At 58.9% G+C, this 45,732-nt stretch carries 44 protein-coding genes; 14 read left to right on the plus strand and 30 right to left on the minus strand.

Going from position 1 to position 45,732, the window contains the following annotated elements; genetic code table 11:
• Window positions 1-278 precede the first annotated feature (278 nt).
• Window positions 279-2,096 carry a hypothetical protein gene (locus C2I19_RS13655; protein WP_103903250.1) on the plus strand — a complete coding sequence of 606 codons (1,818 nt, stop codon included), beginning with the start codon at window positions 279-281 and terminating at the stop codon, window positions 2,094-2,096.
• A 67-nt stretch (window positions 2,097-2,163) separates the two neighbouring features.
• Here the strand turns inward: C2I19_RS13655 and C2I19_RS13660 are convergent, their stop codons facing one another.
• The 6 genes from C2I19_RS13660 to C2I19_RS13685 form a co-directional block, all read right to left on the minus strand.
• Window positions 2,164-2,544, minus strand: a complete 381-nt coding sequence (locus C2I19_RS13660) for a RidA family protein (protein WP_103903251.1) — start codon at window positions 2,542-2,544, stop codon at window positions 2,164-2,166.
• Complete coding sequence (gene hemW / locus C2I19_RS13665; RefSeq protein WP_103903252.1) at window positions 2,544-3,737, minus strand: radical SAM family heme chaperone HemW; 1,194 nt, start codon at window positions 3,735-3,737, stop codon at window positions 2,544-2,546. The genes C2I19_RS13660 and hemW overlap by 1 nt, the downstream gene beginning before the upstream one ends.
• A complete protein-coding gene (rdgB, locus tag C2I19_RS13670; RefSeq protein ID WP_103903253.1) occupies window positions 3,734-4,327 on the minus strand; it encodes an RdgB/HAM1 family non-canonical purine NTP pyrophosphatase in 594 nt (197 codons plus the stop codon). Before rdgB ends, hemW begins: the two co-directional genes overlap by 4 nt.
• A gap of 65 nt (window positions 4,328-4,392) precedes the next feature.
• Window positions 4,393-5,457 carry an ABC transporter substrate-binding protein gene (locus tag C2I19_RS13675; RefSeq protein ID WP_199181178.1) on the minus strand — a complete coding sequence of 355 codons (1,065 nt, stop codon included), beginning with the start codon at window positions 5,455-5,457 and terminating at the stop codon, window positions 4,393-4,395.
• A gap of 104 nt (window positions 5,458-5,561) precedes the next feature.
• The gene (gene dusA / locus C2I19_RS13680; RefSeq protein WP_233201195.1) at window positions 5,562-6,509 is read right to left on the minus strand and encodes a tRNA dihydrouridine(20/20a) synthase DusA; all 948 of its coding nucleotides are present in this window, start codon (window positions 6,507-6,509) and stop codon (window positions 5,562-5,564) included.
• Between the two features lie 431 nt (window positions 6,510-6,940).
• A complete protein-coding gene (locus C2I19_RS13685; protein ID WP_103903256.1) occupies window positions 6,941-7,174 on the minus strand; it encodes a hypothetical protein in 234 nt (77 codons plus the stop codon).
• A gap of 308 nt (window positions 7,175-7,482) precedes the next feature.
• Between C2I19_RS13685 and C2I19_RS13690 the strand changes: the two genes are divergently transcribed.
• From C2I19_RS13690 to C2I19_RS13700, 3 genes are read left to right on the plus strand one after another with little or no spacing between them, the layout of a single operon-like run.
• Window positions 7,483-8,142, plus strand: coding sequence for a LexA family transcriptional regulator (locus C2I19_RS13690; RefSeq protein ID WP_103903257.1), 660 nt, complete (start codon window positions 7,483-7,485; stop codon window positions 8,140-8,142).
• A gap of 4 nt (window positions 8,143-8,146) precedes the next feature.
• On the plus strand, window positions 8,147-8,884 hold the full coding sequence (locus tag C2I19_RS13695; RefSeq protein ID WP_199181174.1) for a VUT family protein: 738 nt from the start codon (window positions 8,147-8,149) through the stop codon (window positions 8,882-8,884).
• Window positions 8,862-9,608 carry a metallophosphoesterase gene (locus C2I19_RS13700; protein ID WP_158253707.1) on the plus strand — a complete coding sequence of 249 codons (747 nt, stop codon included), beginning with the start codon at window positions 8,862-8,864 and terminating at the stop codon, window positions 9,606-9,608. Before C2I19_RS13695 ends, C2I19_RS13700 begins: the two co-directional genes overlap by 23 nt.
• A gap of 13 nt (window positions 9,609-9,621) precedes the next feature.
• On the opposite strand, the gene C2I19_RS13705 is transcribed toward C2I19_RS13700, so the two are convergent.
• The gene (locus C2I19_RS13705) at window positions 9,622-10,179 is read right to left on the minus strand and encodes a hypothetical protein (RefSeq protein ID WP_146056814.1); all 558 of its coding nucleotides are present in this window, start codon (window positions 10,177-10,179) and stop codon (window positions 9,622-9,624) included.
• Window positions 10,180-10,384: 205 nt separating this feature from the next.
• Here C2I19_RS13705 and C2I19_RS13710 point away from each other — a divergent pair, with 205 nt between their 5' ends.
• Window positions 10,385-11,971 carry an ABC transporter substrate-binding protein gene (locus C2I19_RS13710; RefSeq protein WP_103903260.1) on the plus strand — a complete coding sequence of 529 codons (1,587 nt, stop codon included), beginning with the start codon at window positions 10,385-10,387 and terminating at the stop codon, window positions 11,969-11,971.
• A 26-nt stretch (window positions 11,972-11,997) separates the two neighbouring features.
• Here C2I19_RS13710 and C2I19_RS13715 read toward each other — a convergent pair whose 3' ends face one another.
• Both C2I19_RS13715 and C2I19_RS13720 read right to left on the minus strand, forming a co-directional pair.
• On the minus strand, window positions 11,998-12,768 hold the full coding sequence (locus C2I19_RS13715) for a 4'-phosphopantetheinyl transferase family protein (protein ID WP_103903261.1): 771 nt from the start codon (window positions 12,766-12,768) through the stop codon (window positions 11,998-12,000).
• Window positions 12,768-13,397, minus strand: a complete 630-nt coding sequence (locus C2I19_RS13720) for an ArsR/SmtB family transcription factor (RefSeq protein WP_103903262.1) — start codon at window positions 13,395-13,397, stop codon at window positions 12,768-12,770. Before C2I19_RS13720 ends, C2I19_RS13715 begins: the two co-directional genes overlap by 1 nt.
• A gap of 153 nt (window positions 13,398-13,550) precedes the next feature.
• On the opposite strand from C2I19_RS13720, the gene C2I19_RS13725 reads away from it, so the two are divergent.
• Entirely contained in the window at window positions 13,551-14,042 is a 492-nt protein-coding gene (locus C2I19_RS13725) for a DUF2938 domain-containing protein (RefSeq protein WP_103903263.1), read from the plus strand.
• Between the two features lie 66 nt (window positions 14,043-14,108).
• Here the strand turns inward: C2I19_RS13725 and C2I19_RS13730 are convergent, their stop codons facing one another.
• The 14 genes from C2I19_RS13730 to cyoA form a co-directional block, all read right to left on the minus strand.
• Complete coding sequence (locus C2I19_RS13730) at window positions 14,109-14,681, minus strand: flavoprotein (RefSeq protein ID WP_103903264.1); 573 nt, start codon at window positions 14,679-14,681, stop codon at window positions 14,109-14,111.
• Window positions 14,682-14,714: 33 nt separating this feature from the next.
• Entirely contained in the window at window positions 14,715-15,524 is an 810-nt protein-coding gene (gene cysE / locus C2I19_RS13735) for a serine O-acetyltransferase (RefSeq protein ID WP_233201196.1), read from the minus strand.
• A gap of 74 nt (window positions 15,525-15,598) precedes the next feature.
• Window positions 15,599-16,117 (minus strand): group II truncated hemoglobin, encoded by a 519-nt coding sequence (locus tag C2I19_RS13740; protein ID WP_199181175.1) that lies wholly within the window; start codon window positions 16,115-16,117, stop codon window positions 15,599-15,601.
• Between the two features lie 29 nt (window positions 16,118-16,146).
• Window positions 16,147-17,013: a GNAT family N-acetyltransferase gene (locus C2I19_RS13745; protein ID WP_103903265.1), complete on the minus strand. Its 867-nt coding sequence runs from the start codon at window positions 17,011-17,013 to the stop codon at window positions 16,147-16,149.
• A 31-nt stretch (window positions 17,014-17,044) separates the two neighbouring features.
• Window positions 17,045-18,175, minus strand: a complete 1,131-nt coding sequence (locus tag C2I19_RS13750) for an acyl-CoA dehydrogenase family protein (protein ID WP_103903266.1) — start codon at window positions 18,173-18,175, stop codon at window positions 17,045-17,047.
• Window positions 18,172-18,906: a thioesterase II family protein gene (locus tag C2I19_RS13755; protein ID WP_103903267.1), complete on the minus strand. Its 735-nt coding sequence runs from the start codon at window positions 18,904-18,906 to the stop codon at window positions 18,172-18,174. The genes C2I19_RS13750 and C2I19_RS13755 overlap by 4 nt, the downstream gene beginning before the upstream one ends.
• Window positions 18,903-20,477 (minus strand): GMC family oxidoreductase, encoded by a 1,575-nt coding sequence (locus C2I19_RS13760; protein WP_103903290.1) that lies wholly within the window; start codon window positions 20,475-20,477, stop codon window positions 18,903-18,905. Before C2I19_RS13760 ends, C2I19_RS13755 begins: the two co-directional genes overlap by 4 nt.
• Window positions 20,478-20,485: 8 nt before the next feature.
• Window positions 20,486-23,833 (minus strand): non-ribosomal peptide synthetase, encoded by a 3,348-nt coding sequence (locus C2I19_RS13765; protein WP_199181176.1) that lies wholly within the window; start codon window positions 23,831-23,833, stop codon window positions 20,486-20,488.
• 39 nt (window positions 23,834-23,872) lie between these two features.
• Window positions 23,873-25,288, minus strand: coding sequence for an MFS transporter (locus tag C2I19_RS13770; protein WP_103903268.1), 1,416 nt, complete (start codon window positions 25,286-25,288; stop codon window positions 23,873-23,875).
• A 743-nt stretch (window positions 25,289-26,031) separates the two neighbouring features.
• Entirely contained in the window at window positions 26,032-26,943 is a 912-nt protein-coding gene (gene cyoE, locus C2I19_RS13775; protein WP_103903269.1) for a heme o synthase, read from the minus strand.
• 11 nt (window positions 26,944-26,954) lie between these two features.
• Entirely contained in the window at window positions 26,955-27,275 is a 321-nt protein-coding gene (cyoD, locus tag C2I19_RS13780; protein ID WP_103903270.1) for a cytochrome o ubiquinol oxidase subunit IV, read from the minus strand.
• Window positions 27,275-27,886: a cytochrome o ubiquinol oxidase subunit III gene (cyoC, locus tag C2I19_RS13785; protein ID WP_103903271.1), complete on the minus strand. Its 612-nt coding sequence runs from the start codon at window positions 27,884-27,886 to the stop codon at window positions 27,275-27,277. Before cyoC ends, cyoD begins: the two co-directional genes overlap by 1 nt.
• Before the next feature lie 15 nt (window positions 27,887-27,901).
• Window positions 27,902-29,944 carry a cytochrome o ubiquinol oxidase subunit I gene (gene cyoB, locus C2I19_RS13790; RefSeq protein WP_103903272.1) on the minus strand — a complete coding sequence of 681 codons (2,043 nt, stop codon included), beginning with the start codon at window positions 29,942-29,944 and terminating at the stop codon, window positions 27,902-27,904.
• A gap of 6 nt (window positions 29,945-29,950) precedes the next feature.
• A complete protein-coding gene (cyoA, locus tag C2I19_RS13795) occupies window positions 29,951-30,892 on the minus strand; it encodes a ubiquinol oxidase subunit II (RefSeq protein ID WP_103903273.1) in 942 nt (313 codons plus the stop codon).
• Window positions 30,893-31,801: 909 nt separating this feature from the next.
• On the opposite strand from cyoA, the gene C2I19_RS13800 reads away from it, so the two are divergent.
• Window positions 31,802-33,139, plus strand: coding sequence for a tyrosine-type recombinase/integrase (locus C2I19_RS13800; protein WP_103903274.1), 1,338 nt, complete (start codon window positions 31,802-31,804; stop codon window positions 33,137-33,139).
• 55 nt (window positions 33,140-33,194) lie between these two features.
• Here the strand turns inward: C2I19_RS13800 and C2I19_RS21780 are convergent, their stop codons facing one another.
• The gene (locus C2I19_RS21780) at window positions 33,195-34,271 is read right to left on the minus strand and encodes a hypothetical protein (RefSeq protein ID WP_146056815.1); all 1,077 of its coding nucleotides are present in this window, start codon (window positions 34,269-34,271) and stop codon (window positions 33,195-33,197) included.
• A 398-nt stretch (window positions 34,272-34,669) separates the two neighbouring features.
• On the opposite strand from C2I19_RS21780, the gene C2I19_RS13815 reads away from it, so the two are divergent.
• Window positions 34,670-36,139, plus strand: coding sequence for a YfjI family protein (locus tag C2I19_RS13815; protein ID WP_103903276.1), 1,470 nt, complete (start codon window positions 34,670-34,672; stop codon window positions 36,137-36,139).
• Window positions 36,140-36,340: 201 nt separating this feature from the next.
• On the opposite strand, the gene C2I19_RS22005 is transcribed toward C2I19_RS13815, so the two are convergent.
• From C2I19_RS22005 to C2I19_RS13835, 5 genes are all read right to left on the minus strand, one after another.
• Complete coding sequence (locus C2I19_RS22005) at window positions 36,341-36,508, minus strand: hypothetical protein (protein WP_158253708.1); 168 nt, start codon at window positions 36,506-36,508, stop codon at window positions 36,341-36,343.
• 75 nt (window positions 36,509-36,583) lie between these two features.
• On the minus strand, window positions 36,584-36,760 hold the full coding sequence (locus tag C2I19_RS13820) for a rubredoxin (protein ID WP_199181179.1): 177 nt from the start codon (window positions 36,758-36,760) through the stop codon (window positions 36,584-36,586).
• Complete coding sequence (locus tag C2I19_RS13825; protein ID WP_158253709.1) at window positions 36,747-37,469, minus strand: cytochrome b/b6 domain-containing protein; 723 nt, start codon at window positions 37,467-37,469, stop codon at window positions 36,747-36,749. The genes C2I19_RS13820 and C2I19_RS13825 overlap by 14 nt, the downstream gene beginning before the upstream one ends.
• A 2-nt stretch (window positions 37,470-37,471) precedes the next feature.
• The gene (locus tag C2I19_RS13830) at window positions 37,472-37,981 is read right to left on the minus strand and encodes a diheme cytochrome c (RefSeq protein WP_103903279.1); all 510 of its coding nucleotides are present in this window, start codon (window positions 37,979-37,981) and stop codon (window positions 37,472-37,474) included.
• A gap of 12 nt (window positions 37,982-37,993) precedes the next feature.
• Window positions 37,994-38,398, minus strand: coding sequence for a DUF1924 domain-containing protein (locus C2I19_RS13835; RefSeq protein ID WP_103903280.1), 405 nt, complete (start codon window positions 38,396-38,398; stop codon window positions 37,994-37,996).
• A gap of 131 nt (window positions 38,399-38,529) precedes the next feature.
• On the opposite strand from C2I19_RS13835, the gene C2I19_RS13840 reads away from it, so the two are divergent.
• The 6 genes from C2I19_RS13840 to C2I19_RS13865 all read left to right on the plus strand — a co-directional run bounded on the left by C2I19_RS13840 (window position 38,530) and on the right by C2I19_RS13865 (window position 45,310).
• Entirely contained in the window at window positions 38,530-38,886 is a 357-nt protein-coding gene (locus C2I19_RS13840) for a PepSY domain-containing protein (RefSeq protein ID WP_103903281.1), read from the plus strand.
• Entirely contained in the window at window positions 38,883-39,542 is a 660-nt protein-coding gene (locus C2I19_RS13845) for a response regulator transcription factor (protein WP_103903282.1), read from the plus strand. Before C2I19_RS13840 ends, C2I19_RS13845 begins: the two co-directional genes overlap by 4 nt.
• A gap of 56 nt (window positions 39,543-39,598) precedes the next feature.
• Window positions 39,599-40,972: a sensor histidine kinase gene (locus C2I19_RS13850; protein WP_199181177.1), complete on the plus strand. Its 1,374-nt coding sequence runs from the start codon at window positions 39,599-39,601 to the stop codon at window positions 40,970-40,972.
• 3 nt (window positions 40,973-40,975) lie between these two features.
• Window positions 40,976-43,273 (plus strand): heavy metal translocating P-type ATPase, encoded by a 2,298-nt coding sequence (locus C2I19_RS13855; protein ID WP_103903284.1) that lies wholly within the window; start codon window positions 40,976-40,978, stop codon window positions 43,271-43,273.
• A gap of 1,061 nt (window positions 43,274-44,334) precedes the next feature.
• Window positions 44,335-44,928, plus strand: coding sequence for a YagK/YfjJ domain-containing protein (locus C2I19_RS13860; RefSeq protein ID WP_103903285.1), 594 nt, complete (start codon window positions 44,335-44,337; stop codon window positions 44,926-44,928).
• A gap of 73 nt (window positions 44,929-45,001) precedes the next feature.
• Complete coding sequence (locus C2I19_RS13865) at window positions 45,002-45,310, plus strand: H-NS histone family protein (protein WP_103903286.1); 309 nt, start codon at window positions 45,002-45,004, stop codon at window positions 45,308-45,310.
• A 69-nt stretch (window positions 45,311-45,379) separates the two neighbouring features.
• On the opposite strand, the gene C2I19_RS22505 is transcribed toward C2I19_RS13865, so the two are convergent.
• Window positions 45,380-45,732: hypothetical protein (locus C2I19_RS22505; protein ID WP_233201197.1), on the minus strand; the 353-nt coding region annotated here is incomplete at its 5' end.

Raw genomic sequence — 45,732 nt, forward strand, 5'->3', positions numbered from 1 at the left:
TCCGATACGACAAATTGAAGTGCAACTATGAGAGCGTGGTCGCCATGGCGTGCGCATACCTATGGTTGCCTATGTGAAACGTCAACAGCCCCTAGCCATCTTTAGCTATTTTCATGTGTTCAAAACATCTCAAGCCTGCAATCCGGCCTGCATTTGCTCCACACAAGGTCAAGCATCAGGATGCAATGCTGAAAACATAAGAGTAAACTTCCGCCGCAATAAAAAATAACAACAGCACCTTGACTCGAGATGACAACCATCCAGCAAAGGCTTTCGTGATGAACACAATAATGAAACTTCTGCCTCTCGCCGTAAGCAGCGCCCTGCTATTGACCGCTTGCGGCGGCGGCGGAGACTCCACTTCCAACGCCAATGCCGGCAATAGCGGCGGCACGCCAGCGTCTCAAGGCATCGGCCAGGTAAATGGCACGGTCGCTTCCGGCGCGCCGATGGAAAACGCCCTGCTGACATTCAAGGATGCTTCCGGAGCCACTATCAAGGCCAGCGCCGATGAAAACGGCGCTTATCAGGCGGACCTGTCCAAGCTCAAAGCACCCGTTCTGGTAGAGGCCAGCGGCACGATAGGCGGTCAGGATGCCTTGCTGCACTCCGTCATCACCCAGTCTGGCGTCACCAACGTCACGCCTCTGACCGAGGCCATGGTGGCGTTGAGCGCGGAAAACGATCCCGCCGCCTGCTTCGCGGACAGCAAGTGCGCATCCCTGCTGACAGCGGACAAGCTCGCCGCCAGCAGCGACAATCTCCAAGCCGCCCTTGCCCCCATGCTGATCGCGCATGGTCTGGACAGCAAGCTGGATCTGCTGCACACGGCCTTCAAGGCCGATAAGACAGGCCAGGACAAACTATTGGAAATAGTCAAGGTAACCGCAGGAGATAACCCAGGCGAAATTGCTATGCATAGCGCCTTCGGCAACGATGAGCTAGTCGTTAGCCATACACAAAAACCTAAAACTACGATTCTGCCCCCGACTAAACTACCCGACTTCAAAGGCTTGGATGACTTAGCCAAACAATTGACTGCGGCGTACCAGAGGGCTGATGGTTTAAGTGATCGTTTGCAACCACTGTTGAGCAAGAACTTCAACTCTTACGGCGATACGGCTATTCAATATATCGCAAGTGCGCAAGACAATGCCTCCACCCTTGATCCAAAGACCCAATACACCGGAGTGGGCGATAAATATGGACGGCCACTAATTATCCGATGCGACAACGACATACGCTGTGAAGTCAAGTTGACGATAACGCCAAACAAGCAACCAAAATACTCTTACAATGCAATTGTTGTGCGCGAAAATAATGCGTGGAAGTTAGCGGGGAACGACGCCCCCGTTTCATACGAGCTTAATACGGAAGCACAACAGGTTATTGATGTTAATAAAAGAACCACAACATTAGACAATCTGCTGTATGTATCCATTTCCACCTACAGCCAGCTCGACCAGCTCAACTCTTACGATCCATCCAGTCCAGCGGTAGAACGCGTCCATAGCGCTCAATTGCTGGCCGGCGATCAAATACTCAAATCGTTCACTACTCAAACGGGTTGCGGATTTACCACCGAAGGCGTATTTGGCCGCATGGACTCCAACCCGAGCTGCGGTCCCAGATTCAAGCTTAGCGATAAGGAAATTCAAGCTTACAATCTAGCCGTACGCAAAGGATCACTGAAGCTTCGCTTCTTCGCTGATACAACCTTTCAAAAACAGATTGGTCGTGATGTGTATCAACACGCACTGCTATTCTCTGGAAATGACCTCAAAAAACAGACGTTCCCAAGCTTTGACGATGCCTCTATTTCCAAGGCAAACAATGCGAATGGCAATACCGCACTCAACTTAAATTGGACTGTTCCAAAATCACTCACGTTTAGCTTGCTCAGCCTGAGGATGGTTCAACATACCCCGACTCAAATGCTGCATCGCGACGAGGGCATTGAAGACCCATCTATGCGTAGCAGTACTCTTCAGTCTCAAATCAATGCCAAGTTGATCAATCCTGATGCCTATCGCATCACGTTATATGCATTGGATACTTCAGGCCGGTCAGTACTTACTCGCTATATGTTCCGTTAACACCCTTCCAACATGACAAACCCCGCGCCAAAACGCGGGGTTTTCTTTTAGCCGCAAGATAATGCGCTTACAGCACCATCACCGCTTCGGCTTCCACCAGCACGCCCTTGGGCAGGCTGGCCACGCCGACGGCTGCGCGCGCCGGGTAAGGCTGGCTGAAGTATTGCGCCATGATTTCGTTGAAGGTGGCGAAGTTGGACAGGTCGGTCAGGTAGGCGTTGAGCTTGACGATCTGGTCCAGGCTGCCGCCGGCGGCCTCGCACACGGCCTTCATGTTCTTGAACACCTGATGGGTTTCCGCGGCGAAGCCGCCTTCCACCACGGTCATGCTGGCCGGGTCCAGCGGAATCTGGCCGGACAGGTAGACGGTGTTGCCTGCCTTGACGGCTTGCGAGTAAGCGCCGATAGCGGCCGGGGCCTTGTCGGTATGGATGATTTCTTTAGCCATTATTCATCTCCTTCTTTGAGGAACAGGGTGAGCAAATCGTTGAGGAAGCGCTGGCCTTTCAGCGTGGGACGCAGGATGACGCCGCCTTCGCTTTCCAGCAGGCCTTGCGCCTGGGCGTCGTCCAGTTGGCGACGGATCAGCGCCAGCGGCAGCCCGGTGCGTTCTTGAAACAGGCGGCTCTCGAAGCCGCCGGTCAGGCGCAGCAAATTCATCATGAATTCGAACGGCAGATCGGCGCGGGCAACCTTCTGGCTGCTTTGCAACGGCGCGCCGTCCGCCACCGCCTTCAGATAGGCCGCCGGCTGCTTGTGCCGCATCTGGCGGACGATGCCGGCGTGACTGCTGATCTTGCCGTGCGCGCCGGCGCCGATGCCGACGTAGTCGCCGAACTGCCAGTAATTGAGGTTGTGCCGGCTATGGCGGCCCGGTTTGGCGAAGGCCGAGGTTTCGTAATGATCGAAACCGGCGGACGCCAGGCGGGATTCTATCGCCTCCTGCATGTCGGCCGACACCTCGTCGTCCGGCAGATTCTTCGGCGTTTGCGCCGCGAACATCGTATTCGGTTCTATCGTCAGATGGTAGGCCGATAGGTGGGTGATGCCGTAAGACAGCGCGGTGTTCAGGTCGGACAGCGCCTGGTCCAGGGTCTGGCCCGGCAGCGCGTACATCAGGTCCAGGTTGACGTTGTCGAAGTGGGTCAGCGCGATCTCGACCGCACGCTTGGCCTCGTCGCCGTCGTGGATGCGGCCCAGCGCCTTCAAATGCTTGGGATCGAAGCTCTGAATGCCGATGGACAGCCGATTGATGCCAGCCTCGCGGTAGCCGCGGAAGCGTTCAATCTCGAAGGTGCCGGGATTGGCCTCCATCGTGATCTCGGCGTCCGGGTGCAGCTTCAGCCGCGCGCGCACGCCGGCCAGCAAGACGTCCATCGCCTGCGGGCTGAACAGGCTGGGCGTGCCGCCGCCCATGAAGATGCTGGTCAGGGGCCGGCCCCATACCTCGGGCAGCGAGTATTCCAGATCGCGCAGCAGCGCGTCGACATAGGCCATCTCGTCGAAGCCGTTTTTCGGCTCGTGCGAGTTGAAGTCGCAATACGGGCACTTGCGGATGCACCACGGGAAGTGGATGTACAGCGCCAGAGGCGGCAGCTCGCGCAGGCCGCCCGTCAGCGCCGAGACGTCGATCACGCTCATGCCAGCGCCTTGAGCTTGGCCATCAGCGCGGCCAAGGCCTGGCCGCGGTGGCTGACGCGGTTTTTCTCGGCGGCGTCCAGCTCTGCCACCGATACGCCGTAGCTCGGCAGGTGGAAATGCGGGTCGTAGCCGAAACCGCCTTCGCCGGCAGCCTCGTCGCGCACCTCGCCCAGCCAGATGCCGTCCGCCACCAGCGGTTGCGGATCGTCGGCGTGGCGCACCAGCACCAGCACGCAGTAATACCAGGCGCGGCGGTTGGCCTCACCCTGCAGCTTTTCCACCAGCAGCGCGTTGTTGCGCGCGTCGGACTTGGGCTCGCCGGCGAAGCGGGCCGAATATACGCCCGGCGCGCCGCCCAGCGCCTCGACGCAGATGCCGGAATCGTCGGCCAGCGCCGGCAGGCCAGTCTGCCGGCTGGCGTGGCGCGCCTTCTCCAGCGCGTTTTCCAGAAAGGTGTGGTGCGGCTCCGGGCATTCCGGCACGTCGAAATCGCGCTGCGGGCGCACAGTGACGCCCAGCTCGGCAAACAGCGCGCCGAACTCCTTCAGCTTGCCGGCGTTATTGCTGGCGAGAACCAGTTGGTCGAACATCTTTCGCTCTTTCTATCTTGTAAGTGGCCGGACTATCGTTCATGGCGTCCGGCCAGGCCGCCAGCTTAGCGGCTGACCTTCACTTCCGTCCACATCCGCGCCAGCACGCGCCGCTCGGCCGGCGTCAATTCTCGCAGCACGGTCCATTTTCCGGCCTGTTCCGGCGTCGGATTGATCACGGGGTGGGATTTCAGATCAACGCGGAAATACGCGCTGGCGCCGGCCACCGGATTGGTGGCACCGTTGAGGTTGGTCAGTTGGGCGGCATTCTTGCCATCCAGCATGAAATTGATGAACTGGTGCGCCAGGTCCGGCCGTTTGGCGCTGGCGGTGATGGCCATGGTGTCCACGCCCAGCTCATTGCCCTCGCGCTGCGATACATTGCCGATGTGGAAGCGCCGCTTGCTCAGGCGCGCATCTTCGCTGGCCTGGAAGAATTCGGTGGAATAGCCCAAGGCCACCCAGATATTGCCGATGGCCAGCTGCTTCAGATAGCTGGCATTGGAGAACGCCGCCCAGTAAGGCTTGGCCCGCTTGATCACGTCACGCGCGGCGCGCATGTCGGCTTCGGTGGCTTTGTTCGGGTCCTTGCCCAGATAGAACAGCGCGGCGGTGAATACCTCGCGCGAGCTGTCCAGCACCGTCACCTTGCCCTTGATCTTCTGCAGCACCTTGGGATCGAAAATCACCGACCAACTGGTCGGATCGATGCCCAGTTGCTTCAGTTTCTCCACGTTGTAACCCACCGAAGTCAGTGACAGCACAGTGGGGATGGTGTAGCGGTTGCCCGGATCGTAGCTTTGCGACAGATAAGTCGGCGCCACGTTCTTCAGATTGGGAATTTGCCGGTGATCCAATGGTTGCAAAAGCTTCTGCTTGGTCATGGCCTGCACCACGAAACTGGACGGAAACACCATGTCGTAGCCCTTGGCGCCGGCAGCCAGCTTGGCCAGCATCTCCTCGTTGTCGCCGTAATAGTCCTGCACTACCTTGCAGCCGCAGCGCTTCTCGAATTGCTTGACGATGTTGCCGGACAGCGAGCCGCTCCAGTTATAGATATGCAACACGTCATTGGGACCGGCCCAGGCGAGGCTGGAAGTCAGCGACAGGGCAAGCGTCAGCTTCTGCATCGTTTTCAATGGGATTCCCTCCAGACGGTCATGCCAGACATGACAAAAACAAAAGGCGGCGCCTAGCCGCCCTGGCAGATGCCTCCTGACGGAAGCTTGCGTTCTCAGCCGCGGCGGCCTTGCTGCGTCGCTTCATAAGCCTGGCGCAGCAGGCCGGCGTCTGCGCCATCCAGCAGCTTGGCGTCGGACAGCATGCGCCGCCAGTTGCGCGCGCCGGGCAGGCCCTGGAACAGGCCCAGGATATGGCGGGCGATATGCCGCACATTGCTGCCGTCGCCAAGACGAGCGGTCACATAGGGCATCATTGCCTCCACCACCGCCGCGCGCTCCGGGCCGGCGGCCTCGTCGCCATAGAACAGCGCGTCCCACTCGGCCATCAGCCACGGGTTGTGATAGGCCTCGCGCCCCACCATCACGCCGTCGACATGCTGCAGGTGCCCGGCGATTTCCGCATTGCTTTTCACGCCGCCGTTGAGCAGGATTTCCAGGTCCGGCCGCTCGCGTTTCAGGCGGTAGACGTAATCGTACTTCAGCGGCGGAATTTCGCGATTCTCCTTGGGGCTCAGGCCCTTCAGGATGGCATTGCGCGCATGCACGATGAAGGTATGGCAGCCGGCCTCGGCCACGGTGTCGACAAACTCGCGCAAGTAATCGTAATGCTCGATCTGATCAATGCCGATGCGGTGCTTGACGGTGACATCGATTTCCACCGCGTCGCGCATCGCCTTGACGCAATCGGCCACCAGCTTGGGCTCAGCCATCAGGCAAGCGCCGAAAGCGCCCTTCTGCACTCTCTCCGACGGACAGCCCACGTTAAGGTTCACTTCGTCGTAACCCCACTGCTGCGCCAGGCGGGCGCATTGGGCCAGTTCGGCCGGCTCGGAGCCGCCAAGCTGCAGCGCAATCGGGTGCTCGGCCTCATCGAAACGCAGATGGCGCGCGACGTCGCCGTTCAGCAGCGCGCCGGTGGTCACCATCTCGGTGTACAGCCAGGTATGGCGGGTAATCTGGCGAGCGAAGTAGCGGTAGTGGCGATCCGTCCAGTCCAGCATCGGCGCCACGCTCAGACGGCGAGATGGCCTATTTTCTTGAAATCCTTGATTGGCGCGGCTAGCAGCGCCCTTAAGTGCAGTGTTGTTTACGTTCATTCCGGCTGATTTTCGCCTGTTTCCGTCCCGCCTGTACTACAAAAATCGCTGCTTTCGCGGGCTATCGCACCGCTCGTTCACGCAGCGTAGCGCCAGCCTTGGCGCCTGCGAGGCGGTGACGACTAAGCATTTGAATAAACTAGGAATTATCCACGCTCACAGCGGGAAAGGTCAAGTTCAGCGCGGAGAGGATCGCCCTTCGCCGCCACCGGGAAAAGCCATTCGTGATTGAAAACGCATGACCGCTCAGGATCAACGCCCCCATGTTCCACGATGCCAAGCGCCCCAAACCGTCAAATCGCAATACACATCAGTGCAGCTCTGGCGGCAGCAGGTCAAGTTGTTGGAGGCGTCAGACGATCCGCTTTGCGAATCAAACCTTGAATGTCTTCCGCCAGGATGACATTGTGCTCAAGACTGCGGCCTATCAGTTCCAATAAGTAACTTTTTCCGAATACTGGAGACCCCTCCCACTCGCTGCCTGCCTGGCCAAGCATATTCAGCATGACGATGATGGCGGGTTCTCCATCAATCACATCCAGCGCAAAATCTTCTTCTGCAATTTTCATTTACTTTTTCCTCGCATCAGGGCTGCTCATAACCCGGCCATTAATTATCCTAGTTAAAATTTATCGCATGAAAACAATATTCCTTTGAATCTTTACAACTGCATCAGGAATGACACAATCCCGCCATGCCATTATAATATCCCGCACACCAAAAAAATAGCACGATATTTTCATGAATATCGGTACAGAAATAGTTTCAACAAGATTGAAACAAGTTTCCCGCATCAAAAAAAGCGGACGGAATAGTTTGATGTTAAATTCAAGCATCCCTACGCAGGTGGATTTGATTGAAATGAAATGGAGGCTAAATGAGCAAGGCCATGTGGAAAGAGGAGGACGCAAGTGCAGAGCTATTATGCAATGCGTCGAAAAACCTGGCGCGGCTGATGGAACGCGCCGGTGTCGATGCCGCTCAATTAAGCCAAAAAACGGGATTGGGCGTGGCGACAATCAACAACATCCGACGCGGCGTGGGCAACCCCACCTTGCTGACGCTGATGGAGTTGGCAAGATTTTTTGACATCAAATTAAGCGATTTCATCGAAGGAGAGCTGGGAAGGGATATCAAGCCGCTGCGCGCGGTGCTGGCAGTGCCCTTGATCAAGTTTACCGAGATCGCCTTGTTCCTGAGCGGCGTGATCATCGAATCAGACCATTACTTCATCGACGCCGCCGGCTTCAATGCCCAAGATGCGTTTGCCGTCTTGCTGAACAACGACTCCCTGTTTCCCAATTATTCCCAGGGCAGCGTGTTCATCGTGGCGCGGGAAGAGCGTCCAGCGGATGGAGATGTGGTTTTGGTCAGCATTGCCGGCCAGCCGCCTTGCTTCCGCCGGATGTTCGTCGACGGAGATCAGTGCCTGTTTTCCAGCATATCGCTGATGCACGATTTGCAACCTTTCGTCTGCCGTGATTTCAAGATAGTCGGCGTGGCGGTCAAGGCGATTAAGACTTTTAGCGCAGGATGAGCAAGTGGAACAGTTTAGACTTTATGGCTTGATTGTCGGTTTGTCTGTCACCATCATGGTGGTGTGCGACTCCTTGGTATACAAAACCCTGGATATTTACAGCCTGAAGATCACGGCCAGCGGCATTGTATTTTCACTCTGTTATTTGCTGTCCACAATTTCTACCGAAGTATACGGATACAAGCTTGGTGGCCGCACAGTATGGATATTGGTCGGATGTCAAACATTTTTCGTCTTGATCATCAATCTCTTCTCGCTGCTGCAGCCGGACAACAATGCTATTTCCAAACAATACTATCTTTTGTTCCATGAGTTTTGGAGAGTAATGATAGGCACCTGGGTCTCCGTGCCGGCCTCTTATTTCTGCAATGGCTTCGTGGTGTCCAAGATGAAGGTATTCTTCGCCGGCCGTTTCTTCTTCGTGCGCTATGTCATCGCCTCCATGCTGGCTCAAGCCGTACTGTTGCTAACCGCCTATCCCATCAGCTTGTCGTCGCGCTACAGCGGACATGAGCTGGTCAACATCATCGCCACCACCTGGTCCTACAAGGTGTTGATCTCGATTGTCCTGTTGCCGGTCGGCTACTATCTGGTAGGCGCGGTGAAGAAAATCGAGAAAACCGACTATTTCGACTGGAGCGTCACTTACAACCCGCTGGCGGTGTTCAAGCAAGACGGCGGCGCGCTGCAAAGAAACCAATACGCAATGGAGGAAACGCGTGAGAGTCGCGCAAATATCTGACTGCCATTTATTCGCCGAAGACAGCGCCCGGCTCATGGGCTACGATACCTATCGCGAATTCGACAAGGTCATCAGCGAACTTGAGCGGCGGCATGCGGCGGAACTGGACGCTCTCCTGGTGACCGGGGACATTTCGCAGGATGAAAGCCGCGCTTCCTATGATCGCTTCGCGCGCCGGCTGCAAAGCGTGGGCCTGCCGGTCTACTGGCTGCCCGGCAACCACGACGCCGCGCCGCTGGCTGAGCAAACACTGCGCCAGTATGAGTGGATGCGGCCGCTGACGCGGCTGGAGACGGACGATTGGCTTCTGCTCGCGCTGGATTCTGTGCAGCCCGGAACGGACGATGGCCATATCGGAGAAGCCGCCGTCGAGCGCTTCCGCCAGCAATTGGCCGCGGCGGACAAGCCAGCCAAACGCAGCGCGGTCTTGCTGCACCATCACCCGGCGGCGGTGGGCACGCCCTTGCTCGACAGCTGCATGCTGCGCAACACGGATAGATTCTGGGACTTGATGGCGGAGCTGCCCAATCTGCAGCTGCTGCTATGCGGCCATGCCCATGGCGATTATCGCTTGCAAGCACGCGGCGTGGCGCTGGAGGTCTGCCCGGCCACCTGTTTCCAATGGCGCAAGGGCACGGCGGCGCTGGATACGCAGGATGCGCGCGGCTACAAAGTGCTGGCGTTCGATGCCGCGGGCTTCCGCAGCATGACCGTCATGGTTTGAGCGGCGGCGGGATTCAGCGCGCCCCGCGCCGCAGCGCCACCACCTTGGCGGCGTTCTCCGGCGCGGCCTGATCCTGGCGGCGCGCCTCTTCCCCTGCGCGGCTGATTTGCCGGGAAAGGGCGCGGCCCTTCTGAAAACCGGCGCTGTAAGCGATCCTGCAAATCTCCTGAGCGTTCAGCTCCGCAAAGTAGTCGATATTCTGGCAGATGCTTTCCCCGGAATAGACTTCGCTATTGCCCTGCAGATGAATCCGATAGTGATTGCCGCGCATCTCTTCTTCGACCCTGCAACGCTGATCATGCGCTTTCAGATTGTTTTCCAGCAGGGCGATCTTGATCAGGTCGCGCGGATTGATCGCGGACATGATTTGATTGCTGGCCAGGATGTCGGCGTGGGACAGTTTGACGAAATCATGGCTGCCGTAGAGCTTGAACAGGTACAGGCATTCCTTGGCATGCTTGCCGGGCAGCCTGTCGCACAGCGCCAGTTGGTAAGGCGGATTGAATACGCTGATGATCCACTGCTTGACTCGAGTTAGAAAATGAACGCGCACAATGCATGCCCCTTGCATGAAACGCATCCATCTTACTCAAGTCAGCTCTTGTCCGCTTGATGAAATTTTCCGAAATATTTAAATAATCATTGTATTGATTGGCCACTCATCGCCCGAGTAAAACCGCCTGCAAGCGTGACATGCCAGTGTGCGATACTCTCGAAGCATAACTTTATGCTGGCGCCAGCCATCCCCGGCCGCGTCAGCTCACCGGAATACGGCCATGCCCTCGCACCGCTCCTTGCCAACCCTGCTGCTCGCCGCAGCCTTCGCCGCCCCCCTATCCGCCTGGGCCGCCAAGCCCTTGGTCTTTTGCGCCGAAGCCGCGCCGGAAGGCTTCGATCCTGCGCTATGGGACAGCGCCACCACTTATAACGTCACCAAGCCCATCTTCCAGGGCCTGCTGGACTTCCAGCGCGGCGGCGTGGCGCTGCGGCCCGGCCTGGCGGAAAGCTGGTCCGTCTCGGCCGATGGCCTGGAATACACTTTCAAGCTGCGCCGCGGCGTGCATTTCCATCGCACGGACTACTTCACCCCCAGCCGCGACTTCAACGCCGACGATGCGCTGTTCACCATCAATCGCTGGATCCAGCCGGAGCTGCCCTTCAACCAGGCTTACAAAATGCCGCTGCTCGGGCCGGACGGCTATGGCTTGTCCAAAATGATCGCGTCGGCGCGCAAGGTGGACGATCGCACCATTCAGATCCGGCTGAAGGAGCGCAACGCCACTTTTCTCACTTTCTTCGCCATGGGCTTCGCCGGCATGCAATCGGCCGAATACGCCGAGCAGTTGCTGAAGTCCGGCAAACCGCAGCAGATCAACCAGCAGCCCATAGGCACCGGTCCTTATCGCTTCAAGAGCTACACCAAGGACGCCGTGATCCGCTACGAGGCCAATCCGCAATACTGGGGCAAGCCGCAGAAAACCCGGAGCCTGGTCTTCGCCATCGCCGCGGACCCGCAAGTGCGCATCCAGAAGCTGAAAGCCGGCGAATGCCAGATAGCCGCGGCGGTGCGCGAATCCGACCTCGACGTGCTGCAGGCCGATCCCGGCGTCAAGATTGCCTCCGTCGGCGCCAGCAATATCTCCTATCTCGCTTACAACCTGAAGCGACCGCAATTCGCCAAGCGCGAAGTGCGGATGGCGCTGGACATCGCGATCAACCGCGACGCGCTGTTCAAGGCGATGTTTCCCAAGGGCGGCGCCACCCAGGCGGTCAACCCCTTCCCGCCATCCACCTGGAGCTGGAACCCCAAGACGCGCAACGAATACAACCCGGCCAAGGCCAAGGCGCTGCTGGCCCAGGCCGGCTACCCAGACGGCTTCGCCGTCACGCTGTGGGCGCTGCCGGTGCAGCGGCCGACCAACCCCAACGGCAAGCTGATGGCGCAGATGATCCAGCAGGACTGGGCCAGGATAGGCGTCAAGGCCACGATTCAAAGCTATGAATGGGGCGAATACCTGAAACGCGCCGCCGCCGGCGAGCATGACGTGTATATGTCAGGACTGACCAGCACCTCGGGCGATCCGGACGACTTCCTGTGGAACAGCCTGTCCTGCAGCGTCAGCAAGGGCGGCCAGCGCTTTTGCGACGCCGAGTTCGACCGTCTGCTGGAACAGGCGCGCCAGACCACGGACCAGAAGCAGCGGACGCGCTACTATCTGAAGGCTCAGGAAATCTTCAAATACCAGCGGCCATGGATCACCATCGCCCACTCGCGCATCGACATCCCGCTGCGCAAGAATGTGCAGGGCTTTGTCATGAATCCGAACGGCTCCTTCGATTTCGAGGACGTATGGCTCAAATGAGTCCGGCCTGGCGGCCAGGCATGGTTCTACCTCGCCAGCCCGTCCGCCAAGCTATCAAGCGGCTCGCGCTCGGCGACCAGCGTGTGCACCTCATCGCCCGCGCGGCGGAAGCGCACCGCGAACGGCCGCATAAGCCCGCTCAACGCGCTTTTCGCCGTCGGCGCCAGCGTGAGCCGGCCGGATTGCCAATCCAGCTCCCGCACTTCGAATTCGGAAAAATCGACATAGCGCCCCGCCAGCCTGTGAATAGCCTTGTAGCCGGCCTCCTTGGCCGAGAAAATCAGCGTTTCGGCCAGCGTGTCCGCCCTGTCGCCCAGCCAGCTTTCCCGTTCGAATGCGGTGCAGCATAGCGTCCGTATGCTCTCCGCCGCGCTGTCCCTGGCCAGCCGCTCGCTATCCATGCCCAGCGCGGCGTAAGCGGACGCCGGCGCCGCCGCCACGTAGGCGGCCTCGCCGTGATGAGTGATGGAGCCAAGCATCCCGTCCGGCCATAGCGGCGCGCCGCCGTCCATGCGCCCCACTGCGGCATCGGCCAGTCCCAACGCCGCCAGCGCCCGCTCGGCGCACAGCCGGCCGCCCAGAAAGGACAGCTGCCGCTTGCGCACCGCGCGCGACAGCTCCGGCGGCAGCCAGTCCGCCAGCTCGCGTCCGGCCAGCGCGCGATCCAGTTCCGCCAAAGAAATCCCCGCGCCCGCGCCATCGTCCAAGGCCTGCGGCGCAGGCAGCCAACAGGAGGCCAGCGACGCCGCGCATGCCGGCTCCAGCTTATCGCTCAGCCGCGGCAAACCATCCGTCATCACATGCCGCCCCGCAATTGGCGGGCGTTGCGGCCCAGCGCGCGCAGAATGGTCACCGCCTTGCCAGACAAGGCGCAATAATTGCCGCGGCAATAGGCTACGACTTCCTGATCGCGCGGCACCTCGGCCAAGCGCAGCTCCAGCTCGTCCAGCGGAATATTGACGGCGCCGGGCAAATGGCCCGCGGCGTACTCGGATTCGGAACGCACGTCCAGCAGCACGATCTCGGTTTCCTGCATGCGCTGCAGCAGCTCCTCGCGCGAAATCGCCTCCAGCTTGTCCTGCTGCCACAGGCTGTCCGAGATCAGCTCGCGGATTTCCGATCGATTGTGCTCGGCGCAAGCCCGCAACGCCGCCAGCAGCGCGGCGATAGGCCCGCCGCCCAAGCGGTACAGCACATTCTTGCCTTCGCGCCGCGACTGCACGAAACCGCTGCGCTTGAGCTGCTGCAAATGCTGAGAAGCATTGGCCACCGACAATCCGGCCAGATCGGACAGCGCCTCCACCGTCTTCTCGCCGCCGCCGATATGCTCGAGCAGGAGCAGGCGATGGCTATTGCCCAGGGTTTTGGCCAAGTCGGCCAAGTCGTTCAGTCGCGCACCCTTTAAATGCGTTTCAGATATTGACATGATCTGCCCAATCAATTCATCATTAAATAAAAATATTGAATGTTACATGGCAAGCTTATCCGAAATCGGCGCGGCCTGCAGAATCTCGTTGCCGTCCGGCCTCAACCACCCGGCGCCAAGCGCCTGGACAACCCACTCTAGGATGAAATCGTGATGACTCCAGAATTTATCACCCACGCCCTGGCGCTAGGCATAGGCGCGACCCTGGTCATGGATATTTGGGCCTGGTTCCTGCGCCGCTTCTTCAACATCCCCTCCCTGAATTACGCCATGGTGGGACGGTGGAGCGGCCACCTGCTGCGCGGCCGCTTCCGCCACGACAATATCGCCAAGGCGGAACCGATTGCCGGCGAAGCGCCGCTGGGCTGGAGCCTGCATTACGGCATAGGCGCCGCGCTGGCCGCCCTGCTGCTGGCGCTGACCGGCCCGGAATGGCGGCTGGCGCCGACGCCGCTGCCGGCGCTGGGCTTCGGCCTGCTCACCGTGGCCGCGCCCTTCTTCATTCTGCAGCCCGGCCTGGGAGCGGGCATCGCCGCCAGCAAGACGCCGCAGCCCAACGTGGCGCGCCTGCGCAGCCTGTCCGCCCACGCCTCCTTCGGCGTAGGCCTCTACCTGTCCGCCCTGCTGCTGGCCCGCCTGCTGTAGTCCCCCCGCGCCTGGCCACAAAAAAACCGGCGGATAGCCGCCGGTTTGCTTTCCTTGCCGCCGCGCTCAGCGCCGCAGGCTGGTGCGCATCAGCTCCACCGTCTGCTCCGGCGACGGCAGCGAGGGGTGGCCCACCATGCGCCCCAGCGAAACATCGTAGTTCTCATGCCACACCGGCTCCGCCACCTGATAACCATCCTCGCGCAGCTGCCGCACATTGCGCTGCACGGCGGCCTTCTCCCACATCACCGCGCCCATCACCGGGAAGAACAACACGGGGAAATTGGAGGCCAGGATGACCGTGGCCAGCCGGTTAGGCGCCGCGCCCTGCGCCGCCGTCGCCAGCATATGCGCGGTGGCGGGCAACACGGCCAGCAAATCGTGGTCGGCCACGATGCGCGACGGCTTGTCCGTGGGCCAGTCCTCCGGCCGCTCGCCGGCTATCACCCGGTCCGCGTACAGGCCCACGCTGGCGGCCGGCAGGAAAAGCTGGGCGCTGGCCGTCATCAGCACGGTCAGCTCGCAGTCTATGCCGGTCTTGATCGCCACCAGATAGCGCGGCAGTGTCAGAATGTCCACGGAGCCGCAGGCGCCGATCAGGATGCGCCGCTTGCCTTCCCTTGTTTGCTTCGATTGCATCGATAAGTCCTTTTCGTCGAGTCATCCAGGCCGCTAGGCCAGCCGCGCGGACAGTGCCGGCGGCAGCGCTCCGGCCTTGACGACGCGCGCCGGCACGCCGGCGACCGTGGCGAAGGCCGGCACATCCTTCAGCACCACGCTGCCCGCCGCCACCACCGCGCCGGCGCCCACTTCGATATTGCCCAGGATCTTGGCGCCGGCGTACAGCGTGGCCCCGCGCCGGACCTTGGGGTGACGGTCGCCTCGCTGCTTGCCGGTGCCGCCCAGCGTCACGTCGTGCAATATGGAAACGTCGTCTTCCACTACCGCCGTCTCGCCTATCACTAGGCCCGTGGCGTGGTCCAGGAACAGGCCGCGGCCCAGCCTCGCCGCCGGATGGATGTCCACGCCGCAGCACATCGAAGTCCGCAGCTGCAGCATCTGGGCCGAGAAGCGCTGTTCGCGGTCCCGCCACAACGTATGCGCCACTCGGTGCGCCTGCAGCGCGACGAAGCCCTTGCTGAACAGGAACACCTGCAGCGCGCAGTCTGACGCAGGGTCCCGCTCACAGGACGCCGCCAGGTCGCGCATGGCCGACTGGCAGATATCCGGATGGCGCGCCAGCGCGTCCAGCAGCAGGCGCCTGAGCGGCCCGCTCGCCGGCTGCCCGTGGAACAGCTGTTCGCACAGCATGCAGGCCAAGGCCGACGGAAAGCATTCAGCCTCGCTCAGCAGCGTCTGCACGCAGCTGAAAACCATGGGCTCGCATCGCTCCAGATCGGCGATGCCGCCGCGCATGCGGCGCCAGAAACCGTCTAGGTCGTCCAGCATGCCGGCGTCTAATTTGATTGGTTCGCGTTTCATGTATTTCCCACGGCATGGCCGCGCGGCCAGCCTCTGGCTCCCGCCGCGCGGCGCGTCCCATACGACAGGCCCGCTTAGGGCGTGCCCGGCTTGGCTTCGCCCCAGCCCCAGCGCGGCACGGTTTCGCGCCGCGATGGCGGCGCATCCGGCTGGGAGTTGGCCTGCGCGCGGCGCGAACCCCACTCGACATAGGCGGCGAAGGCCGAGCGGAATTCCGGATCGCTGGGCAGGCCCACTTCGTCGGCGGTTTCCATCAGCAGCTCCACCCAGCGCTTGCGCTGCTCCGGCTGGATGCCGCGGCCCCGATGCATGCTTATCATGGTTTTGAAGCCGCCGCGCTCATTGGTGTAGCGCGGCTCGCCGCCTAGCACTTCCTCGAACCACATGGCCAGATGCTCGGCATGGAAGTCCGGCACTTCGCGGAACATCTCGGCCAGCAGCGGATCCCGCAATACCTTGGGGTGGAAGGTTTCCGTCAGATTGCGCAAGGCCGCCCGTCCGCCCATCCATTCGAACAGCGTGGGAAGGTCGAACAAAGCTTCTTCGTCCAGATCGCCCGCGCACGCCAGCGGCGATTCGACTACCTGATCCATGAGTGACTCCTTGATAAATTGGTAAAGGCTCAGCCCAGCTCCAGCGAGGCGATGGCCTGTATTCGCCCGGCCTGCACGCGCGGCGGCTCGCCGCGGTACAGCCGGAAGGTATGGAAGACTTCGCGCAGCCCCAGGCCCTGCAACTGCCCAAGCAAACCCGTTGCGGTCTCCGGCACATCCAGCGTCAGCGCCGCGCCAGCCGGCGCGAAAGCCAAGGCTTGCCGGAATAGTTGCTGCCGCGCGTCTTCGTGCTCGGCGTAAAAGGGGCCGAAGCGGTAGCCGACGCTGGAGACGCGCGCGCCTATCAGGCCGTCTATGCCGCCATCCGCCCCGCGGCTGATCCAGCCGCGGCGGCCCGCGCCCAGAAACCAGCGCCTCAGCATGGCGTGGCGCCGCACGCCGCCGCTTCGCTGGTCATAGCCGCATGCCTCGTCCAGATTGGCCGGCGACACCGGCTCCAGGCCCGGCCCGGCCGGCGGACGCGCCGTCGGCGCGCCGCACAGCCGCAAAGTGCGATATTGGCTTTCGAATCCCCACTTCGCATAGTTATGCAGCTGCGCCGGAATGCCGTCGCCGCCCAACGTGCGGGCGCCTCCATGCAGAATGGCCTCTTCCCACAAGCGGCGCGCCCACCCCTGGCCCCGCAGCGCCGGGGCCGTCAGGTAATAGCCCATGTGGGCGTAGCGCTCGTCCAGATTGACGACCGAGATCGCCGCCGCCGGCGCGCCGTCCACGAAACCCAGATGGAAGCCTTGCGCGTCCGCGTCGAAAAAGCATTCGGCGTCGCCCGCGCCCAAATCCCAGCCTTCTCGCTCGGCCCAGCTCAAAGCCGCGCCCCACTCCGCCAGGCTGGCTGGCCGGCCCTGCCAAAGCGGCGGCCTACCTGAATTCATCATGCCGTCCTCCTCGCCCGCTGCTCGCATGGCCTCACAGGCCCAACGATTTGCTGATCAGTTCCTGCAACACCTCGCTGGTGCCGCCGTAGATCTGCTGCACCCGGCTGTTGACCCAGTTTTTGCCGATGCCGGACTCGCCCATATAGCCGGCCGCGCCGTGCAGTTGCAGGCAACGGTCCGCTACCTTGCCCTGCAGCTCGGTCACCCACAGCTTGAGCCGCGCGGCGTCCACCAAGCTCAGCGCGCCGGCATTGAAGCGCGCGATGGCGTCGTCCAGATACAGGCGGGCGATGCGGATCTCGGTATCCAGCTTGGCCAGCGTGAAGCGGTTGTGCTGGAAGCTGCCCACCGGCTGGCCGAACACAGTTCTCGCCTTGGCGTAGGCCAGGGTTTGCTCCAGCGCCGTTTCCATGCTGGCCACGGCCACGGTGGAGATGCTCAGCCGCTCGCGTATCATCGCCGTCATGAAATAGAAGCTGCCCAGGTTCTCCCGTCCCAGCAGATTGTCCGCCGGCAGCAGACAGCGCTCGAAGAACAGGTCGGTGGTATCGCTGGCGTGCCAGCCCAGCTTGGCGCGCAGCGGCCCGCGGCTGAACCCCTCCGCGCCGCGCTCCGCCACCAGCAGGCTGATGCCCTGGCCGCGCTGGGCATCGGCCGTCTTCACCGCCACCACCACCAGATCGGCGTTATGGCCGTTGGTGATATAGGCCTTGCTGCCGTTCAGCTCGTAGCGGTCGCCTTGGCGCTCGGCGCGGGTCGTCAGCTCGTTGGCGTCGGAGCCGGCATGCGGCTCGGTGATCGCGATCGCGCCGATGGCGCGGCCCGAGCACAGCTCAGGCAGCCAGCGCTGCTTCTGCTCCGGCGTGCCCAGGGTCAGGATGTAGCTGGCGATCACATCGTTGTGCGACACCAGCCCCGGCACGCTCATGCCGGCTCGGATCAGTTCCTCGATCAGGATCATGGCGTAGCGGAAGTCGCTCTCGCCGCGGCCGCCCAGCTCGCGGCTCACCCCCATGCCCAGCAGCCCGGCCGCGCCGGCCTGCTCCCAGAAGTCTCGGTCCACCCGGCCCTGCGCCTCCCACGCGGCCACTCTCGGCGTGGCGGCTTGCGCCAGAAAATCGCGGCAATGCCGCCGGAATTCGTCCAACTGCGTCGTGCTCATATCGTTGCCTCCCGCGGGGACGACGACAGAATGTCGCGCACCCGCTGCCAATGCCGGTAAATGGCGAAGTGATCGCCGGGTATGGTGTGCAGCTCGGCGCCGCCCTCGCTGTGGGCCTCCCAGGCCCGCAACTGCTGCAAGGTGACGTGCGGGTCTTGCTCCGCGCCTATCAACCGCAGCGTCTGCGGCACTTTCAGCGCGCGGTGCGCCAGGAATTGCCGGCGCAGGCGATAGTCGCAGCGCAACTGCGCCGCCACCCGGCCGGCCAGCGCCGGCTCGCGCAGCACCGCCTCCGGCGTGCCCTGGTCTGCCCTGGCCACGGCCAGAATCTGCTCGTCGCTGAATAAATGGCGCTCATCGTCCGGCTGGATGCTGGGCGCGATGGAGGCCGACACCACGCTGAAGCGCGGCGTCAGGCCATGGCGCCGGCTCATTTCGCTGGCGACGATCACGCTGAGCACGCCGCCGAAGCTATGGCCGAAGGTCGCCCACTCGGCCACCCCTTGCGCCTGTCGCTCGCGCAGGTCCGCGCACAGTTGGTCGGCCAGCCAGGCCGCCAGCTCGGGCAGGTTTTCCATGGCCAGCATGCGGATGCGCGAACCGCGGCCGGGCATTTCCACCGGCGCCAGCACGCCGTCGTCCCAGGCCTCCGCCTGCCAGGCGCGGTACAGGGCGGCCGAGCCGCCGGCATGCGGAAAGGCGTATACCACTCGACGAGGCCGCGCGCTCATGCCCGCTCCTTGTCCAGCAGCGCAGCGGCCAAACGCTCCGCCAGCATGATGGTGGTCAGATTGGTGGGCATGGACGGGATGGTCGGAAACAGCGAGGCGTCCGCCACGGTCAGGCCGTCCAGGCCATGCACGGCGCCGTCCTCGCCCGCCGCGCAGGCGGGGTCGGCGGCCGGCCCCATCCGCACCGTGCCGGCGGCGTGCCAGCCGGGATTGACCAGATTGCGCACCGCGCTGGCCACCACGGCCGGGTTGCCTATCATGGATTCGGACCAGAACTGCACGCCGTCCAGGTAGCAGGACACCAGCGGGTCCTTCAGCACGCGCCACAGCAGCCTCACTCCGCCGGCCAGCCTGGCGATGTCGGCGTCGTCGCTCAAGGGCAGGTCTATCCGCGGCAGTTGGGCCGGATCGCCGCTCAACACCCGCACCGCGCCCTGCGCATTGGGCCGCATCAGCATCACCGAGCCGCCCACCAGCATCGGATAGGCCACGCGCTCCTGGAAGCTGGGCACTGTTTCGCTGGCCACGTTGTTCAAGAGGCCGATCTGCACATCCACCCGCTCGTCGTAGCCGCTGCAAGCGCGCGCCGCCACCTGGCGCCATGGCAGGCCGCGCGCGCATACGCCGGGTTTGGGCAAGGCCCACAGCACCAGCGAGGCGTGATCGGTCAGATTCCGTCCCACCGCCGGCAAGGCCGCGCGCAACGGAATGCCGGCCGAGGCCAGGTGCTCCGGATCGCCGATCCCCGAACGTTGCAGCAGGGCCGCAGTGCCGACCGCGCCGGCGCACAACACCACCCGGCGCGCAGCGTAACGCAGCCGTCGGCCGCCGACCATGGCATCGACGCCGCAGGCGCGGCGGCCGTCGAATACGATCCCGGCCGCTTCCGCGCCGGTCTCCACCGTCAGGTTGGCTCGCCCTTGCGCCGGCTGCAGATAGGAACGATAGACGTCCATCCGCTCGGCCTGGCCGCGCACATTGGCCGGCACCAGCCCCACCGCCGCGTCTTCGCCCAAATTCAGGTCATCGGTATAAGGCATGCCCTGGCGCTGGCAGGACACGGAGAAAGCCTGGTCCAGCGGATGGATCTCGCCGGTTGCCGGCCGCCGCAGCCGCAGCGGGCCATCTCCGCCGTGCCACTCGTCGGCGCGGTCCGCGTCCTGCTCCATCTTGCGGAACCACGGCAAGACCTTGTCCCAGGACCACTCCGGGCAGCCCATGCGTTCCCAAGCGGCGAAGTCGCTGGGAAAGGCTCGGAGCGCCACCGCGCCGTTGATGGCGGACGAGCCGCCCAGCACCTTGCCCAGACTGTAGGCGAAGGGCTTGCGCCGGCCGCCGCGCTCGCCGTCGCCGCGCACATGGGCTTCATAACCCCAGTTGTAGCCGCTCAGCACCAGGCGCGAAGCGTCGCGCAGCGGGCTGTCCTCCCGCGCGGAGTCGGAAGCCGGTCCGGCCTCCAGCAGCAGCACGCGATGCCTGCCGTTTTCCGACAGCCTCGCCGCCATCACGCAGCCGGCCGAGCCGCCGCCGACCACGATGAAGTCGAATTCGCCGCCTGCCGTCATCGTCATGCTCTCCATCACGCCGCCTCCGCCGCGATCGCCAAACCGTCCAGCAGCTTGGCGAAATCGCGGATGCTGGCGTTCATGAACAGGCCCTCGATCACGTCCTGCTCCCGCTCCGGCGTCAGCGCGTAACGGTCGCGCAGCGCGCTGAGCAGGCCCACCGCGTGCAGCGAATCGCCGCCGATATCGAAGAAGCCGTCCGTCACGCCGAAGTCTTCATGCCTGAGCTGCTTGCGCCACAGCGTCAGCAGTTCGTTTTCGAGTTCGCCGGCCGGTTCGGCGCCCAGCTCCGCCTCGTCGCGCTCCTGCCATGGCTGCGGCAGGGCTGCGCGGTTGATCTTGCCGTTGGCGGTCAGCGGCATTTCATCCACCGGCACCAGGTAACTGGGCACCATATAGGAAGGCAGCTGCTTGCTCGCCAGCTCGCGCAACCCATCTAATAGCGCCTGCCAGCCGGCATCGCCCTGCGGCGGCGTCTTGGCCGCCACATAGGCGACCAGGTGGCGCTGCCCGGTCTTGGCGTGGCGCGGCGCGTCCAGCACCACGTGATTGGCCTCCGGATGCTCCAGCAGGCAGGCCTCTACCTCGCCCAACTCCACCCGATAGCCGTTGATCTTCACCTGGCTGTCCTCGCGGCCCAGGATTTCGATCACGCCATCATCCAGATAGCGGCCCAGATCGCCGGTCTTGTACAAGCGCTCGCCGCTCCGCGGATCGACGATGAAGCGCTGCGCGGTTTTTTCATCGTCGGCCAAATAGCCTTGGGCCACGCCGCAGCCGGCGATATAGAGTTCGCCGGTCACCCACTTCGGACATGGCGCCAGCCAGTCGTTCAGCACATGGAAGCGCTGATTGGCCAGCGGCTTGCCGTAGGGGATGCTGGTCCAGGACGGATCCACCCGCGCGATGGGGTGGCAGATGGACCAGATCGAGCCTTCCGTGGCGCCGCCCAGGCTCACCACCTGCACCGCCGGCAGGCACTCGCGGATACGGCCGGGCAGGTCGATGGGAATCCAGTCGCCGCTCATCAGCACCAGCCTCAGCGCGGTCTGCGCCAATGCGTCGCCGCAACGGTCGGCCAGCGCCTTGACCGGCGCCGGCACGCTGTTCCATATCGTCACCCGGTGCTGGATCAGCGTCTGGCACCAAGCCTGCGGATCGCTCGCGCCGGCGGCGTCCTGGAACACCACCCGGCCGCCGGCCGCCAGCACCCCGAAGTAGTCGTAGACGGACAAGTCGAAGCCGGCCGGCGCCACCGAGAACACCGCGTCGTCGCGGTTCACGCCGAAGCGGCGGTTGATGTCCAGCACAGTATTGGCCGCGTTGCGGTGGCTGATCATCACGCCTTTGGGCTCGCCCGTGGAGCCCGAGGTGAAGATCACATAAGCCAGATCGTCCAGCGACTGCGGCGAGGCCGCTTCCGGCCACGCCTCGCCCGCCGGCACCTGGTCCACATCGATGCGCGGCAGACCCTCATGCGTTTCTTGCGGATGGATGTCGCCGCGGCTGAGCAGCGCGCGCGCGGCGCAACGGCGCAACAGGCTCTGGCGGCGCTCCGCCGGCAAGGCCGGATCTATGGCGACATAGGCGCCGCCGGCGATCAGCGCGCCCAGGATGGCCGCGATCAGCTCCGGCCCCTGCGGCAGCGATACGGCGATCCGTTCGCCCGGCTTCACCTCGGCCTGCCCGCGGATGGCTTGCGCGATCGCGCCGGCGCGGCGCGCCAGCTCGCCGAAGCTCATGCTGGCCTCGCCTTGTTGCACCGCCACCGCGTCCGCCTGGCTGCGGGCGCGCCGCAGCACCAGCTCGTGCAGCAAGGCAAGCGGCAATGCCGTCTCCGTGGCGTTTGCCTGCTCGCGCTCAGCCAGGTCCACTGCCGGCAGCGCGGTCACCGCGCCGAGGGACGCCCACACGCCCTCGTCGCTCAGACAGCGCTCCAACAGGCCCATATAGCAATCGAGCATGTCCTCGACCATGCCAACAGGGAACAGACCGTCCACGTGGTTCCAGTTCACACGCAAGGCGTCGCCGTCGCGCAGCAGCTGGTTTTCCAGCCAGACCTGCGGCGTCTGGTTGCGCTCGTACACCGCGCGCGCGCCCTGCCAGCCGCCATCCTCGACCAGCTCGTTCAAATCCGCGTCCAGCATATTGCTGAACACCACCGGCGAGCCGGCGACGCGCTGCCCCTGCTGGCGCGCCTGCTCGCGCAGCAGCTGGATGCCGCTGTAGCCGGCATGCCAACGATGGCTGAGCAGATCGGTTTGCAGCCTGGCCATCCTGTCCGCGAAGCTCTCGTCGGCCGATGCGGCGATGGGCAGCAGCAGCGGTTGCAGGAAATTGCCGGCGATATCGGCCACGCCGTCGAAATGCGGCCGGCGGCCGAAAGTCGTCAGCGTCAGCGTGAACGACTGCTGCTTGGACCACTGCCGCAGCGTTTCCACATAGGCGCCCAGCATCAGGCTCTCCGCCGTCAGGCCCCGCGCCTCGGCCGCGGCGCGCAAGGCGGCCAGCTTGTCCGCCGCCCATTCGCGGCTGGCGCGCGCCGTGCGCGGCGGCGTCAAATGTTCGGGAGCCGTCTTCAGCGGCAGCTCTGGTGCGGCGCTCAGTTCGTCCAGCCGGCTCAGCCAGTATTGACGGTCGCGTTCGCCGCAGGCGCCGGCCTGCAGCGCAGCCTCCGCCGCCCGGTAAGCCGCGAAAGAGGCCTGCGCCGGCAGCTCGACCAGCGGCTGCCCGGCATAGGCGCGCCACCAGTCCCGCATGACGATGCGCACGCTGCGCAGATCGAGAAACATCAGATCGAACAGCAAATGCAGCCGGATGAGGCCGTCGTCCAGCAGGCTGGCCCGGATCTCGAACGGCGCCGCCTGGTTCAAGGGCAGCAAGGTGTGGCGCATCCGCTGCCGCTCCGCTTCCAAGTGGCTGGCGCGCGCAGCCTCGTCCCAGCCTCGCGTATCGGTCAGCACTATGCGGCAGCTAGGCGCCGCCGTCGCCGCAGCCTGCTCGCCGCCGTCGCGGATGGCCGTGCGCAGCGCCGCGTGGCGCGCCACGGTGGCGGCCAACGCTGCCTCCAGCCGAGCCAGATCCAGCGCGCCAACATCCCATTCCTGATAGAAGGCGCTGGAGATGCCGCCCAGCTCCAAGCCCGGATTGCGGCCTATCAGATAGGCGTACTGGATATCGGTCAGCGCGAAAGCGCCATCGTCCCGCGGCGTCGGCGCCGCTGCGCCGTCCTCGCGCGGCAAGCCGCCCCGCAGCAACTGCTGCATCTGTTCCGGACTGGCGATCTCGCGCTCTTCGTGCCGCTCCGCCCCAACCGCTGCCGTCAGGCCGCAGGCGCGGATGGCCTCAATGATGGTGTGCATGTGTTCTCCTTGTAATCTCTTTGTCCTGGACTGCGAAAACTACAGCTTCTCCGTCGCCAACCGGCCTTCCGGCGCGCTGCGCATCCGCGCCAGCTTGCCGACCAGCAGCGCCGCGACCACGAAAGCGCCGGCCGCTGTGCCCAGCGCCCAGGCATAGCCCTCAACCGCATCCGCCCGCAGCGCGGCGACCGACATGAAGATGGCCATGCCCAAGGTCGGTCCCAGCTCCATCGCGGTATTCATCACGCCGCCCGCCAGGCCGGACTGATGCGGCGGCACGTCACTGGTGGCGATGACGGCCGAACTGGCGAACATCATCGCGGTGCCGATGGGCAGCACGATCAGGCCCGGCAGCAAATCGGTCAGATAGGCGGAATGGCGGTCCAGCCCGGCCAGCAGCGCCAGACCCACGGCGCCTATCGCCAGACCGCCCTGCAGCAAGCGAGTGGCGCCGATGCGGCCGGTCAGCGGGGCCGCGATGCGGCTAGAGGCGATCAACACCAGCAAGTAGGGCAGGAAGCCCAGGGCGGTCCACAGCGGCGTCCAGCCGCGCACCTGTTGCAGGTACAACGACCACAGGAATGACACCGTGCCCATGCTGGCGGCCGCCAGCATCACGCCGATCAGGCCTGCCAGCCTGCGCGGCGCGATGAAGCCCGGCGGCAAGAGCGGCGAGTCGGCGCGCCGCTCCACCATGAAGAAAGCCAGCAATAGCGCCACGCCGACCAGCAAGGGCAGCATCACGCCGGAGGACAGCCAGCCGGCCTCGCCGGTCAGGATCAGGCCGTAGCTGGACAGTGAAATGCCGGCCGTGGCCAGCACCGCGCCGCCCAGATCCAGCCCCTCCGCCCCTCGCCGTTCAGGCGAAGCCGGCAGCCAGGCGCGCTGCACCAGCAAGGCGAAGGCGCTGACCGCCACCGGCACCATGAACATCCAGCGCCAGGACAGCCAGGTGATCATCACGCCGGAAATCACCGTGCCGGCCGTGGCGCCCAGCACGGAAACGCTGCCCCAGCTCGCCATGGCGCGGCCGAAGGCCGCCGGCTCCGGAAACGCGCCGCGCAGCAGCGACAGCGCCGCCGGCGCCACCATGGACGCGCCCACGCCCTGCAGAAAGCGCATGGCGATCAGCGCGAGAAAGCTGGGCGACAACGCCGCGGCGGCCGACGCGCCGCCGAATACCAACAGCCCCGCGATGAAGACCGGCTTGCCGCCGAAACGGTCTGCCAGCCGGCCGCCGAACAGCAGCAAGCCGCTGAATGCCAAGCCATAGGCGGCGTTCACCAAGATCAGCGACGCCGTGTCCAGTCCAAACTCCTTGCCGATGTTAGGCAGCGGCACCGCGACCAAGGTGATGGCGAAAATCAGCGTCGCCTGCACGATGGCCAATGTGAAAAACGCTCTGCGCTGCCGCGCAGCATGGGCATAAGATGCCCCACCATCTTGTGAAATCACGAATCACTCCTCAAATTGAAAATTCCACAGCACAAAAATCCACAAAAAATCCAAACTCGATTTGATCAAAACCAATCAAACTATAAATAAATTCATTGAATGTTTGATGAATATCCTCGCCCGTGTCAATTGCATATCACTTTTTCTGCTTAGGGATCATGGCCAGCCACCTTGTCATGCCTCATTGCCTGTGATACCGGCCAACCGCATGAACAGACTCTGCTATCCGTAATTAAAATTCACCGCGCCTAGCGCCCAGAATGAGAGGCAATAGCAATGCGAGCTGTTCTGCCCACCGGACTCGCCAGCCGCGTCTCAAGCGCGCGGGTCGATGCGCACCTGCCTGCCGGATGTTGCGCAAAAACCGCAAAAATCAGACATAAATGACCAGTGATATCTGGTCTTTAGATCAGGGCAGAGCATGGACGAGCGACACAACATCGTTATCAAAATGACGTCGCCCATGCAGGCCTACGCACAAGACAAAGATTAAGAAGCGAGGATTGGGGAAGCGGAAAGCGACGGCAGTTTGCCAAGCCATTCGCTGGCATGCCGGAAGCGGCATCGCCGCGCGCATCAAAGCGCAGTCGCCGCGCCGTTCAAACGCGCGCGCCCTAGGGGAGGGGATGGATTTGAGAACACGACGCAACCGCGGGCAGACGCGGCCAAGCGGCGGCGGCGCATGAATGCAAAACGGGGAGCCGCTTGCGCGACTCCCCGTGGTTTGAGCGGTTCTTTCCGGCTCAGTGCTGCATGCCTGCGTCCGCGGTCAGGATAGGCCGATGGCTCTCGCCCGGCGTCTGGCCATCCAGCGCCATCATCACGCTCAGCGAGGTGATGGTGATGATGGAGAAGAAGAACACCTGGCGCGCCCAGGCGCGGTCATCCACCTCGCGCTTGTAGCCGGACAACGCCATCTTCAACCACCACAGGCTGGTCGCGCAGGCCACGGCCAGGTAGCCGTAGCCGGCGTAGCCGCCGAACACCAGCATCACGGTCGCAACCGCGAAGGCCAGGATATAAAGCACGATCTGCTGCTTGGCGGCGGAAATGCCCTTCACCACCGGCAGCACCGGGATGCCGGCCGCCTCGTAGTCCTTGAAGCGGAAGATGGCGATCGCGTACGAATGCGGCATCTGCCACAGGCTGAACATCACCAGCAAGATGGCCGCGCCCATGTCGAAGCGTCCGGTGACGGCGCAGTAGCCAGCCACCGGCGGCACCGCGCCGGACAGGCTGCCCACCACGGTGCCGTACACCGAGTTGCGCTTCATATACAGGCTATACACGCCCACATAGATGATGAAGCCGAACAGCACGCAGCCGGTGGCCAGCGGATTGGTGCCGAACCACAGCAGGGCGAAACCCGCCAGGCCCAACAGCACGCCGTGCGCCAACGCCGCCTTGGTGCTCATCGCGCCGGTGACCAGCACCCGTTTCTGGGTGCGGGCCATCTTGGCGTCGATGTCCTGGTCTATGCAGTTGTTGATCGCGCAGCCGGAGGCCACCACCAGCGACAAGCCGATGACGGTGGCCGCGAGCAGCCACCAGTCAACCGAACCCTGCGCCGCCAGCAGGAAACCGCCGGCGGCCGAGATCAGGTTGCCGAAGATGATGCCCGGCTTGGTGACCTGAAGATAGCGTTTGAACTTCAACTCGTCCGTCCTTAGCGCATCATCAGCGAGTCGGCGGTGTAGATGATCCAGATCGACAGGCCGACCAGCAGCACGATCACCATGCCGGTAAACAGGAAGGAGAAGCTGTTCAGCTTGCCCTCCTTGCTGAAGTCCAGGTGCAGGAAGTACTTCAGATGCACCACGATCTGCACCACGGCCAAGGCGAAGATGCCGATCAGCGTGGCCTGCTTGGTGAAGGCGCCGCCCATCACCATCCAGAACGGAATGGCGGTGAGGATCACCGACAGCATGAAGCCGACTACATAGCTTTTCACGCTGCCGTGGTTCTCATGCTCATGCGCGTGACTCATCACATGGCTCCTTTCAGGTAGACGACGGTGAACACGCAGATCCACACGATGTCGAGGAAGTGCCAGAACAGCGACAGGCAGTTCAGGCGGGTCATGGCGCGGCCGGTCAGGCCGGTCTTGGCCACTTCCATCATCATCACGGCCATCCACAGCAGGCCGCCGGTCACGTGCAGACCGTGCAGGCCCACCAGGCCGAAGAAGGCAGACAGGAAGGCGCTCTTGTTCGGGCCGTTGCCCTCGGCGATCAGATGATGGAATTCATTGATTTCTAGGCCGATAAAGGCTGCGCCGAACAGGAAGGTCACGAACAGCCAGCCCAGCACGGCGGACTTGTTGCCCTTGTGGCCGGCGATCATCGCGAAGCCGTAGGTGATGGACGACAGCAGCAGGGCCGCGGTTTCCACCAGCACATACGGCAGCTCGAAGATTTCCTTGCTGGAAACGCCTTCGGCCACGTTGCGGAACAGCACCGCATAAGCCGCGAACGCCGTCGCGAACAGAATGCAGTCGGTCATCAGGTAGAACCAGAAGCCCAGGACAGTTTGCTTGCCGCTGTCGTGGTGCTCGTGATCCTCATGCGCGCCATGCGCATCTTTTACAATTGTCGTCATGTCAAATCCAGCCTGTTACGCGGTCGTGGTCGGACGAGCGGCCTTCTTCGGCTTCGTCTGATCGCGTTCGGTGTAGTTGTCCACATCGATGCCCAGCTTCTCGAAGCGGGCGCGCTCGATGGCTTCCACTTCATCCGGCTGCACGTAGTAGTCCAGGTCGTTGTCGTAGGCGCGGGCCAGCATGCTGCCGATGATGCCCAGCAGGCCAACGATGGCCAGCCACCAGATGTGCCAGATCATCGCGAAACCGAACACGGTGGAGAACAGGCCGATGAAAACGCCGGCCGAGGTGTTCCGCGGCATGTGGATAGGCTCGTAGGACTTCGGCACCGCGTAAGCCACGCCCTTTTCCTTCATGTCGGTGAAGGCGTCGATGTCGTGCACATGCGGCAGCTTGGCGAAGTTGTAGAACGGGGCCGGAGAGGAAGTGGACCATTCCAGGGTATGGCCATTCCACGGGTCGCCGGTTTCGTCCTTCAGCTCATTGCGCTTGATCACGCTGACCACGATCTGCAGCAGCTGGCAGCCGATGCCGGCGGCGATCAGCAGCGCGCCGAACAGGGCCACGTACAGCCACGGTTCGTATTCCGGGTTGGTGGTGTAGTTCAGACGACGGGTCATGCCCATGAAGCCCAGCACGTACAGCGGCATGAAGGCGAACATGAAGCCGATCTGCCAGAACCAGAACGCGGCCTTGCCCAGCTTGGGCTCCAGCTTGAAGCCGAACACTTTCGGGAACCAGAAGGTGAAGCCGGCCAGGTAGCCGAACACGGCGCCGCCGATGATGGTGTTATGGAAGTGGGCGATCAGGAACAGGCTGTTGTGCAGCACGTAGTCCGCGCCCGGCACGGCCAGCAGCACGCCGGTCATGCCGCCGATGGAGAAGGTCACCATGAAGCCCAGAGTCCACAGGATCGGGGTTTCAAAGCGCAGGCGGCCCTTGTAGATGGTGAACAGCCAGTTGAACAGCTTCACGCCGGTCGGGATCGAGATGATCATGGTCGCGATGCCGAAGAAGGCGTTCACGTTGGCGCCGGAGCCCATCGTGAAGAAGTGGTGCAGCCAGACCATGAAACCCAGGATGGAGATCGCGCCGCTGGCGTAGATCATGGACTTGTGGCCGAACAAACGCTTGCCTGCGAAAGTGGAAACCACTTCCGAGAAGATGCCGAAGGCCGGCAGAACCAGAATGTAAACCTCGGGGTGGCCCCAGGCCCAGAACAGGTTCAGGTACATCATGGCGTTGCCGCCCGCTTCCGCGGTGAAGAAGTGGAAGTCGAGGTAGCGGTCCAGCGTCAGCATGGCCAGCGCGCCGGTCAGGATCGGGAAGGAGGTGGCGATCAGCACGTTGGCCCAGGTGCAGGTCCAGGTGAAGATCGGCATTTCCATCAGCTTCATGCCAGGCGCGCGCATCTTGATCACGGTCACCAGGAAGTTGATGGCCGTCAGCGTCGTGCCCAAGCCTGATAACTGCAAGGCCCAGATGTAGTAATCCACCCCCACGTCGGGACTGAAGCCCAGCTCGGCCAGCGGCGGATAGGCCACCCAACCGGTGCGGGCGAAGTTGCCCACGCCCAGCGACAGGTTGACCAGGATCACAGCGGACACCAGCAGCCAGAAGCTCAGCGAGTTCAGGAAGGGGAAGGCCACGTCGCGCGCGCCAATTTGCAGCGGCACCACGATGTTCATCAGGCCGGTCATGAACGGCATCGCCATGAAGATGATCATGATCACGCCGTGGGCGGTGAAGATCTGATCATAGTGTTCCGGCGGGAAAATGCCGTGCCCGCCGCCGGTGGCGACAGCCAGTTGGGTACGCATCATCAGCGCATCGGCGAAGCCGCGCAGCAGCATGATCATGGCGACGATGATGTACATCACGCCAATTTTCTTGTGATCGACCGAGGTCAGCCACTCTTTCCAGAGATAGCCCCACTTGCCGAACTTGGTGATGAGCGCGAACAGCATCAGCCCCATCAGGCCGGCGCCTCCCAGCGCCCCCATGATGATGGGCTCATGGTACGGGATCGCGTCCAGAGTCAGTTTACCTAACCACATTAATCATTACTCCTTGACGACCCGCGGGGTGATCGCGTCGCACAGTTCTTTGGTCATCTTGGCCAGCTTGATCGCATCATCGCTTTCCGCCAGCGACGGACGGCCAGCCATGTACTTGTGCAGCACGGCTTCGAACAGGTATGGCGTAGTGGCCGAGTAATAAGCTACCGGGTTCTTTTCGCTAGGCTTCAGCAGCCGCAAGTAGTTCGGCGCGTCCAGCGTCTGGCCGGAGGCCTTGACCTTGGCCACCCAGGCGTCGAACTCGGCCGGGGTCTTGGTGGCGATGGCGTTGAACTTCATGCCGGAGAAGCCGGCGCCGCTGTAGTTGGCGGAGAAGCCGTGATAGGTGCCCGGCTCATTGGCTTGCAGATGCAGTTGCGTCTGCATGCCTGCCATAGCGTAGATCTGGCCGCCCAGCTGCGGGATGAAGAAAGAATTCATCGCCGCGTCGGAGGTGATCTTGAAGCTCACCGGCGTGCCGGCCGGGAAGGCTAGCTCATTGACGGTAGCGATTTGTTGTTCCGGGTAGATGAACAACCACTTCCAATTCAGCGCCACCACCTGCACCTGGATAGCCTTCTTGTCCGACTCCAGCGGACGGTACGGATCCAGTTTATGGGTGGTATGCCAAGTCAGCGTCGCCAGGAAGGCGATGATGAGGCAGGGGATCAGCCAGACCACCAGCTCGATCTTGGTCGAATGCGACCATTTCGGCTCGTAGGCGGCGTCCTTGTTGCTGGCGCGGTATTTCCAGGCGAAAACCAGGGTCATCACGATCACCGGGATGACGACCAGCAGCATCAGCGCGGTTGCCGTGATGATCAGGGACTTCTGCTCGGCAGCTACCGGGCCCTTCGGGTCAAGAATACCGCCTTGACATCCGGAGAGCAGCAGTGCGAAGAGCGGAGAAAGCCCCCACAACAGGCGGGAGGGTCTATGGTTTCTCATCTTACGACTTTACGGGTTAAAAATCCTTCAACGCGCCGATGCGCAACGGGCGTTGCGAGCCACGCTCCAACGCCAGCGAAATGTCCAGCAAACAGCCTCCCCTCCCCCATGCGGGGAAAGAAACGCCGTCAGGCGAAACAACAGGTTTTAGGGCTCGCGGAATCCGCGATTCGCCGGCGCGCGCCCGTTTCCACGGCGGACCCGCTCCGGGCGGAGGCGACTCCACAATCGCCCCCAGTCGATGACGTGACAGCTGAAAACCCACTGTCCGGGTGAGCGCCGGCAAGCGGCGCGGGAAGACAGGCATTCGGCAAACACAAACATCCCAGCTCGACCCGTCCCGTCTGCGGCAAATCGTCGCAGCGCGCGCGTCAAGCGGGCGTATTAAAAACAGTTTTGCCTGATATTTCAAGGGCCTTGATGCAGATCAAGGGCGGACGAGCCAAGACTATGCCATGTGATTGACCATGATCAATATGCATGCGCGGCAAAAACTATAACGGGGACAATGGTTTAAGACATTGTCCTTGCCATGTTTGCGCGCTGCCGGCAGTTGCAATTCGTTACAAAAATCCACTCGCTAATTCAATCACGGCAAAGCGCGCTTGCATCGCGATGCGCAGGACGCGCGCGGAAGCGGAAATGCAAAAAGCCGAATCGATAAACGATTCGGCTTTTTTAATTTGGTTGCGGGGGCAGGATTCGAACCTACGACCTTCGGGTTATGAGTCCGGGAAACCATTGGATGAATCGGCGGGGTTAGACGTAGACAGAAAAGACAACTTATTGTTTTAAAAGAAAAAAGTTGAAATCATCTCGTTGACAGGCAGGTACCTGCATGGATGCAGTTCCAAGCAATCCGCTTACAAGCTGGTTACACGCTATCACTAGACCCCGAGATAACAACACATGGCAAAGATTAATTTCACCTCTTCCCGTATCGACTCCTTCAAGTGCCCTGACGACAAGAAACAAGCCTTCCTTTGGGATACCCGCGCTCCCGGCCTTGGTCTTCGCACTACGCCTCAGGGCTCAAAGTCGTACATCTTCCAGGGCAAACTTCTTCAGCAAAGCATCCGCGTCACCATTGGCGACCCGAGAGCGTGGAGCATCGAACAAGCACAGGATGAAGCTCGACGCTTGCAAAGGCTCATCGACGGTGGCCAAGACCCCAGAGCCGAGCGCACCGCCCGGCTCCTTGCGGAGCAGCAACGCCAAGCGGAAGCCAAACGCCAGCACGTGACGTTGGGAGAAGCCTGGGAGGTATATATAAGGATACGCCGGCCCAAGTGGTCAGAACGACACTACCTAGATCATGTTCGCTTCGCCGAGCCAGGCGGACGCCCTGCTCTGCGCGGCAAGAAGCTGATCTCACCCGGCCCGTTGGCCCCAATGCTCTCGCTAACCCTCCCTGAACTGACACGGCCAACTATATCAGCATGGCTCGAAAAGGAGGTGGAAACTCGAGCCGCCCAAGCCCGTCTTGCATTCTCTGCCTTGTGCGCGTTCATCACATGGTGCGAAAGCCAAGAAAAGTACGCAGGCATGGCTGACCTAAACATCTGCACCAACCGTCTATTAAAGGAGATCATCCCCAGGCAAAAACCCAAGCAAGACTGCCTTCAACGCGAACAACTTGTCTCTTGGTTCCAAGCAGTCCTCAATCTGGAGAATCCTGTCCACTCAGCCTACCTGCAAGCCTTGCTTCTGACGGGTGCCAGGCGTGAGGAAATGGCAGCACTCCGCTGGGACGAAGTGGACTTTCAATGGAAATCTCTCAAGCTTGCCGACAAGATTGAGGAGGATGGCCGCGAAATTCCGTTAACACCCTACTTGGCATCGCTCCTGCTAGATCTCAAAATTCGGAACGAGACCCCTCCGCCTGCTCATATCCTTGCCCGCTGGCGCAAGCAGGGCAAGGAATGGCAGCCCTCAGAATGGGTTTTCTCAAGCCCAGCATCAGCTGATGGGAAAATTGCCGAGCCCAGGATCTCCCACAACAAAGCCCTGAAAGCTACAGGCCTTCCACATCTCACCTTGCACGGTTTACGCCGAAGCTTTGGCACACTTGCAGAATGGGTGGAGTGCCCAACCGGAGCCGTGGCGCAGATCATGGGTCACAAGCCAAGCGCCATAGCGGAGAAACATTATATTCGTAGACCATTAGACCTACTGCGTGTTACCCATGAAAAGATTGAAACCTGGATATTGAAAGAAGCAAAGATATATCAGGCGGATGATATTTAACTCAACAACTAAGGGCTGGCATTCAGCCCTTAGTTTTTTACAAACACAATGATAGCTAAAACTTACCAGCGTTTATTTTTTTGTTCATTTCCCCTTGCCATCCTTTGAATTTATCATGCGTCACCACTCCATTTTCACTCAAAGATTCCGCCGAAATTTCAGCCATAACTTTCTCAACCGCCTGATCAATTGTCCTCACCCCTTTACGCGCATCCCAACACATCAGCCCAACCAAGGCTGGCTCAATCTGCTCAAGACCAATCACCTCTCCAGCAATGCTCTTAGACAACGCAAACAAATTCTTAAGCCACTCAAGCATACTCTTAATTTTTTTATTTTCATCATCACGATTAGAAAAATATAAATCTACGCCAAAATCAATCCTATCAAGCTCTTTATGAAATCCTATATATTTCATGTACTTAGCCGTACTAATAACATCATCCCGCAATAAACCATGCAACTCATTTATTCTATCTGACTGACTCATCCTAGAAAAATAACTAATTAGCCAAGGCGTTGCAACTGGGAACGGATCGTCGTCTATAGAGTTTTTAGAAATCACACTTCCTCCCCAATCGTCATCAAACCCTTCTTCGATAATAATTTTATTAGCATTAACAATCCATTCTCTTTTAGGCTTCCCTATATTTCTTTTCTCTACACGCCTCCACCAAGAATAAACACTACTCACATCCCCCTCTGCTCGAGCTCCTGCCAAACAAAACTGACTTAACCGGGGAAGATTATTGATACACTTAATAATTTCATGTTTGTATTTTTCTAAAGTATTCAACAAAAAATCTTTATATTTAGGCTTATCCTCAACATGAAATTTCACACCAGGAGCTATGCTTTCAAATACCTCACTCCATTTCATTCCAAATTGAACTTTAGAGATTATCACTTTTGAAGTGTTGCATATATCCTTCTCATAGCCACACATCTCTTCCAACTGGTCAATTTCACTTATTATTTTCAATAACCTATCAACGTATTCTGATTTTAATTTTCTTTCGTGCCTGATACAAATCTCATATTCCAAGAATGTTTTAATTTCATTCTTAACAAAAAAATCTTCCTCCGAAGGAACAACTCCCCCACCACAATCAGACATAACTGTCAACCCCACTTGTTTTGAAATAAATGCTGGGGCTGCTTAAATCCCCTCGCACCACCATCATTCGTCGCCATGCACTACAGAGCCTCACAGCTCCCGGTGATTGTGCGAAACCCAGATGTCGCACCGAGCCCAAGCTCTCCCAGCCTCCGTGCCCTTCACGAGCTGGATGCAGCATATACCATCAACAAGGGGATAATCATGACTTACCCAACTAAATGCCAATACACAGTCCGTCCCACCCTTTCTACCGATGAGTTCGCCAAAGCTGTCGGTCTGCGATCACCCAGCATCCGGAAATCATATTCGCGCAAAGGACATGCCCTTGGAATTCAACCAATAAAGTTGCCTAACGGCAAATTGCGTTGGCCTCTGGATAAAATTGAACAGCTGCTGACGGGAGCACAACAATGAAAACGCACTCTCAACAAAGCCGCTTTCCTATCGAAGCACTACCGCGATCCATGCGTGCAGCGGTGCTAGAGATACACAAGGAGACTCAGATTTCACCCGCCATGGTGGCAACCTTCGCAATCGCAGCCGCATCTGAAGCGGTGCATGGAACAGCTGTGTTACGGATGCACAATGGACAACTCAACCTGCTGTCTAACTGGACACTGGTTCTCGCTGAAAGCGGCTCAGGTAAATCACCCACCATCCAAAAACTGCGACAGCCAATACTTCAGTTTGAAACTGAAAATTACCGACAGTATCAAGAGAAATTGAAGCAATATCAAGCGAGCCACGAAAGCTGGAAAGTTATTAAGGGTGAGCTAGCTAATAAAGTTAAAAAGAATATCCGTGATGAAGACGACCCAACCTCCAGCCAGGCTGAATTGACTGCTCACATTTTAAATGAACCTGTTCGGCCTCGTTTGATTAAGTTGTCTTACTCAGACACAACAATCCAAGCATTCTTTAATGGATTATTTGAAAATTGGCCTAGTGCTGCTTTGGTTAGTGATGAAGCATCGGCATTTTTTAATGGAACCATGGCTAGCAGCCTAGCTCAACTCAATCAGCGGTGGGAGCTTAGTCCACTATCAATTGATAGGCGCAGCAATGTGGAGCAGATATATGTTGAAGATCCAAGAGTAATGCTGAATTTAGCGATACAGCCAGATCCTTTTGAGAAATATTTGAAGCGTACTGGTAATGAAGCACGTGATCTTGGCTTTTTAGCGCGGCTACTAATTTGTTACGCAGATGGTAGTGAGCCCTACTATTCCTTTAACCCTGACCATTACCTACCCGATGCAGTTCATCATTTCCATGTAAGAATTCATGAACTACTAACTCAAATCAACATGCCGTCGAAAAAGAACAATGGCAAGGTTGAGATTAGACTAAGTGATGAAGCCGATTTTTTCTCTGAAGGGAAAGCAGCCCTCATCAGAGAAAACTGTCAGCTAGGGAATGAACTATCTCAAGTAAAGGACTATGGTGCCAAACTACACAGACACTTTATTAGACTAGCGGGTGTGTTTGAATATTTTGACACAGGGGAAATGGAAGTCAGTCTAAATACAGCAGAAAATGCTTTTAAAGTCGCTTGCTGGTATACAAGAGAATACATGCGCCTTTTCAAGCAACCAAACAACATGGACAGTATAACTAGCGATACATTTACCGTATCCACATGGCTAAGAAAACGCAACAATCGTTTTATCAGAAAAAATGATTTAAGGAAATTTGGTCCTATAAGAGATTTAAAAAGGATCAATTTTGCCCTAGACAATCTTCTTTATACTGCAGAGATTGAAATATTCACATACAAAAAAATTTCAATCATTGACAAGCAACCACATTTAGCACGAAGTCAATTTCAATGCGAAAATGAAATTTTTAGGTGGGGTGGCGGAAAATTCGATATGTGTTAATACTCCACTAACAACACAAGCCTATTAGAATTATAAGTTTTGATGGCCAGCAGACACTGGCCATTCAAATTTAAAATACCTAAGTGAAGCGAGATATCGATAAAAGAACACTGATCGCTGTTTGGCCAAAGTAGACTATCACCTTTTTGAGCCTAAACTACCGCAACCGTGTAGAAAGCAACCAGGCTCATCAGATGACCTTCACGATGCCTCGTTTTGAGTTTGCTGCACGGTTGGTATGTTGATGCTTCCTGTAGCAGGAATCAGATGCTCCGGTGTGTGCAAGAACACCAGAAAAACCAGTGGCATGATCGTAGCCAATACGGTGCCAACAAATTGGCGGATGAAATGATCCAGTTCCGGGTGCATGATTTGCTCCTCATTGATGACGGTACCCAGCCTACTCGTATGCTGCTGAATGGAAGCTGAACACTTGTTTCAGTTTCAAAACGACCGCAGGACAAAATCCTGCTTGGCAACACCACACTCCGGACAGCGCCAGTTGTCTGGAATCCCTTCCCAAGTCGTTCCTGGCGCAATACCCGCCTCTGGCAGACCGGCAGTCGGGTCATAGATCATGCCGCAGGCTTCGCAGAGATAAAGTTGTTCAGTCGTATTCATCATGCTGCCTTTCTGATGAGGTGTATTGCTGGTCAATCAAGCTACCGGGGGATTGCCACGAATAGGTAACGAAGCACACCGCTGCGATCAGAATCAGCATGGCAAGCCAGGCATGATTGTGCTTTGCCAGATCGGGTCCGCGCCCTGGCACCCGCCCGGTCAGCATGGGGCGGATCAGGTTTTGCCTGCGCAGGAGCGAGCCTAACAGCACCAAACCAAGATGCAGAGCAATCAGGGCCAGCATCAGATTGGCCATTAACTCGTGAGACTCGGCGATCCATTCGGGGCCGTCGAGATTGCTGAAATAGCCGCTGAGGGTCAGCGGGATGATATTGAGCCAGAGCAGGACCACGAGTAAAGCCATCAGCCCTTGTTGTAGCGGCTTCAGGCACTGCGTTAGCCCTTGCTGCCTCTCCCGCCAGAACAATAGTCCTGAAAGAGGGGCGACGCGTTTAAGCCAGTTGGAGAGTCTGGCCTGCCGCGGCCCCAAGAGTCCGTAGAGCAGTCGGAAAAGCAATAGGCCTGCCAGGGTGTAGCCAAGCGTAATGTGCAACGCACGCCAATGTTCGCTCTCGGCAGTCAGCCAGGCCCCGGCAAACGCGAGCGAGCTCAAGCAGTGGAACATACGAATCGGAGCATCGATGACTCGACGTGTATTCGTTTCTTGCACAGGTTGGGGTGTCAACGTGCAATCTGCTTCTGGGTTCATGATTAGTCTCCCTGAAACGCGTTGCGCTGCAGCGGGGATAACCCCGCCGGCAGTTTCAGATTGTCGTCGCTGAAACGCCCCCGTTCCGCGCCAACATGGCATGCCTGGCAATTAGCCGCGCTCTTGACGGAAGGGAGTCGCCAGACAGCGTCCTGAATATTGGCGTGCTTGCGCTGAAACCAGTTGCTGCTGGTTATCCGGTCATGCGGGGGGACCTGGCGTGCATATTTGTCTTGCCCACCGTTGTCTTGCAGCCAACTGGCTATCAGCTTGACACTGGCAGGATCGATACTGGCATCGGTACCAAAATGCTTGTCCAGTCTTCCCATGAGACGATGCCATGACTCAGCAGGGAGTAGACCCGGCGGATACGCCAGATGGCAGGCCGCACACTCTTGCTGATACGCCTTGGGGACATTGGCTGGCATGGCTCGGCCACTATCCGCCAGTAGCACCGGGCTCAGGATGAGCCCCGCCAACGCAATCAACATGAAGGTTTGTGACTTTTGCATGGCGGCCACTCCTTAGCGTCGCAGGCTGATCAAAAATGCCAGCACATCGGCTTTTTCCTGCGGGGTGCACTCTCGCCTCAACACATCGTTGCAATTGCGCCGGAACCATTTGTCGGTTTTTGCCTGATCCGTCAGGGAGGCGGGATTGAATGCGGGTGCCAGTGGCTGCAGGATTTTTCCTGTTCCTGCATGCTTGCCCTGGGCTGTAGGCGGATTGCCATGGCAGGAGGCGCAAGACCATTGTTCGCCATGCTTCTGGGTGAAAAATTGTTGGCCCCGCGGTGCCTGACCAGCACTACCAGCCAACTGGCTCCAGTGCTGCAGCTGATTCGCGGCGGTCGTATCACCCGCATGAGCGACCGTCTGAAGGAAAAGGCTGAGCGTGGCGAGCTGAATCAGCCTGGTGAGTGTGTGCATGGCGTCCTCCCTGTCTATTGATGCGGCTCAATTTGCCAGAGACGTATTGAAGGCAGTCTGAAGAGAACGTTCATCTTCCGTTCAGCTAGATTGGGATAGGGTGGCGACAGTCCCAACGGAGGCGGTTCAACATGAAGTGGTTTTCGATTGCAGGCTATTTACTGCTTGGCGGCATGCTGGCCACGTCGAACTGTTTTGCAGACAGCGATCAGGATGTGGCACGCGAAGCGGTTCGTGCCGGCGAGATACTGCCCCTGAATGAGATCATGAAGGTGGTGCAGCGAGATTTTCCGGGCAAGCTGCTGGAGGTGGAGCTAGAGCGCAAGGGGCCGCTCTGGGTGTACGACATCAAACTTCTGCAAAATGACGGAGTGGTGCGAAAAATGCGCTACAACGCCAAAACGGCAGTATTGCTCGGGTCAAAGATCAAGCCTGCAGGCAAGGCTCGAAACGATTTATCGGCAAGCGAGGCTGGAGAAGGCTCATGAAGCTGCTATTGGTGGAGGATGAGCATACCTTGCGTCAGACATTGGCCCAGGTTTTGCGGGCGAATGGCTATGTCACCGATGAGGCTCACCATGGCCGTGAAGCCTGGTTCATGGGGGATACCGAGAGTTACGACGCCGTAATTTTGGATCTTGGCCTGCCCGAGATGGATGGAATTTCCGTCCTGAAACGTTGGCGCCAGAATCATCGTGTCATGCCCGTGCTGATTCTGACGGCAAGAGACAGCTGGCATGAAAAAGTCGAGGGTATGGATGCCGGAGCGGATGATTATCTGGCAAAGCCGTTTCATACAGAGGAATTACTGGCCAGAATTCGAGCCTTGATTCGGCGCGCCCATGGCCTGGCATCCCCATTGTTGAATTGCCAGGGAATTTGCTTGGATACCCGAAGTGGCAAAGTCAGCTTGGATGGGGCCCCTCTTACGTTGACGCGCCATGAATATCTGGTGCTCGAATACCTCATGCATCGACCAGATGCCATAGTCTCGCGCAGTGAACTAACCGAGCATATTTATGCTCAGGATTGTGACCGCGACTCCAATACGATCGAGGTTTTTATCGGTCGATTACGAAAAAAACTGCCGCAAGGAGTCATTGAAACGATACGTGGTCTTGGCTATCGACTGAACAAGGGGTGAGCATGCGGTCTCTTTCGCTGAACTCGTGGAGAGATAGCTTACGTTGGCGACTACTCTTGGCCACCGCGGTCTGTATCCTGCTCGCGATTTTGCTGACAGGTTGGTCGCTGCAAAAGCTGTTTCATGAGCATGTCGATCGACAGATGGCACAGATGCTGTCCTGGCAGCTTGATCAACTCACCGCACAACTGGAGCTGGATGCCCAAGGCCAGCCGATCATCGATCCGGCACATCTGTCAGATCCCAGACTATCCCGGCCTTATGCGGGCTTGTATTGGCAAATCGACCAACTGACCCATGGCCAACTACCCCTGCCCGGGCGCCTGCGCTCCCGCTCGTTATGGGATGAAACACTGCGCTTGCCCACTGACGCCAGCACCAGTGGCCAACCCCATGTTCATGAGATCCCCGGACCTGCCGGTCAGCACTTGATGGTCGTCGAAAGGACCATCCGTTTGCCTGGTGATGATCGACGACAATGGCGCCTCATGGTGGCGGGCGACATGGCGACCATCGAGGAGGCCAAGAGTGCGTTTTACGGCATGCTGTCGCTGGGGCTGGCCGTGCTGTTCGGCTTATTGATACTCGCGGCCTGGGTCCAGGTGCATGTCGGCCTCGCACCCATGCGGGGATTACGCCAGGCCCTGCAAGCCATCCAGTCAGGACACACCTCTCGCCTGCAAGGCCGATTTCCTCAGGAAACGCAGCCATTGGTGGCGGATTTCAATACGATTTTGCAACGCAATACCGAACTGATTGAGCGGGCGCGCACCCAAGCGGGCAATCAGGCGCACGCGATCAAAACACCGCTAGCGGTCATGCGACAAGCGGCAGAACAAACCGGCCAGTCGCACCCTGAAGTCGCGACATTCACGCAACTGATTCACGAGCAGGTTGATTTGGCGAGTCGGCAAGTGCATTGGCACCTTGCTCGGGCGCGTGCCGCCGCTGCCGCAGAGATACCTGGACACGCCGTGGAGATCGGGCCCGTCATTCAAAGTCTGCTGCGCACTATGCAGTTGGTTCATGCTGATCGCCACCTGTCTTTGTGCTGGGACCTGGAAAACGGCTCACTGCGATTTGCCGGAGAAATACAGGACTTACAGGAAATGCTGGGAAATCTGCTCGACAATGCTTGCAAATGGGCGCACCGCCAGGTCTCCGTCAAAGTGATCAAACAGGGTAGGCAACTGGTCTTTGTCATTGAGGATGATGGTTCAGGCATCGCCCCCGAAGCGCTTGAGTCGGCACAACGGCGCGGGGTGCGTCTGGATGAGGCGGTGCCAGGCAGTGGCCTGGGCTTGTCCATCGTGACGGAGCTCGCCCATCTATACCAAGGAGAGCTTCAGTTGATCAAGAGCACATCCGGTGGCTTACAAGTACGGTTGTCTTTGCCAAGAGTGACAGACGCGGGCGACAAGGAGAAATAAGCCATGAAAAACAATCCATTCTGGTTGGGTATCATACTGCTGGCTTTTCCCTTGCTTGCCTTGTTACTGCATGCCTTTAATTGGCTTTACGCCTGGGGGCAAGATACGGCGGTGTTGCTGATGCTCTCTACTGCCCCAGCCTTACTGCTATTGATCTATGAAACGCTGCGATCATTGCTCAACAGGCAATTTGGGGTGGACCTCCTAGCGATCCTCTCGATGGCTGGTGCGCTCTGGATGGGAGAGTCGGCCACTGCCGCAGTGATTGCCGCCATGACGGCAACGGGCCGGTTGCTAGACAGTTATGCCAAAGGCCGTGCTGAAAGGGAAATGACTGCCCTGTTATCCAAAGCGCCACGCTTTGCGAACAGCCTGGTCGGTGACGATATTCGCGTGATTCCAGTTGAATCCATTCGACCCGGTGACTTATTGCTGGTAAAGCTAGGCGAAACCATTCCGGTGGATGGTCCGCTCATCAGCGAGCGGGCGGTGCTGGACGAGTCTTCACTGACTGGTGAGTCTTTACCCATGACCAAAGAAGCCGGCGCCCTGTTACTCAGTGGAGCAGTCAATGCAGGAGACGCGCTGCAAATGCGTGCCGCCCGAGTGGCAACTGACAGCACCTTCCAGGGCATCATCCGCGTCGTGGAGCAGGCCAGTCAGTCTCGAGCCCCAGCAGCGCGCATGGCAGACCGCTACGCAGTGTGGTTCATTCCTTTTTCTCTTGTCCTTGCCGGCCTTGCCTGGCAATGGAGTCATGACCCGGTTCGCGCCCTGGCAGTACTGGTCGTGGCCACCCCGTGCCCGTTGCTGCTAGCCGTCCCGGTCGCTCTGGTCTCTGGCATTTCCCGCGCCGCGCAACGAGGTGTCCTGATCAAGGGCAGCGCCGCGCTCGAACAGCTAGCGCGGGCGGATCACCTGTTTTTTGACAAAACCGGTACGCTCACAGGCGGCTCCGCCAAGCTGATGTCGATTCAAAGTTTCGACCCTCGTTTTACACAGCAGGATTTACTCAAGCTGGCCGCCAGCCTGGACCAGTTCTCCTGCCACGTCATCGCCAGCGCCATTCTGCAGGCTGCGCACGAACAAGGCCTCGGCCCCTTGGCCATGCCGGAATCGGTAAAAGAAGTGGCCGGTTCGGGCCTGAGCGGGGTGGTCAATGGCCAGCAGGTTTGCTTAGGGACACTGGACTTTGTGCTGAACCATTCACATGCCGGCAGTTGGCTGGATTCGGCGCGTCAAGGCCTGTTCATCGAGAACGCCACCGTCGTCGCAATCGCGGTCGATACCCAATTGATAGGCTGGCTACTGCTCTCAGACCAACTCAGGCTTGAAACGCCCAGAGCCCTGCGTATGTTGCGTAAGACCGGCGTGCGCGAAATCGTCATGCTGACTGGCGACAAGCAAGATGTCGCCGAAAATATTGGCACAGGACTGGGGGTTGACCGGGTGGAAGCCGAACAGACCCCTGCCATGAAGCTGGCGCACATTACGGAGGCAACGGCTTACCATACGACGATGATGGTCGGGGATGGGGTGAACGATGCTCCAGCCCTGGCGGCGGCGAGTGTTGGAGTTGCCATGGGGGCTCGCGGCGCCGCCGCTGCTGCGGAAAGTGCCGATGTTGTTCTGCTGACTGACCGGCTTGACCGATTGGCAGAGGCCAAACGCATTGCAGTGCGCGCCATGCGCGTGGCCTCAGAAAGTGTCTGGCTGGGAATGGGGCTATGCGGCGTGGCCATGATCATGGCTGCATTAGGGCTGCTGCCGCCGTTCGAGGGAGCACTATTGCAGGAGTTGATCGACCTGCTTGCAATTCTCTCGGCATTACGGGTATTGACCAGCCAATTGACCCGCCCATCAACCAAGACTATGAGTGCCGAGCAGGTTACAGCACTACGAGAGGAGCATCGTCATTTGCTGCCACTACTCCAGCGCCTGACGGAAGTTGCCGCCCAGTTCCCGCAAGCCAATCAGGCAGAGCAACGCACGATCCTTCAAACATTGCATGGTCAATTGACGCAAGACCTGCTCTCCCATGAGAGGCAAGATGAACAAGGTTTGTATCCAACCGTGACGACCATGCTGCAAGGGGATGACCCCTTGGCTGCCTTGAGCCGTAGTCATCAGGAGATTTACCGGGAGGTCAGAAAACTCGGACAATTGTGCGAACTACTGCAAAACACCCATGAAGCAGGGCACTCCATTCAGGAAGTCCAGCGCGTGTTATATGGTCTGGAGGCAATACTTCGGCTGCATTTTGCACAAGAAGAAGAGCTATTTGGCAGCCTGCAAGCTTAGTTAAGGATTAATATTTATGTCATTAACCAAAACGATATATTTTCTCGTTTGATACATGTCTGGCGATGTAACGCCTAGGTCAGCCTAATTATCCCTAGCTCAAACAAAATGGGCTGCTGCGCTAAATATCACAACCTGAATCGCCCCTATTTTACTAGATAAATTCCTGGCTGCTTCAAATAGGAGGCAGTCATTTAATCGGCCGTCGGGCGCCTACTTTGGTTGAGAAGCAGCCTTCGCCACAAGTAAAACCAGCTGCCCAATTTGAGTCTAGATCAGCTGGCTACTACCCTGACAGATACCTCAACGCTTTAATCATTGAATGGATCGCTGAAGCAAAAGTTGCTTCAGAAGTGCAGAAGTGCAAAGTGTGCATCTACCCTCCCCTAACATTTTACCTCCACATTCCAAGCTAATCCCATCAAAGCTGGCATCACTCCCAATCCTCTTATTCTCCAAAAACAGCATTGAACAGTATCATCGGAAGCTATCCACGCGACTATACACCTCTAGGCCTTGACCATAGCCAAAAAATCTTATTTACTGCCTCCACTTCACTTACCCTCTGAAGGAAACTGTTAGTTGATTGGCCCTTACGGCCTAAGCGACCACTTAACTGTGGAATTGATTAGCCCTTAACAAAATATCTCTGTACATTTATTAAACAATAAACATCAATAAATCCATCTGAAATGGAGGTGTTTTACCCTGAATATCCCTAGCTACAAAGCCATTTTTACGCCTAGTAGAAACTGGTATATATTTACTATTGTATTTAATAGTAGTTATTGTTTTATTTAACAGTAGCGAAGTAGATTTATCAGAAGTCACAGATCAGTTACCTAACAACAGAGATTAATCTAGTTCTATCACTAGATTAAAATCTCTCTTCGCCATTACCCGATCCGTTACGCTGTCTATTGCATAAGCAGTAGCGGTGGGCCAACTCACTATCTAACCAAATCTCAGTGCAGGACTGAGCCTATGCAATAACGCAAGTACTATTAGTTTGCTCGATCAACCACTCTCCTATCCAAAAATACATTACCCGAGTTATTGCTATGCTGAATCAAGATCTGCTCATTAATCAATCGACCACCAATCAACATCCGCTGATAGAGAGTTTAAAACAAAATGGCTACAAACGTGTTCTAGCGATTCGTGTAGACCTAGGCATGAGAGAAGAGTATCAGCTTAGTTGCAGCTTCATTGAGCTTCAAGAATACAGAAATAGGCTATGGAACAATAGACGGCATAATAAAATATTCCAGCACTGCATTGGGTGGATCTGGAAAATAGAATACACTTATGAGTGCAATTATCACTACCACTGCCTATTCTTATACGATGCTGACTTTGTCCAATCAGATGTTTTCTACGGCGATGAAATTGGAGAGTACTGGGCGAATACCATCACGAGAGGAAAAGGCACTTACTACAACTGCAACCGCTATAAAAACCAGTACAAACGCCTTGGCATTGGAAAGATCAATTTGAATGATGCAGAAGAGCTAGACAATTTAAATAACTCTGTCATCTCTTATCTAACCAAAGAAGATGAACTCATTCGAGATGCAGTCTATCAAGATGGTGCAGCCATCGGAATATCAGCTAAAAACTTCCGTACCAGTGGATATAGCAACAATTTCAGTTAAATAAACAAGCCTTGCCACTTGACTTGCTTAGTATGCTTCGATTTAATAGCATCATTACCCTAAGGAGTTAATGATGGATTATCAATCGCTGAGCTTTACCGAACTGCAAGACCTGCTTGTACAGATCCAAGCAGAGCTCAATCAACGTGAGAAGGCTGAAAAAGCCGAGGCTAAGAGCAAGATCCTTGAGCTGGCTAAAGCTCATGGCTTGTCTTTGGATGACTTGTTCAAGCAGACTGAGAGCAAAGTTAAGAAGCCGGTAGAGGCAAAGTACCGTCACCCTGCTGATACTTCCCTAACTTGGTCTGGACGCGGTCGTAAGCCGCTGTGGGTGCAGGAATTGCTGGAGCAAGGTAAGACACTGGAAGATCTGGCTATTTAACTCGATGTGCATCTCAATAAAATGGCCAGCTCAAGTGCTGGCCATTCTCATTAAATCAGCTTTATTTTTCTATTCATTCTTTAGCCTAGGCTGACTCCAAGATCGACTAGGGCCAAGCATTCTAGGAAATTTTTCTTTCATCAACGCAGAGTCAATCAATGCCTGACCACGCCATGAAATCATCCACTGGCATAACTCCCTTGCATTATGAACCATGCATAATGGTTGTCTCATCTCGTTCCGTACGAAATCCATAAAGAACCCAGGATTAATCAGCGAAGCCTCCCTTAACTCATAGCCATCATCGTCATAAGCAACCCAATGCGAGTAAGTAATCACGAAAAATTGATTTGAAACTTGTCGCCATAACCACCAAGCAGCGCCGAGATCTCTGCATCCAGCGTTTCGCGGGTCCACGTGAT

Origin of the sequence: Chromobacterium alticapitis (assembly GCF_002924365.1) — a bacterium.
Classification (GTDB): Bacteria; Pseudomonadota; Gammaproteobacteria; order Burkholderiales; family Chromobacteriaceae; genus Chromobacterium; species Chromobacterium alticapitis.

Excerpts from the sequence above, each read along its gene's own strand:
- C2I19_RS13655 (WP_103903250.1), top strand. The coding sequence starts at position 279 with ATGAACACAATAATGAAACTTCTGCCTCTCGCCGTAAGCAGCGCCCTG.
- C2I19_RS13660 (WP_103903251.1), bottom strand. The coding sequence starts at position 2,544 with ATGGCTAAAGAAATCATCCATACCGACAAGGCCCCGGCCGCTATCGGC.
- hemW (WP_103903252.1), bottom strand. The coding sequence starts at position 3,737 with ATGAGCGTGATCGACGTCTCGGCGCTGACGGGCGGCCTGCGCGAGCTG.
- rdgB (WP_103903253.1), bottom strand. The coding sequence starts at position 4,327 with ATGTTCGACCAACTGGTTCTCGCCAGCAATAACGCCGGCAAGCTGAAG.
- C2I19_RS13675 (WP_199181178.1), bottom strand. The coding sequence starts at position 5,457 with ATGCAGAAGCTGACGCTTGCCCTGTCGCTGACTTCCAGCCTCGCCTGG.
- dusA (WP_233201195.1), bottom strand. The coding sequence starts at position 6,509 with ATGCTGGACTGGACGGATCGCCACTACCGCTACTTCGCTCGCCAGATT.
- C2I19_RS13685 (WP_103903256.1), bottom strand. The coding sequence starts at position 7,174 with ATGAAAATTGCAGAAGAAGATTTTGCGCTGGATGTGATTGATGGAGAA.
- C2I19_RS13690 (WP_103903257.1), top strand. The coding sequence starts at position 7,483 with ATGAGCAAGGCCATGTGGAAAGAGGAGGACGCAAGTGCAGAGCTATTA.
- C2I19_RS13705 (WP_146056814.1), bottom strand. The coding sequence starts at position 10,179 with ATGCAAGGGGCATGCATTGTGCGCGTTCATTTTCTAACTCGAGTCAAG.
- C2I19_RS13710 (WP_103903260.1), top strand. The coding sequence starts at position 10,385 with ATGCCCTCGCACCGCTCCTTGCCAACCCTGCTGCTCGCCGCAGCCTTC.
- C2I19_RS13715 (WP_103903261.1), bottom strand. The coding sequence starts at position 12,768 with ATGACGGATGGTTTGCCGCGGCTGAGCGATAAGCTGGAGCCGGCATGC.
- C2I19_RS13720 (WP_103903262.1), bottom strand. The coding sequence starts at position 13,397 with ATGTCAATATCTGAAACGCATTTAAAGGGTGCGCGACTGAACGACTTG.
- C2I19_RS13725 (WP_103903263.1), top strand. The coding sequence starts at position 13,551 with ATGACTCCAGAATTTATCACCCACGCCCTGGCGCTAGGCATAGGCGCG.
- C2I19_RS13730 (WP_103903264.1), bottom strand. The coding sequence starts at position 14,681 with ATGCAATCGAAGCAAACAAGGGAAGGCAAGCGGCGCATCCTGATCGGC.
- cysE (WP_233201196.1), bottom strand. The coding sequence starts at position 15,524 with ATGAAACGCGAACCAATCAAATTAGACGCCGGCATGCTGGACGACCTA.
- C2I19_RS13740 (WP_199181175.1), bottom strand. The coding sequence starts at position 16,117 with ATGGATCAGGTAGTCGAATCGCCGCTGGCGTGCGCGGGCGATCTGGAC.
- C2I19_RS13745 (WP_103903265.1), bottom strand. The coding sequence starts at position 17,013 with ATGATGAATTCAGGTAGGCCGCCGCTTTGGCAGGGCCGGCCAGCCAGC.
- C2I19_RS13750 (WP_103903266.1), bottom strand. The coding sequence starts at position 18,175 with ATGAGCACGACGCAGTTGGACGAATTCCGGCGGCATTGCCGCGATTTT.
- C2I19_RS13755 (WP_103903267.1), bottom strand. The coding sequence starts at position 18,906 with ATGAGCGCGCGGCCTCGTCGAGTGGTATACGCCTTTCCGCATGCCGGC.
- C2I19_RS13760 (WP_103903290.1), bottom strand. The coding sequence starts at position 20,477 with ATGACGATGACGGCAGGCGGCGAATTCGACTTCATCGTGGTCGGCGGC.
- C2I19_RS13765 (WP_199181176.1), bottom strand. The coding sequence starts at position 23,833 with ATGCACACCATCATTGAGGCCATCCGCGCCTGCGGCCTGACGGCAGCG.
- cyoD (WP_103903270.1), bottom strand. The coding sequence starts at position 27,275 with ATGAGTCACGCGCATGAGCATGAGAACCACGGCAGCGTGAAAAGCTAT.
- cyoC (WP_103903271.1), bottom strand. The coding sequence starts at position 27,886 with ATGACGACAATTGTAAAAGATGCGCATGGCGCGCATGAGGATCACGAG.
- cyoB (WP_103903272.1), bottom strand. The coding sequence starts at position 29,944 with ATGTGGTTAGGTAAACTGACTCTGGACGCGATCCCGTACCATGAGCCC.
- cyoA (WP_103903273.1), bottom strand. The coding sequence starts at position 30,892 with ATGAGAAACCATAGACCCTCCCGCCTGTTGTGGGGGCTTTCTCCGCTC.
- C2I19_RS13800 (WP_103903274.1), top strand. The coding sequence starts at position 31,802 with ATGGCAAAGATTAATTTCACCTCTTCCCGTATCGACTCCTTCAAGTGC.
- C2I19_RS13815 (WP_103903276.1), top strand. The coding sequence starts at position 34,670 with ATGAAAACGCACTCTCAACAAAGCCGCTTTCCTATCGAAGCACTACCG.
- C2I19_RS22005 (WP_158253708.1), bottom strand. The coding sequence starts at position 36,508 with ATGCACCCGGAACTGGATCATTTCATCCGCCAATTTGTTGGCACCGTA.
- C2I19_RS13820 (WP_199181179.1), bottom strand. The coding sequence starts at position 36,760 with ATGAATACGACTGAACAACTTTATCTCTGCGAAGCCTGCGGCATGATC.
- C2I19_RS13825 (WP_158253709.1), bottom strand. The coding sequence starts at position 37,469 with ATGAACCCAGAAGCAGATTGCACGTTGACACCCCAACCTGTGCAAGAA.
- C2I19_RS13830 (WP_103903279.1), bottom strand. The coding sequence starts at position 37,981 with ATGCAAAAGTCACAAACCTTCATGTTGATTGCGTTGGCGGGGCTCATC.
- C2I19_RS13835 (WP_103903280.1), bottom strand. The coding sequence starts at position 38,398 with ATGCACACACTCACCAGGCTGATTCAGCTCGCCACGCTCAGCCTTTTC.
- C2I19_RS13840 (WP_103903281.1), top strand. The coding sequence starts at position 38,530 with ATGAAGTGGTTTTCGATTGCAGGCTATTTACTGCTTGGCGGCATGCTG.
- C2I19_RS13845 (WP_103903282.1), top strand. The coding sequence starts at position 38,883 with ATGAAGCTGCTATTGGTGGAGGATGAGCATACCTTGCGTCAGACATTG.
- C2I19_RS13855 (WP_103903284.1), top strand. The coding sequence starts at position 40,976 with ATGAAAAACAATCCATTCTGGTTGGGTATCATACTGCTGGCTTTTCCC.
- C2I19_RS13860 (WP_103903285.1), top strand. The coding sequence starts at position 44,335 with ATGCTGAATCAAGATCTGCTCATTAATCAATCGACCACCAATCAACAT.
- C2I19_RS13865 (WP_103903286.1), top strand. The coding sequence starts at position 45,002 with ATGGATTATCAATCGCTGAGCTTTACCGAACTGCAAGACCTGCTTGTA.